Origin of the sequence: Pseudogulbenkiania ferrooxidans 2002 (assembly GCF_000174355.1) — a bacterium.
In the GTDB taxonomy this organism is placed as follows: Bacteria; Pseudomonadota; Gammaproteobacteria; order Burkholderiales; family Chromobacteriaceae; genus Pseudogulbenkiania; species Pseudogulbenkiania ferrooxidans.
On record NZ_ACIS01000014.1, the window covers coordinates 1 to 56,386 of the forward strand.

47 protein-coding genes, 5 tRNA genes and 2 rRNA genes (1 of these 54 cut by a window edge) are annotated in these 56,386 nt (G+C 63.7%); 33 read left to right on the forward strand and 21 right to left on the reverse strand.

Translation table 11 applies throughout. The features are described 5' to 3' along the window. The 3 genes from FURADRAFT_RS18615 to FURADRAFT_RS18625 all read left to right on the forward strand — a co-directional run. A 23S ribosomal RNA gene (locus FURADRAFT_RS18615) occupies positions 1–382 on the forward strand; the annotation flags it as partial. Between the two features lie 118 nt (positions 383–500). Continuing rightward, positions 501–614 (forward strand): 5S ribosomal RNA (rrf, locus tag FURADRAFT_RS18620). 243 nt (positions 615–857) lie between these two features. Further along, positions 858–3,101, forward strand: a complete 2,244-nt coding sequence (locus tag FURADRAFT_RS18625) for an ATP-binding protein (RefSeq protein WP_236261631.1) — start codon at positions 858–860, stop codon at positions 3,099–3,101. Here FURADRAFT_RS18625 and FURADRAFT_RS18630 read toward each other — a convergent pair. The 6 genes from FURADRAFT_RS18630 to FURADRAFT_RS18655 all read right to left on the reverse strand — a co-directional run bounded on the left by FURADRAFT_RS18630 (position 3,091) and on the right by FURADRAFT_RS18655 (position 8,203). Further along, positions 3,091–4,074: a GlxA family transcriptional regulator gene (locus FURADRAFT_RS18630; protein ID WP_008955729.1), complete on the reverse strand. Its 984-nt coding sequence runs from the start codon at positions 4,072–4,074 to the stop codon at positions 3,091–3,093. The genes FURADRAFT_RS18625 and FURADRAFT_RS18630 overlap by 11 nt on opposite strands. 92 nt (positions 4,075–4,166) lie before the next feature. Further along, positions 4,167–4,982 carry an ABC transporter ATP-binding protein gene (locus FURADRAFT_RS18635; RefSeq protein WP_008955730.1) on the reverse strand — a complete coding sequence of 272 codons (816 nt, stop codon included), beginning with the start codon at positions 4,980–4,982 and terminating at the stop codon, positions 4,167–4,169. 142 nt (positions 4,983–5,124) lie between these two features. Beyond that, positions 5,125–5,856, reverse strand: coding sequence for an ABC transporter permease (locus FURADRAFT_RS18640; RefSeq protein ID WP_008955731.1), 732 nt, complete (start codon positions 5,854–5,856; stop codon positions 5,125–5,127). Beyond that, the gene (locus FURADRAFT_RS18645; protein WP_008955732.1) at positions 5,853–6,542 is read right to left on the reverse strand and encodes an ABC transporter permease; all 690 of its coding nucleotides are present in this window, start codon (positions 6,540–6,542) and stop codon (positions 5,853–5,855) included. The genes FURADRAFT_RS18640 and FURADRAFT_RS18645 overlap by 4 nt, the downstream gene beginning before the upstream one ends. A 54-nt stretch (positions 6,543–6,596) precedes the next feature. Further along, on the reverse strand, positions 6,597–7,361 hold the full coding sequence (locus tag FURADRAFT_RS18650) for an ABC transporter substrate-binding protein (RefSeq protein ID WP_008955733.1): 765 nt from the start codon (positions 7,359–7,361) through the stop codon (positions 6,597–6,599). 77 nt (positions 7,362–7,438) lie between these two features. Continuing rightward, on the reverse strand, positions 7,439–8,203 hold the full coding sequence (locus FURADRAFT_RS18655; RefSeq protein ID WP_008955734.1) for an ABC transporter substrate-binding protein: 765 nt from the start codon (positions 8,201–8,203) through the stop codon (positions 7,439–7,441). A 224-nt stretch (positions 8,204–8,427) separates the two neighbouring features. On the opposite strand from FURADRAFT_RS18655, the gene FURADRAFT_RS20660 reads away from it, so the two are divergent. The 6 genes from FURADRAFT_RS20660 (at position 8,428) to FURADRAFT_RS18680 (ending at position 18,407) form a co-directional block, all read left to right on the forward strand. Beyond that, positions 8,428–8,673: a hypothetical protein gene (locus FURADRAFT_RS20660; RefSeq protein ID WP_150105106.1), complete on the forward strand. Its 246-nt coding sequence runs from the start codon at positions 8,428–8,430 to the stop codon at positions 8,671–8,673. Between the two features lie 66 nt (positions 8,674–8,739). Beyond that, positions 8,740–13,551 (forward strand): NAD-glutamate dehydrogenase, encoded by a 4,812-nt coding sequence (locus FURADRAFT_RS18660; protein ID WP_008955735.1) that lies wholly within the window; start codon positions 8,740–8,742, stop codon positions 13,549–13,551. 415 nt (positions 13,552–13,966) lie between these two features. Further along, positions 13,967–15,079 (forward strand): ABC transporter ATP-binding protein, encoded by a 1,113-nt coding sequence (locus FURADRAFT_RS18665; protein ID WP_008955736.1) that lies wholly within the window; start codon positions 13,967–13,969, stop codon positions 15,077–15,079. Between the two features lie 108 nt (positions 15,080–15,187). Continuing rightward, on the forward strand, positions 15,188–16,225 hold the full coding sequence (locus FURADRAFT_RS18670) for an ABC transporter substrate-binding protein (RefSeq protein WP_008955737.1): 1,038 nt from the start codon (positions 15,188–15,190) through the stop codon (positions 16,223–16,225). Between the two features lie 91 nt (positions 16,226–16,316). Next, positions 16,317–17,579 carry an ABC transporter permease gene (locus tag FURADRAFT_RS18675; protein WP_008955738.1) on the forward strand — a complete coding sequence of 421 codons (1,263 nt, stop codon included), beginning with the start codon at positions 16,317–16,319 and terminating at the stop codon, positions 17,577–17,579. Positions 17,580–17,582: 3 nt separating this feature from the next. Beyond that, positions 17,583–18,407 carry an ABC transporter permease gene (locus FURADRAFT_RS18680; RefSeq protein WP_008955739.1) on the forward strand — a complete coding sequence of 275 codons (825 nt, stop codon included), beginning with the start codon at positions 17,583–17,585 and terminating at the stop codon, positions 18,405–18,407. Positions 18,408–18,598: 191 nt separating this feature from the next. On the opposite strand, the gene dut is transcribed toward FURADRAFT_RS18680, so the two are convergent. Further along, positions 18,599–19,051 (reverse strand): dUTP diphosphatase, encoded by a 453-nt coding sequence (gene dut / locus FURADRAFT_RS18685; protein ID WP_008955740.1) that lies wholly within the window; start codon positions 19,049–19,051, stop codon positions 18,599–18,601. A 73-nt stretch (positions 19,052–19,124) separates the two neighbouring features. Then, complete coding sequence (gene coaBC, locus FURADRAFT_RS18690; protein WP_008955741.1) at positions 19,125–20,306, reverse strand: bifunctional phosphopantothenoylcysteine decarboxylase/phosphopantothenate--cysteine ligase CoaBC; 1,182 nt, start codon at positions 20,304–20,306, stop codon at positions 19,125–19,127. A gap of 152 nt (positions 20,307–20,458) precedes the next feature. On the opposite strand from coaBC, the gene radC reads away from it, so the two are divergent. The 10 genes from radC (at position 20,459) to FURADRAFT_RS18740 (ending at position 28,977) form a co-directional block, all read left to right on the forward strand. Beyond that, positions 20,459–21,133, forward strand: coding sequence for a RadC family protein (radC, locus tag FURADRAFT_RS18695; protein ID WP_008955742.1), 675 nt, complete (start codon positions 20,459–20,461; stop codon positions 21,131–21,133). 165 nt (positions 21,134–21,298) lie between these two features. Next, positions 21,299–21,550: a hypothetical protein gene (locus FURADRAFT_RS18700; RefSeq protein WP_008955743.1), complete on the forward strand. Its 252-nt coding sequence runs from the start codon at positions 21,299–21,301 to the stop codon at positions 21,548–21,550. Between the two features lie 153 nt (positions 21,551–21,703). Further along, positions 21,704–22,603: a ribokinase gene (locus tag FURADRAFT_RS18705; RefSeq protein WP_008955744.1), complete on the forward strand. Its 900-nt coding sequence runs from the start codon at positions 21,704–21,706 to the stop codon at positions 22,601–22,603. Positions 22,604–22,715: 112 nt separating this feature from the next. After that, positions 22,716–24,107, forward strand: coding sequence for a sensor histidine kinase efflux regulator BaeS (gene baeS, locus FURADRAFT_RS18710; RefSeq protein WP_008955745.1), 1,392 nt, complete (start codon positions 22,716–22,718; stop codon positions 24,105–24,107). 4 nt (positions 24,108–24,111) lie between these two features. Next, complete coding sequence (locus FURADRAFT_RS18715) at positions 24,112–24,798, forward strand: winged helix-turn-helix domain-containing protein (protein ID WP_008955746.1); 687 nt, start codon at positions 24,112–24,114, stop codon at positions 24,796–24,798. Between the two features lie 265 nt (positions 24,799–25,063). Continuing rightward, positions 25,064–25,720, forward strand: coding sequence for an EF-hand domain-containing protein (locus FURADRAFT_RS18720; RefSeq protein WP_008955747.1), 657 nt, complete (start codon positions 25,064–25,066; stop codon positions 25,718–25,720). 214 nt (positions 25,721–25,934) lie between these two features. Beyond that, positions 25,935–26,954, forward strand: a complete 1,020-nt coding sequence (locus FURADRAFT_RS18725) for an IS110 family RNA-guided transposase (protein WP_008955748.1) — start codon at positions 25,935–25,937, stop codon at positions 26,952–26,954. Positions 26,955–27,229: 275 nt separating this feature from the next. Continuing rightward, positions 27,230–27,802, forward strand: coding sequence for a glycine zipper 2TM domain-containing protein (locus FURADRAFT_RS18730; protein WP_008955749.1), 573 nt, complete (start codon positions 27,230–27,232; stop codon positions 27,800–27,802). A gap of 137 nt (positions 27,803–27,939) precedes the next feature. Continuing rightward, the gene (locus FURADRAFT_RS18735) at positions 27,940–28,482 is read left to right on the forward strand and encodes a DUF6515 family protein (RefSeq protein WP_236261632.1); all 543 of its coding nucleotides are present in this window, start codon (positions 27,940–27,942) and stop codon (positions 28,480–28,482) included. Between the two features lie 102 nt (positions 28,483–28,584). Continuing rightward, positions 28,585–28,977 carry an oxidoreductase gene (locus FURADRAFT_RS18740; RefSeq protein ID WP_232503477.1) on the forward strand — a complete coding sequence of 131 codons (393 nt, stop codon included), beginning with the start codon at positions 28,585–28,587 and terminating at the stop codon, positions 28,975–28,977. A gap of 159 nt (positions 28,978–29,136) precedes the next feature. Here FURADRAFT_RS18740 and FURADRAFT_RS18745 read toward each other — a convergent pair whose 3' ends face one another. The 4 genes from FURADRAFT_RS18745 to FURADRAFT_RS18760 all read right to left on the reverse strand — a co-directional run bounded on the left by FURADRAFT_RS18745 (position 29,137) and on the right by FURADRAFT_RS18760 (position 34,287). Continuing rightward, complete coding sequence (locus FURADRAFT_RS18745) at positions 29,137–30,705, reverse strand: ArnT family glycosyltransferase (protein ID WP_008955752.1); 1,569 nt, start codon at positions 30,703–30,705, stop codon at positions 29,137–29,139. A 242-nt stretch (positions 30,706–30,947) separates the two neighbouring features. Further along, positions 30,948–31,556, reverse strand: a complete 609-nt coding sequence (locus FURADRAFT_RS18750) for a 3'-5' exonuclease (RefSeq protein WP_008955753.1) — start codon at positions 31,554–31,556, stop codon at positions 30,948–30,950. Continuing rightward, entirely contained in the window at positions 31,556–33,361 is a 1,806-nt protein-coding gene (locus tag FURADRAFT_RS18755) for a putative nucleotidyltransferase substrate binding domain-containing protein (protein WP_008955754.1), read from the reverse strand. The genes FURADRAFT_RS18750 and FURADRAFT_RS18755 overlap by 1 nt, the downstream gene beginning before the upstream one ends. Before the next feature lie 131 nt (positions 33,362–33,492). Beyond that, positions 33,493–34,287, reverse strand: coding sequence for a class II glutamine amidotransferase (locus FURADRAFT_RS18760; RefSeq protein ID WP_008955755.1), 795 nt, complete (start codon positions 34,285–34,287; stop codon positions 33,493–33,495). A gap of 239 nt (positions 34,288–34,526) precedes the next feature. Between FURADRAFT_RS18760 and FURADRAFT_RS18765 the strand changes: the two genes are divergently transcribed. The 5 genes from FURADRAFT_RS18765 (at position 34,527) to FURADRAFT_RS18785 (ending at position 38,438) form a co-directional block, all read left to right on the forward strand. Further along, the gene (locus tag FURADRAFT_RS18765) at positions 34,527–35,114 is read left to right on the forward strand and encodes an Ntn hydrolase family protein (protein ID WP_008955756.1); all 588 of its coding nucleotides are present in this window, start codon (positions 34,527–34,529) and stop codon (positions 35,112–35,114) included. Between the two features lie 5 nt (positions 35,115–35,119). Next, positions 35,120–36,001 (forward strand): Hsp33 family molecular chaperone HslO, encoded by an 882-nt coding sequence (gene hslO / locus FURADRAFT_RS18770; RefSeq protein ID WP_008955757.1) that lies wholly within the window; start codon positions 35,120–35,122, stop codon positions 35,999–36,001. 101 nt (positions 36,002–36,102) lie between these two features. Then, a complete protein-coding gene (locus tag FURADRAFT_RS18775; protein ID WP_008955758.1) occupies positions 36,103–36,810 on the forward strand; it encodes a GAF domain-containing protein in 708 nt (235 codons plus the stop codon). A gap of 154 nt (positions 36,811–36,964) precedes the next feature. Beyond that, on the forward strand, positions 36,965–37,591 hold the full coding sequence (gene ribA, locus FURADRAFT_RS18780) for a GTP cyclohydrolase II (RefSeq protein ID WP_008955759.1): 627 nt from the start codon (positions 36,965–36,967) through the stop codon (positions 37,589–37,591). A gap of 166 nt (positions 37,592–37,757) precedes the next feature. Then, positions 37,758–38,438 (forward strand): hypothetical protein, encoded by a 681-nt coding sequence (locus FURADRAFT_RS18785; protein ID WP_008955760.1) that lies wholly within the window; start codon positions 37,758–37,760, stop codon positions 38,436–38,438. A gap of 61 nt (positions 38,439–38,499) precedes the next feature. Here FURADRAFT_RS18785 and FURADRAFT_RS18790 read toward each other — a convergent pair. From FURADRAFT_RS18790 to FURADRAFT_RS18805, 4 genes are all read right to left on the reverse strand, one after another. Beyond that, a tRNA-Ala gene (locus FURADRAFT_RS18790) sits at positions 38,500–38,575 on the reverse strand. A gap of 4 nt (positions 38,576–38,579) precedes the next feature. After that, positions 38,580–38,655: transfer RNA gene (locus tag FURADRAFT_RS18795), tRNA-Glu, on the reverse strand. 9 nt (positions 38,656–38,664) lie between these two features. Then, a tRNA-Ala gene (locus FURADRAFT_RS18800) sits at positions 38,665–38,740 on the reverse strand. 161 nt (positions 38,741–38,901) lie between these two features. Then, on the reverse strand, positions 38,902–39,534 hold the full coding sequence (locus FURADRAFT_RS18805; RefSeq protein ID WP_008955761.1) for a phosphoribosyltransferase: 633 nt from the start codon (positions 39,532–39,534) through the stop codon (positions 38,902–38,904). 557 nt (positions 39,535–40,091) lie between these two features. On the opposite strand from FURADRAFT_RS18805, the gene FURADRAFT_RS18810 reads away from it, so the two are divergent. Next, positions 40,092–46,373 carry an EAL domain-containing protein gene (locus FURADRAFT_RS18810; protein WP_008955762.1) on the forward strand — a complete coding sequence of 2,094 codons (6,282 nt, stop codon included), beginning with the start codon at positions 40,092–40,094 and terminating at the stop codon, positions 46,371–46,373. Between the two features lie 166 nt (positions 46,374–46,539). On the opposite strand, the gene FURADRAFT_RS18815 is transcribed toward FURADRAFT_RS18810, so the two are convergent. Then, positions 46,540–46,615, reverse strand: a tRNA-Glu gene (locus tag FURADRAFT_RS18815). A gap of 19 nt (positions 46,616–46,634) precedes the next feature. Then, a tRNA-Ala gene (locus tag FURADRAFT_RS18820) sits at positions 46,635–46,710 on the reverse strand. 128 nt (positions 46,711–46,838) lie between these two features. On the opposite strand from FURADRAFT_RS18820, the gene hpnC reads away from it, so the two are divergent. The 8 genes from hpnC to FURADRAFT_RS18860 are packed head-to-tail and all read left to right on the forward strand — an operon-like array spanning position 46,839 to position 53,253. Next, the gene (gene hpnC, locus FURADRAFT_RS18825) at positions 46,839–47,651 is read left to right on the forward strand and encodes a squalene synthase HpnC (RefSeq protein ID WP_008955763.1); all 813 of its coding nucleotides are present in this window, start codon (positions 46,839–46,841) and stop codon (positions 47,649–47,651) included. Between the two features lie 21 nt (positions 47,652–47,672). After that, positions 47,673–48,518, forward strand: coding sequence for a presqualene diphosphate synthase HpnD (gene hpnD / locus FURADRAFT_RS18830; RefSeq protein ID WP_008955764.1), 846 nt, complete (start codon positions 47,673–47,675; stop codon positions 48,516–48,518). Then, positions 48,515–49,804, forward strand: coding sequence for a hydroxysqualene dehydroxylase HpnE (gene hpnE / locus FURADRAFT_RS18835; protein WP_008955765.1), 1,290 nt, complete (start codon positions 48,515–48,517; stop codon positions 49,802–49,804). The genes hpnD and hpnE overlap by 4 nt, the downstream gene beginning before the upstream one ends. Further along, positions 49,801–50,562 (forward strand): SDR family oxidoreductase, encoded by a 762-nt coding sequence (locus FURADRAFT_RS18840; protein WP_008955766.1) that lies wholly within the window; start codon positions 49,801–49,803, stop codon positions 50,560–50,562. Before hpnE ends, FURADRAFT_RS18840 begins: the two co-directional genes overlap by 4 nt. 13 nt (positions 50,563–50,575) lie before the next feature. Then, a complete protein-coding gene (locus tag FURADRAFT_RS18845) occupies positions 50,576–51,109 on the forward strand; it encodes a hypothetical protein (protein WP_008955767.1) in 534 nt (177 codons plus the stop codon). A 17-nt stretch (positions 51,110–51,126) separates the two neighbouring features. Continuing rightward, on the forward strand, positions 51,127–52,488 hold the full coding sequence (gene radA, locus FURADRAFT_RS18850) for a DNA repair protein RadA (RefSeq protein ID WP_008955768.1): 1,362 nt from the start codon (positions 51,127–51,129) through the stop codon (positions 52,486–52,488). A 28-nt stretch (positions 52,489–52,516) separates the two neighbouring features. After that, a complete protein-coding gene (locus FURADRAFT_RS18855) occupies positions 52,517–53,077 on the forward strand; it encodes a sigma-70 family RNA polymerase sigma factor (RefSeq protein ID WP_008955769.1) in 561 nt (186 codons plus the stop codon). Then, positions 53,074–53,253, forward strand: a complete 180-nt coding sequence (locus FURADRAFT_RS18860) for a zf-HC2 domain-containing protein (RefSeq protein ID WP_008955770.1) — start codon at positions 53,074–53,076, stop codon at positions 53,251–53,253. The genes FURADRAFT_RS18855 and FURADRAFT_RS18860 overlap by 4 nt, the downstream gene beginning before the upstream one ends. A 211-nt stretch (positions 53,254–53,464) precedes the next feature. Here the strand turns inward: FURADRAFT_RS18860 and FURADRAFT_RS18865 are convergent, their stop codons facing one another. The 3 genes from FURADRAFT_RS18865 to FURADRAFT_RS18875 form a co-directional block, all read right to left on the reverse strand. Then, positions 53,465–53,812, reverse strand: a complete 348-nt coding sequence (locus FURADRAFT_RS18865) for a DUF2325 domain-containing protein (protein WP_008955771.1) — start codon at positions 53,810–53,812, stop codon at positions 53,465–53,467. A gap of 181 nt (positions 53,813–53,993) precedes the next feature. Continuing rightward, positions 53,994–54,779, reverse strand: coding sequence for a hypothetical protein (locus tag FURADRAFT_RS18870; protein ID WP_008955772.1), 786 nt, complete (start codon positions 54,777–54,779; stop codon positions 53,994–53,996). 4 nt (positions 54,780–54,783) lie between these two features. Then, positions 54,784–56,386, reverse strand: the 3' portion of a protein-coding gene (locus tag FURADRAFT_RS18875; RefSeq protein ID WP_008955773.1) for an ABC1 kinase family protein. The gene runs 80 nt beyond the window's last position; the window shows 1,603 of its 1,683 coding nt (coding positions 81–1,683); its start codon lies off the right edge, out of view — the gene reads right to left on this strand; its stop codon occupies positions 54,784–54,786.

Consider the following 56,386-nt stretch of genomic DNA (forward strand, 5'->3'; position numbering starts at 1 on the left):
GGGGCTGTAGCCGGTCCCAAGGGTATGGCTGTTCGCCATTTAAAGTGGTACGTGAGCTGGGTTCAAAACGTCGTGAGACAGTTTGGTCCCTATCTGCAGTGGGCGTTGGAAGTTTGACGGGGGCTGCTCCTAGTACGAGAGGACCGGAGTGGACGAACCTCTGGTGTACCGGTTGTCACGCCAGTGGCATTGCCGGGTAGCTAAGTTCGGAAGAGATAACCGCTGAAAGCATCTAAGCGGGAAACTCGCCTGAAGATGAGACTTCCCTGAGGGCTTGACCCTCCTGAAGAGTCGTTCGAGACCAGGACGTTGATAGGTCGGGTGTGGAAGCGCTGTGAGGCGTGAAGCTAACCGATACTAATTGCTCGTGAGGCTTGATCCTATCATTTGAGTGGCTTGGGCCACGCGGTGAATAGAGAGTGCGACGTACGATCGATTACCCAATTCGAAATGGAAGCCAGCTGGCTTCCAGGCTTCTTCTAGTTTGTTGACAGTTTATGTCTGGCGGCCTTAGCGAGGTGGTCCCACCCCTTCCCATCCCGAACAGGACCGTGAAACGCCTTAGCGCCGATGATAGTGCGGCATTGCCGTGTGAAAGTAGGACACCGCCAGACTCCCCTTATAAAAGCCCAGCTCATCCGAGCTGGGCTTTCTGTTTTTATGGCGCCGCCATGCCGCCATGCCGCAATGGCTCCTCTGGCTGATGCATTACGGGTGTTTGTGGCTGGGGATGGCACAGATGCCGCTTTTAGTTGTACATTCTTAATCTTCCCGACAATTCGATCGACCTGTGTCCTGGGGAGAACCCGTATGCCGCAGGCTTGCTGAATTCGTCAGACTGAATGGAATGGTCGCGCTTGAAATCGTCTCTTGGTCTCTCCGGCAAGCTCAGAAAATCGGCCTTGCCACTTCTGGCTTGGCTCGTCCTTTGTTTCTTGACGGCCTTGCTCTGGCTTCAGATGGAGAGAAGCCGCCTGGAGGAGGGGTTTGAGAAGGATGGTCGTGCGGCTTACGTGCAGATTGCGCGTAAGCTGGATCAGAACGAGGCCGTGCTCCAGGCAGCTCATGCCATGGTGGCGTCGCGTGACACATCCGATATCGCCGCCTTGAGCGCTTTTTCCCGAGAAATACTGGCGAATTACCCCAAGCTCTATACCATTCTTTTCTATCAAAAAGTCGTGCCGACGGAGCGTGATCGGTATCTCGACCAAATGTCACGCGAGATTGGCGAGCCTGCTTCTATTACCGATTTCGACCTTAATCGGCGTCGTTCGTGGAGGGCGGCACCTCTTCGCGATGTCTACTACCCGGCCACGATGGTGGAGCCGGTTACTCAGGCGTCGCGACGGCTCTACGGCTACGACATCCTGCATGAGCCTCGGCTGGCTCGCGAACTGAGGCAGGCCATCGCGACAGGCGAAATTGTGGTCTCGATGCCGTTCGAACTGGCTGGGGACGAGCGGGCATATCTGCTGATGAAGGGTGTCTACCGCAATGGTGGGCCAGGGGTGATTCCGTTGCGTCCCGATTCTCCCCTGGTTGAGGGGGTCGTGGCGGTGCAGGTCCACTTCGAGCAATTGCTGGCTCCGCTGCGCCTGGAGTCGCAGTCGCTGAATATTGCGTTGTACCAGCGTGAGTTGCCGGGAGTGCATGGGTCGCTCTTGCTCTATGAGCGTTCACTCCGGCCGAGCAAAGTGTCGCAATGGCCGTTGTTCCAGCGTTTCGAATCCAAAATGGACTTGCCCAGCGATGCGCAGCCGTTCGTCTTGAGTCTGTCGCGCAACGTGACCTGGGCCGAGTTGCGACTTAGTGTACTGGTCTTCCAGGAGTTGCTGGTGACCCTGTTGTTGTTGGCGCTGTGGCAGGTGTATCAACAGCGTCTGCACTTGCACCGCGCCCGTTCGGCTGCCGATGAGGCGCTGTTCAGCCAGCGTGAGCGGGTGGAGGTAGCATTGAATGCCATCCGTGATGGTGTGATCACGCTGAGTCACGATCGCAAGGTGGAGTGGGTCAATCCGATGGCGCAGGAACTGCTGGGCTTGCTGCCGGAGCAGCTGCTGGGTCGGGATTACCGGGAAGTATTGCGGCTGCAGCAGGGGCTGGCCGACGTTTCCCAGGTCGACCCGATTGGCCAAAGTTTTCTCTACCAGCAGGTGGTGGAGTTTCCCGACGAATTGTTGTTGTCGACATTTTACGGTGAGACCCGCCTGGTCGAAGGGGCGGTGGCCCCGCTGTTTTCCCGCACCGGGGAAATGAACGGTGCCGTTTGTGCGATCCGCGACATGGGGCCGATCCGGCGCCGGGCGCAGGCGGTGCTGGAGGCGAGCGAGAGTCGGGTGCGGGACCATCTTGAGAAGCTGTCGCACGTTGCGCGCTTGCACACGATGGGGGAGATGGCCTCGGGGATCGCTCATGAACTGAACCAGCCGCTGGCGGCCATCAGCAACTACTGTGCGGCATCGCTGGCGATGCTGGAGGATGTCGAGGAGGCTCCGGCGCAGGTGACCGATGCCTTGAAGGCCGCCATCCGCCAGGCCGAACGCTCCGGCGAAATCATCAAGCGGCTGCGCGCCTTCGTCAGCAAGCGCAGCATGGATGTACGCCAGGTCGATCTGAATCTGCTGGTGGGAAACAGCCTGTTCCTCGCCGAGCATGACCTGCGCAGCAATGGTGTGCAGGTGGTGCAGATGCTGTCGGCCAACCCGGTGACGGTGATGGCCGACAGCATCCAGATCGAGCAGGTGTTGATGAACCTGCTTTCCAACGCCATCGAGGCGATGAAGGGGGAGCGGGAAGGGGCGCGGCAACTGGTGATCCATAGCCACGTGGCGCTGTCCAATGCCATTCTGGAGGTGCGCGACAGCGGGCGGGGTATTTCGCCCGACGTGCAGGCGGTGCTGTTCCATCCCTTCTACTCGACCCGCGAAGGAGGGATGGGACTGGGGCTGTCGATTTGCCAGACCATCGTCGAGCAGTACGGTGGTTCAATCGAGGCGGAAAACATTCCCGGCAGCGGGGCGTGTTTCCGGCTGCGGCTGCCCTTTGCCCCGCCGCTATCGTTGTCAGAGGCGGCGGTGTCGTCGGTGGCGGCTACTCGCTAGCGTTCTTGCCGGTGTTGCGCGAGGAGCGTTCTTCGCGCGGGGTGATGCCGAAGTGATTGCGATAGCTGCTGGAGAAGTGGGGGCCGCTGGAGAAGCCGCACGCCAGCCCGATCTGAACGATGGATTTGGAGGTTTGCTGCAGTAATTGCCGCGCGCGCTTCAGACGCAGCTCAAGGTAGTATTTCGACGGCACCGCGGAGAGGTGCTGCTTGAACAGGCGTTCCAGTTGCCGCCGCGAGATGCCGACATAATAGGCGATGTCGTCGGTCGTCAGCGGTTCTTCGATATTCGCCTCCATCAGGCTGACGGCTTCGGTCAGCTTGGGCTGGCTGGCGCCGATACGGGTGGCGAGGGGAATGCGCTGCCGTTCGTTACCGGGACGGATGCGCTCCATGCTGAACAGCTCGGAGAGCTGGGCGGCGAAGTCGTGCCCTTGCTGCTGCCCCACCAGCACCATCATGAAGTCCAGCGTCGAGGCTCCTCCTGCACAGCTCATGCGGTTGCGGTCGATCTCGTACAGATTGGACGAGACGATGACTTCCGGAAACTCCTCGGTGAAGCGGTTGATCTCTTGCCAGTGGATGGTGCTGCGGTAGCCGTTTAACAGGCCGGCGCGGGCCAGCCAGTAACTGCCGCAGCCGATCCCGATGAGTTGCAGCTTTTCCGTGGCCTGGGCATGGATCGTCTTGCTCAGTTCGTCGACGTCGACGTCCCCGGCGATTTCATCGGCAATGACGAACAGCCCGTCCAGTTTGGGCGCGTAGCTGAGCGGCAGGTCGACCGGGGCCTTGATGCCGTTGGTCAGGGGCATGGCGTCGCCGCTGGGGGAGAGCAGCAGGAATTCGTAGAGCTTTTTTTCGGCCAACTGGTTGGCGCGGGACAGCACTTCGGTGATCAGGGCCAGATCGGCCATGGCGGCGTGGGGCAACAGCAGGATGCCGTAGCGAAGCGGTTTGGCGACTTGCGTCTGCATAGCCATAGTTGACCGGAAAGCGAACTTGCGAGGAAAAGACTCTGCCAAGTCGGGGACTTGGCAGACGAATGATTAATGCCGTAATTGTATGATTATTTCAGGCTGCCCGAGAGGAATTGTGCCAGCCGCTCGCTCTTCGGCTTGACCAGCACTTCCTTCGGATTACCCTGCTCCTCGATGCGGCCCTGGTGCAGGAAGATGACGTGGTTGGAGACCTCGCGGGCGAAGCCCATCTCGTGCGTCACGACCACCATGGTGCGGCCTTCGCGCGCCAGGTCCTGCATCACGCGCAGCACTTCGCCGACCAGTTCCGGGTCGAGCGCCGAGGTCGGCTCGTCGAACAGCATGACTTCCGGTTCCATCGCCAGGGCGCGGGCGATGGCGACGCGCTGCTGCTGACCGCCGGACATGTGCGACGGGTACTTGTCTTCGACGTTCTTCAGGCCAACTTTTTCCAGGTACTTGCGGGCGCGGGCGATGGCTTCGTCCTTGGGCACGCCGAGCACGTGCACCGGAGCCTCGATGATGTTCTCCAGCACCGTCATGTGCGCCCACAGGTTGAAATGCTGGAACACCATGGCGAGCTTGGTGCGCAGTCGCGCCAGCTGCTTGGCGTCGCCCGCCTTGAGGGCGCCGTGGCGGCTGTCCGGAACCAGCTGCAGTTCTTCGCCGGCAGCGAAGATCTTGCCGCTGTTGGGTTGTTCCAGCAGGTTGATGCAGCGCAGGAAGGTGCTCTTGCCCGAGCCCGACGAGCCGATGATGCTGATGACGTCGCCGGCGTGGGCGGTCAGCGACACGCCCTTGAGCACTTCGTGGCTGCCGTAGCTTTTGTGGATGTCGGCAACGTGCAGCTTGACTTGGCTGTCGAGGCCGGTGGAGGTGGCGTTGGGGTGTTCGATCGGTTTCATCGCTCAGCAAATCCCTGTCTTGAATGCGTCGTGGGTTGCGCACCGGCCACGGTGGGGTCATGGCCGGTGGCACTACGTGGGCGGGTAACGTCTCGCCTCACGCGATAATCGGATTCATCCTGCTTGTCGCTGGCTGTCCGGCTCAGTGCTTGCGCGGTGCCAGGTAGGCCAGCCAGCGTTTTTCGGCCAACTTGAACAGCCAGACGAACAGGAAGGTGAAGGCCAGGTAGATCAGGCCCGCCATCAGGAACGGTTCGAACGGCATGTAGGTGTCGCTGTAGATGCGGCGGGCGACGCCAGTGACGTCGGCCAGCGTGACCAGGCCGGCGATCGAGGTGCCTTGCAGCATCATCACCACTTCGTTGCTGTAGGCCGGCAGCGCGCGGCGCAGTGCGGCCGGGATGACGATGCGGCGCATCATCAGCCACTTGCTCATGCCCATGGCCTTGGCCGCTTCGATCTCTCCCCAGTGGGTATTGCGGATCTGGCCGGCGATGATCTCGGTGGTGTAGGCCGCGGTGTTCAGCGTGAAGGCCAGCAGCGCGCAGAAATAGGCTTCCTGCAGGTAGGTCCAGGCCCAGCTCTCGCGCACCGCCTCGAACTGCGACAACCCGTAGTAGATGATGAACAGCTGCACCAGCATCGGCGTGCCGCGGAACACGTAGGTGTACAGCCAGACCGCGCCGGACACCAGTCGGTTCCTGGAGACACGCATCAATCCCAGCGGAATCGACAGGGCCAGGCCGCCCAGCAGCGAGTAGAACAGCAGCTCCAGCGTCAGGATCAGGCCGTCGCTGGTGGACAGCACGGCTTCTCCGCTGCCGCCACCCAGAAAGGACGGAAAATTCTCGATCATCAGGTTGGCGTCAATCACAGCTCACTCTCCCGTACACCCGTCGAATAGCGTTTGTTCATCGCGTTCAGGGCCACAATCGACACCGTGGTGATCAGCAGGTAGATCGCCGCTACCACCATGTAGACGGTAAAGGGTTCCTGGGTGATGGATTTGGCGGTGTCCGCCTTGTACATCATGTCGTTGAGGCCGATCACCGAGACCAGCGCGGTGGATTTGACCAGTACCAGCCAGTTGTTGGAGAAGCTCGGCAGGGCGAAGCGCACCATCTGCGGCGCGGTGATGCGGAAGAACACCCGCAGCGGCGACATGCCATAGGCTGCGCCGGCTTCCATCTGCCCCTTGGGCACCGACATGATGGCGCCGCGGAAGGTTTCGGTCATGTAGGCGCCGAAGATGAAGCCGATGGTGAGCACGCCGGCGATCATCGGGTTGATTTCCGGTGCACCCAGGCCGAAGCGTTCGGCGACATCGTTGATCAGCATCTGGCCGCCGAAAAACAACAGGAACATCCAGACCAGGTCGGGCACGCCGCGCACCACGGTGGAATAGAGTTCGGCCGACCAGACCAGGGCGCGGGAATGCGCCATCTTGAACATGGCGCCGATCAGTCCGAGGACCACCGACACCACCAGCGAAGCCGCCGCGACTTCCAGCGTCAGTGCCGCGCCTTCCAGAATGCTGGGAAGATAACCCTGCAAAAACATGCTGTTCTCCTGGAATGGCCGTGCCGGCATGGCGTGCCGGCGCGGCCATTCCTATCAGTTGCCGTAGATGTCGAAGGAGAAGTACTTCTTCTGGATCTTGTCGTAGCTGCCGTCGGCGCGGATCTGCTTCAACGCCTTGTTGATGCGCTCGAGCAGGGCGGCGTCGGTCTTGCGCACGGCGATGCCGGCACCCTCGCCGAAGTATTTGGCTTCGTTGTAGGCCGGGCCGGCGAAGGCGAAGCCCTTGCCGTTCGCGGTTTTCAGGAAGTCGGTGTCGCCCACGGCGGCATCGACGAAGCTGGCGTCGACGCGGCCGGCCTTCAGGTCGAGGAAGGATTCCGGGGCCTTGCCGTACGGCACCAGCTTGGCGCCCAGCTTGACCCAGTGGTCGCGGGCGTATTTTTCCTGGATCGAGGAGCGCAGCACGCCGATTTTCTTGCCCTTGAACCAGGCATCGTTGACCGCGGTGCCTGCCTTGGCTACCAGGCGGCTCGGCATGTTGTAGTACTTATCGGAGAAGTTGACCGCCTTCTTGCGCTCATCGGTGATGTTCATCGAGGCGATGATGACGTCGAATTTCTTGGCGTTGAGCGCCGGGATGATGCCGTCGAAGTCCTGCGGCTCGACGTCACAGGTCACTTTCATCGCCGCGCACAGGGCGCGGGCGATGTCCGGATCGAAGCCGGCCATCTTGCCGTCCGGACCTTGTTGGGAGAACGGCGGGTAGCTGGCATCGGTGGCGAAACGCAGTGTTTCGGCGTGGCTAGCGGCGGTCAGCGCGCACAGCAGCGCGCCCAGCGTCAGCAAGGGCTGTTTCATGGAGTCTCCAGCGGAAAGGGTAGGTGGCTCGAATCGGGCCCATGCCTCGGCACGGGCCGTCCGGGGTTGGCCGAAGCTCAGTGGCCGTACACGTCGAAGGCGAAGTACTTGTCCTGCACCTTCTTGTAGGAACCATCCTTGCGGATCTGCTCGATGGCCGCGTTCAGACGTTCACGCAGCGCGTTGTTACCTTTCTTCACGGCGATGCCGGCGCCCAGGCCGAAATACTTGGCATCGGCATATTCCGGGCCGACAAAGGCGAAGCCCTTGCCGCGCGGGGTTTTCAGGAACTCCTGATCGCCCACTGCGCCGTCGACGAACACGGCGTCAAGTCGGCCGCTGGTCAGGTCGAGGAACGACTCCGGGGATTTGGTGTAGGCGACGATCTTGGCGCCCGTCTTGCCCCAGTAATCCTTGGCGAACTTCTCCTGGGTCGAGGCGCGCAGTGCACCGATCTTCTTGCCCTTGAAGCTGTTCTGGTCGACCTTGGTGCCAACCTTGGCGATGATGCGGCTCGGGATGTTGTAGTACTTGTTGGTGAAGTCGACGGCCTTCTTGCGCTCGTCGGTGATCTGCATCGAAGACAGGATGGCGTCGAACTTGTTGGTGTTCAGCGCCGGAATCAGGCCGTCCCAGTCCTGCGGCACGATCTCGCAGGTAGCCTTCAGCGCCGAGCACAGCGCATGGGCCATGTCGATATCGAAGCCTTGCGGTTTGCCGTCCGCGCCCTGCTTGGAGAATGGGGGGTAGTTCAGGTCAACGCCAAAACGGATGGTCTCTGCCTGGGCAGCGGACGCGAACAGCGGGGCGGCCAGCGCCACAGCCATCAAAACCTTTTTCATCGAATGCCTCTCTATTTCTCAGAACGTGAACCGGGTGCCAGAACGGTTTTCTGACACGGTCCCGCATAATGTCGTGCCGAAGTGGTGAACCAGGCCGGGGTATGGCCGGCTACCCGCCGGTTTTCTCGTCGGCCGGTGATGCCCCGGCCCTTGTATGAGCCCATGGTGGCACGAACATTTGTGGTCGAACAATCCACTCGCCTTGGCGGGGCGGGGTGGAGAAAATGAAGCCGCGCATTCTACCGGGTTTTTGGATTGCTGAAAAATATCAACAAAAACAGCTAGTTATGTATTTTCAAAACCGCACCCGCAAGAAAATTCCACAAAAGTCTTTTTATAATTGGCTGTCGCATTGCTATAAGCCTATGAGTGGTGGAAAAAGCAATCTCTCACCCCCGCCCATACACGAATGCTGCTGTGCAACCAAGGAAGATGTAAGAGCGTGTCGCTTTATAGAAATCTTGTGCTGATCGACCTCTCTACAATCCCTGCTCAGCAGAGCCCTTACCCCTGCGCAAACAACACAGAGAAAACCAATGTCCCTCAGCAACATGACAGAACACGCCAGCCTGATTGACGACATTCAGGCGGAGGCTGACAGCAAGCTGTCCAGTGATGAGCAACAAAAACTGGCCCCTTTCTTTCCGGTCTATTTCGAAGAAGCAGAGTACGACGACCTGCGCCGGTATTCGTCGCTGGATTTGTTCGGCGCGGCGATCGCCCATTACGATTTCGCGCAGCAGCGCAAACCCGGCGCCCACAAGGCGCGCATCTACAACCCGGATTTCGAGCGTGACGGCTGGCAGAGCACGCATACCGTGATCGAAGTGGTCGGCGACGACATGCCGTTCCTGATCGACTCGCTGGCGATGCTGCTGTCGCGCTACAACCTCAACCTGCACCTCCTGATCCACCCGGTGGTGGCGGTGGCACGCGATGCCAAGGGGCAGCTGGTGGAACTCAAGCGCACCCAGGGCCGCGACCTGCCGCTGGAATCGTGGATTCACGTCGAGATCGACCGCGTCTCCGACGCTGCCACGCTCAAGCGACTCGAAAGCGATCTGAACCGCGTCATTTCCGATATCCGCCTGGTGGTCAACGACGAGCCCAAGATGCGCGCGGCGCTCTCTGAGATCGCTGACGATCTGGCCAAGGTGAAGGGCGCTCGTGGCGACGAAGCCCGCGAGGCCATCGACTTCCTGCATTGGATGGGTAACAACCATTTCCTGCTGATGGGCTACTGCGATTACGACCTCGTCAAGCGCGATGGCAAGGACAGCCTGAAGATCATCAAGGAAAGCGGTCTTGGCATCCTGAAGGAGCAGGGCGACAAGGAGTACTCCGCCAGTTTCGAACAGCTGCCGCAGGAACTGCGTGAGCTGGCCCACCTGCCGCAACTGATCATTCTGAACAAGTCGCAGACCCGTTCGATCATCCACCGCCCGGCCTACATCGACTTCGTCGGCATCAAGCGCTTCAACAGCAAGGGCGAAGTGATCGGTGAGCGCCGTTTCCTCGGCCTGTACACCGCCCACGCCTACCAGGTCTCGCTGAAGAACATCCCGATCGTGCGCCGCAAGGCCGAGTACGTGGTCAACTACTGCGACTACGTCGACAACAGCTACAAGGCCAAGACCCTGGGCTTCGTGCTGGAAAACTACCCGCGCGACGAGCTGTTCGAAATTCCCGCCGAGACGCTGGCCCCGATCATCGAAGGCATCGTCAACCTGCAGGAGCGCCCGCGCGTGCGCCTGTTCGTGCGCACCGACCGCTACCATCGCTACGTCAGCTGCCTGGTGTACGTGCCGCGCGACAGCTTCAATACCGAAGTGCGCCTGAAAATCGAGAAGGTGCTGCTGAACGCCTTCAACGGCACCGCGGCCGAGTTCAGCGTGCAGATCGGCGACGGCACGCTGGCGCTGGTGCATTACACCATCCGCACCCATGCCGCCGGCCTGCCGGCATTCCACGAGTCGGACATCGAGGCGGAAATTGCCCGCGTGGTGCGCGGCTGGCAAGAAGAACTGCACCAGTTGCTGGTCGAAGCGCACGGTGAAGAGCAGGGCAATAGCCTGTTCCACCGCTACAAGGGCGCCTTCCCGGTGGCTTACCGTGAAGAGTTCGCCGCCCGCAACGCCGTGCTCGACATCCAGCTGATGCAATCGCTGGGTGGCGAAAAGCGTCTCGGCATGAAGCTGTATCGACCGCTGCATCGCGGCACCAATGCCTTCAACCTGAAACTGTTCAGCGCCGGCGAGCCGCTCGGCCTGTCCGCCAGCCTGCCGATCCTCGAGAACATGGGCGTGCGCGTCCGCGACGAGCACCCCTACCGCGTGCAGAGGTCCGACGGTGCCGAGGTGTGGATCAGCGATTTCGGCCTCGACGTTGGCAGCGCCTATGAGCAGATGGCGACGGATGACGTGCAGCACGACTTCCAAGAACTGCTGTCGCAAGTCTTCGCCAAGCGTTGCGAAAACGACGGCTTCAACCGCCTGGCGCTGGTGGCCGGCCTCGACTGGCGCGAAATCTCGCTGGTGCGCGCCCTGGCCAAGTACCTGCGTCAGGGCGGCCTGACCTTCAGCCAGGCCTATATCGAGCAGTGCGTGGCCAACTACCCGGCCATCACCCGTAACCTGGTGAGCCTGTTCCAGGCCCGTCTGGACCCGGTCAACGCCGACGACGCCCAGGCTGAAACACTGCAGGCCGAGCTCAAGAACCTGCTCGACAAGGTGGCCAACCTCGACGAGGACCGCATCCTCAACGGCTTCCTGTCGGTGATCCTGGCGGTACGCCGCACCAACTTCTGGCAGAAGGCCGAGGACGGCCAGTTCAAGTCCTATATCTCGTTCAAGCTGGAGTCGAACGCCATCCCGTTCCTGCCGCAGCCGCGCCCGATGTTCGAGATCTGGGTGTACAGCCCGCGTGTCGAAGGCGTGCATCTGCGCGGCTCGAAGGTAGCGCGCGGCGGTCTGCGCTGGTCCGACCGCATGGAAGACTTCCGCACCGAAGTGCTGGGCCTGGTCAAGGCGCAGATGGTGAAGAACTCGGTGATCGTGCCGATGGGCTCCAAGGGAGGTTTCGTCTGCAAGCAGCTGCCGCCGGCGAGCGACCGCGAAGCCTTCATGGCCGAAGGCATCGCCTGCTACAAGACCTTCATCTCGGCGCTGCTCGACGTCACCGACAATCTGGTCACCGGCCAGATCGTGCCGCCGAAGGAGGTGCGCCGTCTGGATCCGGACGATCCGTATCTGGTGGTGGCCGCCGACAAGGGCACCGCGACCTTCTCCGACATCGCCAACGGCATTTCGGAACAGTATGGCTTCTGGCTTGGCGATGCCTTCGCCTCGGGCGGCTCGGCCGGCTATGACCACAAGGGCATGGGCATTACCGCACGCGGCGCCTGGGAATCGGTGAAGCGCCACTTCCGCCATCTGGGCGTCAACACCCAGGAGCAGGATTTCACCGTGATCGGTATCGGCGACATGGCCGGCGACGTGTTCGGCAACGGCATGCTGCTGTCCGAGCACATCCAGCTGATCGCTGCGTTCAACCACATGCACATCTTCCTCGACCCGACCCCGAATGCGGCGGTCAGCTTCGCGGAACGTGCGCGCCTGTTCAACCTGCCGCGTTCGAGCTGGGCCGACTACAACCGCGAGTTGATCTCGCAGGGCGGCGGCATCTTCGAGCGTTCGGCCAAGTCCATCCCGCTGTCGCCGGAAGTCAAAGCCTGGCTGGAAACCGACAAGGACAGCATGGCGCCGAACGAGCTGATCCACGAGATCCTCAAGGCCCGCGCCGACATGCTGTACAACGGCGGTATCGGTACCTACGTCAAGGCGTCGACGCAGAGCCACGCCGATGCGCGTGACCGCGCCTGCGATCCGGTGCGCGTCGACGGCCGTGAGCTGCGCGTGAAAGTGGTGGCCGAAGGCGGCAACCTGACGTGCACCCAGCTGGGCCGCGTCGAGTTCGCTCTCTCCGGCGGCCGCATCTGCACCGACGCCATCGACAACTCGGCGGGTGTGGACTGCTCCGACCACGAGGTCAACATCAAGATCCTGCTGGGTGCGGTGATGCAGGCCGGGGACATGACGCTCAAGCAGCGCAATGAGCTGCTGGCCGAAATGACCGAGGAAGTGGGGCATCTGGTGCTGCGCAACAACTACCTGCAGACCCAGGTGCTGGCGATCAAGCAGCAGGAAGCGGCCTCGATCCTGTCGACTCATGCCCGCATGATCGTCCACATGGAGAAGACCGGCGAACTGAATCGCGAGATCGAATACCTGCCGTCCGAAGCCCAGATCAACGACCGCCGTCTGGCGCGTCAGGGTCTGACCGCGCCGGAAGTGGCGGTGCTGCTGGCCTACAGCAAGATTTCGCTGGATCAGGCGATCCTGGCGACCGACGTGCCGGACGACGTCGATTTCCTGCCGGTGCTGGTGAACTACTTCCCGAAACCGCTGCAGGAAGGTTTCCGCGGCCAGATGGAGAAACACCATCTGAAGCGCGAGATCATCTCCAACCAGCTGGCGAACCAGATCATCAACCGCATGGGCACGACCTTCGTGTTCCGCCTGCAGGAAGAGTCGCCGTTCTCCGCGGCCGACATCGCCCGTGCCTGGTGGATCGCCAGCCGCGTGTTCAACGCCGAACAGCTGTGGGGCCAGATCGAGGCGCTGGACAACCAGATTCCGGCCGACCAGCAGATGGAACTGATGGTGATCGTGCGTACCCTGATCGAGCGCGTGACGCGCTGGGTGCTGCGCAACAAGCGTCCGTTCAGCTCGGTCAACGCCGTGATTGATCAGTACGGCGCCAAGGTGCAGGCTCTGCTTGCGGCGCTGCCGGAGCTGATCAGCGCCACTGACTACCCGACCGTGGCGGCGATGGAAGCTCGTCTGGATATCCCGAACCTGCCGGCCAGCCTGGCGCGCGTGCTGGCGCGTCTGGAGTTTGCCGTGCCGCTGATGGACATCATCGAAATCGGCGAGGGTGAGGAGCTGACCCAAGGCGTTCTGGCCAGCAATTACTACCGCCTGGGCAAGGTGCTGCAGCTGGACTGGATGCGCGAGGCGATCACCCGTCTGCCGCGCGACAATCGTTGGCAGTCGCTGGCGCGTTCGGCGTTGCGCGATGACCTGTATCGCCTGCACCGCAAGGTGGCCAAGCTGGCGATCCAGGAGTGCAAGGAGTCGGAAGACCTGGCCAGCGCCTGGCTGGAAAAGCGTCACCACGATGTCGAGACCTGCCACCAGATGTTTGCCGAATTGCAGGCATTCCAGGCGCTGGACCTGGCGATGTTGTCGGCCGGCATGCGCGAGCTGAACAACCACCTGTTGGCTTGACCCGTTTCCATTCTCCCTTCAGACCGGCCGCAAGGCCGGTTTTTTTATGGCTGCCGTTTAATATCCTCACCGTCCAGTGTGCTTAAAAAAATAGACGTTTCGCACGTTATTAAAGTTATTGATCGATATAAACTTATTATTTGCAACTAAAACTATAAAATAATTGGGTTTGTTCAACGATTGTTGTATTTATTTAACGCTTTCACTCTTGTGGTTTTACTTGAAATTAAACATTGTTGATTGGCCGAGCCGTTGTGGGCTATCGTTGCGCTACAGGTTTCAAGCACAAGCTCAAGACCGGTCTGCATGGCAGGCGGGGAGAAAACAGAAGCCGAATGGCCTATAACATGGGCTGCCTGTATGAGAAATGGAATCACGTTCCGCTGGTCGGACATTTAGTTTCAGAGGAGAAACCATGGTGCCTGAAGTCGTTCCCGACAATGAGGTGCTGGTCAGCTTTCGCGGTGTTCAGAAGAGCTACGATGGCGAGAGCCTGATCGTCAAGCATCTGGATCTGGATATCCGCAAAGGAGAATTCCTGACCCTGCTTGGGCCTTCCGGTTCCGGTAAGACCACTTGCCTGATGATGCTGGCCGGGTTCGAGACCCCGACGCATGGCGAGATCCGCCTCAATGGCGCCTTGCTCAACCACGTTCCGCCGCACAAACGCAATATCGGCATGGTGTTCCAGAACTATGCCCTGTTCCCCCACATGACGGTCGGCGAAAACCTCGCCTATCCGTTGAAGATCCGCAATTTCTCCAAGTCCGATATCGATGCCAAGGTGATGCACGCGCTGTCGATGGTCAAGCTGGAAAAGCTGGCGCATCGCTATCCGGCACAGCTCTCCGGCGGCCAGCAGCAGCGCGTGGCCTTGGCGCGCGCGCTGGTGTTCAACCCGCAGCTGGTGCTGATGGACGAGCCCTTGGGTGCGCTCGATAAGCAGCTGCGCGAGCACATGCAGATGGAGATCAAGCACATCCATGACTCGCTGGGCGTGACCGTGGTGTACGTCACCCACGATCAGGGCGAGGCCCTGACCATGAGCGACCGCGTCGCCGTGTTCAAGGACGGCATCATCCAGCAGATAGACAGTGCCTATAACCTGTACGAAGCCCCGGTGAACTCCTTCGTCGCCAGTTTCATCGGCGAGAACAATACGCTGGAGGGCGAGGTGCAGAGCCTGCAGGACGGCCTCTGTCAGGTGAAGCTGGGCGACGGCATCGGTCTGACGGCCAAGGCGGTATGCGCCGACCGGGCCGGGGCGCGCACCACCATGTCGATCCGTCCCGAGCGCGTGCGTCTGAACGGCGCCTCGGAGCAGTGCGCCAACCGCTTCCAGGGCAAGCTGCAGGAGTTCATCTATTTCGGCGATCACGTGCGCTTGCGCATGGACGTGGCGGGCAACCCATCCTTCATCGTCAAGGTGCCGGTGAGCGAGCTCGACGGCTCCTGGTCAGTCGGCGACTCCATCGCCCTGGGCTGGAATCCGGAAGACATCCGGGCACTGGACCCCCTCAATCCGTAGTTTTTCACACACACAAGACAGATCGACGCCACAGGTACGTCGCAATGAGCCCGGGAACACGGGTTTTGCCTATCACTAAACTGAACTGGGTTTCAGAGGAGAAGCTGGATGAAAAACGTTACCAAGAAAATCATCGTTACCGCTGTGCTGGGCGGGGTTTCGCTGTCGGCTCTGGCTGCCGAAAGCCTGACCGTCATTTCTTTCGGCGGGGCGAACAAGGATGCTCAGGCAGCCGCTTACTACCAGCCGTACGAGAAGGCGACCGGAACCAAGATCACCGCGGGGGACTACAACGGTGAAATGGCCAAGGTGAAGGCCATGGTGGAAGTGGGCCGTCCGACCTGGGACGTGCTTGAGGTGGAATCGCCGGAGCTGCTGCGCGGCTGCGAAGAGGGCATCTTCGAGAAGATCAACTGGGCCCAGGTGGGCAACAAGGCGGACTTCGTCAAGCCGGCGGTTTCCGAGTGTGGCGTGGGCATCTTCGTGTGGTCGACCGCCCTGGCCTACAACGCCGACAAGCTGAAGGGGGCGCCGACCTCCTGGAAGGATTTCTGGGATGTGAAGAAATTCCCGGGCAAGCGCGGCCTGCGCAAGGGCGCCAAGTACACGCTGGAATTCGCCCTGCTGGCCGACGGCGTGCCGGCCTCCGATGTCTACAAGGTGCTGGGCACCAAGGCCGGCGTGGACCGCGCCTTCAAGAAGCTCGACCAGCTGAAGCCGAACATCCAGTGGTGGGAAGCCGGCGCCCAGCCGCCGCAATTCCTGGCCTCCGGCGACGTGGTGATGAGCTCGGCCTATAACGGCCGCATCGATGCCGCGCAGAAGGAAGGCAAGAACCTAAAAGTGGTGTGGAACGGCAGCATCTACGACGTCGATTCCTGGGCGATTCCGAAGGGCGCCAAGGTGAAGGAGGCGATGAAGTTCATCAACTTCGCCAGCAAGCCGGAAAACCAGAAGAACTACTCGGCGCACATCGCCTACGGTCCGACCAACCTGAAGACGGTCAAGCAGATGGACGCCAAGCTGGTGGCCAACCTGCCGACCGCTCCGGCCAACCTCAAAGGGGCGCTGGCGCTGGACGTACCGTTCTGGGTTGAGCATGGCGAAGACCTGGAAGAGCGTTTCAACGCCTGGGCTGCACGCTGACCTTGAGGCCGGCCTGGCGTGAGCCGGGCCGGTATGTAACTGCGGTTCCCGCCGCGACAGGGTGGCGGGGCCCCTCTCTCAGGTTGATGACATGTCGGAAAGTCTTATCATGAATGCGCCGTTGACGGCCGCCGATGGCGAGCCGCTCAAGAAGAAACTGGCGCGCGAGCAACGCCTGAAACAATTCAAGGCGATCGCCCTGGTCGCCCCGCTGGGGTTGTTCCTGCTGCTGACCTTTCTGGTCCCGATCACGTCGCTGCTGTTCCGCAGCGTCGATAACCCGGAAGTCGTGACTGCGCTTCCCCATACCAGCCAACTGATCCGTTCCTGGGATCAGCGCGGCCTGCCGTCGGACGCGGTGTACTCCGCGCTAGCCGAGGATCTGGCCCGCGCCAAGACAGACGGTACGCTGGCCGACGCCAGCAAGCGCCTCAATATGGAAATCAGCGGCTACCGCTCGCTGTTGATGCGTACCGCGCGCAAGATGCCGCTGCACGTGGCGCCGGGCGAGTCGGTGCGTGACCACTTTATCCAGATCGATGAACGCTGGGGCGATCCCGACCACTGGCACGCCATTGCCCGCAACGCCAAATCGTGGAGCCCGTATTACCTGTATCGCTCGCTCGACCTGCGCGAGAACAAGAGCGGGGTGCCGGAGCTGACGCCGGTCAACGAGCGTGCCTACCTCAGCATCTTCGGCCGCACCATGTGGATGAGCCTGTGGGTGACGGTGTTCTGCATGCTGCTGGGCTACCCGGTGGCGTACTGGCTGGCCAACCTGCCCAAGCGTCAGAGCAACCTGTTGATGATCCTGGTGCTGCTGCCGTTCTGGACCTCGGTGCTGGTGCGGGTGGCGGCGTGGATCGTGCTGTTGCAGTCCGAAGGGCTGATTAACAGCGGCCTAATGGCGCTGGGCATCATCGACCACCCGCTGCAGCTGGCGTTTAACCGTACCGGCGTCTACATCGCGATGGTGCACATCCTGCTGCCGTTCGTGATCCTGCCCAGTTACAGCGTGATGAAGAGCATTCCGCCTTCGTACGTCAAGGCAGCGATTTCGCTGGGCGACCATCCGTTCGCGGCGTTCTGGAAGATCTACTTCCCGCAGACGCTGCCGGGGGTGGCGGCCGGGGCCTTGCTGGTGTTCATCATGTGCCTGGGCTACTACATCACGCCGGCCTTGCTGGGCAGCCCGGAAGACCAGATGGTGAGCTATTACGTCGCCTTCTACACCAACGTCACCATCAACTGGGGCATGGCCGCCGCATTGGGCAGCCTGCTCTTGATCGCCACCCTGGCGCTGTACGCGGTGTACAGCAAGCTAGTGGGGACCGACCGTCTGAGCCTGGGGTAAATCATGCTGCCTAACTACGCCTCTCCCGTCGAGAAGCTCTGGTACTGGACGTTCCGCCTCGTGTGCGTGCTGGTGCTGGTGTTCCTGATGTCGCCGCTATTGGCGATCATTCCGCTGTCGTTCTCGGCCGACAGCTTCCTGGTCTACCCGATCAAGTCGTTCTCGTGGCGCTGGTACGGGGAGTTCTTCGGCAACGGCGAATGGATGCACTCGCTGAAGAACAGCTTCATCGTGGCGCCGGCCGCCACGCTGCTGGCGACGGTGCTGGGGACGCTGGCGGCGGTCGGCCTGACCAGCTCGAACTTCCCCGGCAAGTCGCTGCTGATGACGGTGCTGATCTCGCCGATGGTGGTGCCGGTGGTGATTGTCGGCGTCGGTGCCTACCTGTTCTTCTCGCCGCTGGGCCTGACCAACAATTACCTCGGCCTGATCTTGGTGCATGCCGCGCTGGGGGTGCCGTTCGTGGTGATTACCGTGTCGGCGACGCTGAGCGGTTTCAATACCAGCCTGATCAAGGCCAGCGCCAGCCTGGGAGCGAATCCGCTGCTCACCTTCCGCAAGGTGGTGCTGCCGCTGATCGCGCCGGGCGTGGTGTCGGGGGCGCTGTTCGCCTTCACCACTTCGTTCGACGAGGTGGTGGTGACGCTGTTCCTGGCCGGTCCGGAGCAGGTGACGCTGCCGCGCCAGATGTTCAGCGGCATCAAGGAGAACATCAGCCCGGCGATCGCGGCGGCGGCGGCGGTGCTGATCCTGTTCTCCACCACCTTGCTGCTGACGCTGGAGTGGCTGCGTGGCCGCTCGGAGCGTATCCGCACTGCCAAGGCCTGAGGCGTTTGCCGCTGGATGTAAAAAAGCCCGGTTATGCCGGGCTTTTTTGCGTCCAGGCAGGACCTGGAGCTTGTGACAGAAATCGTCGCTAGCCTCCCCAGGCTGGCTCGAGAAGCGCAGCCCTACATATTATATGGCGCGCATCACAGGGCCGGCTTGGGGGGCGTAGTAGCCGATTTATTTACATGCCTTCAGTGCCGGCCGCTGCTGCCGAAGCCGTTCTCGCCGCGGTGCGAGGCGTCGAAGTCGTCGACGATGTTGAAGCCGACCTGCACCACCGGCACGATCACCATCTGGGCGATGCGCTCCAGCGGTTCGAGTGCAAAGTTGCTGTGCCCGCGGTTCCAAACCGAGACGAACAGCTGGCCCTGGTAGTCGGAGTCGATCAGGCCGACCAGGTTGCCCAACACGATGCCGTGCTTGTGACCCAGGCCGGAGCGCGGCAGGATCATCGCGGCGAGGCCGGGGTCGGCAAGGTGGATGGCCATGCCGGTGGGGATGAGCTGGGTTTCGCCCGGTTTGATTTCCATCGGGCTGTCGATGGCGGCGCGCAGGTCGAGCCCGGCCGAGCCGGCGGTGGCGTAATTAGGCAGGTTGTCGTGCAGGCGCGGGTCGAGAATCTTGACGTCGATGACGGGTTTCATGCGGAGTCCTTGAATAATCGTGAAAGGTTGGCCGAAACCGGGCTTCGGCCAACCTCTGAGTGGATCTGGCGGTTTAGCGCTGGGGTAGCAGTGTCGCCAGATGCGCGACGATGGCGTGGGCCACCTGCTCCTTGGGAAGAGCCGGCAGCGGGTGGGCACCGGCGTCGTCGAGCAGCACCACTTCGTTGTGGTCGGCGCCCATGGCCAGTTGTGCCAGGTTGGCGACCAGCAGCGGCACCTTCTTGCGCCGGCGCTTGGTTTCCGCGAATTCGAGCAGGTTCTGGCTTTCCGCGGCGAAGCCGACGCAGAACGGCGCCGCCGGCAGGCCGGCTACGGTGGCGAGGATATCCGGGTTTTCTTCCAGTTCGATGACCGGTACGGCATCGCCCTTCTTCAGCTTGTGCTCCGACCGGTTCTTGACGCGGTAGTCGGCCACCGCCGCCACGGCGATGAAGACGTCGCTGTGGCCGACTTCCTGCAACACCGCCTGGTGCATCTCGGCGGCGCTGACCACGTCGAGGCGGCGTACGCCGACCGGGCAGGGCAGGCCGGTCGGGCCGGAGACCAGCGTCACCTCGGCACCGGCATCGCGGCAGGCGCGAGCCAGCGCATAGCCCATCTTGCCGGAGCTGACATTGGTGATGCCGCGCACCGCGTCGATTGGCTCGAAGGTCGGGCCGGCGGTGAGCAGCACCTGCTTGCCGGCGAGGCGTTTCTCAACGAAGAAGCCTGCCAGGCGCTCGGCGATCTCTTCCGGTTCCAGCATGCGGCCGAGGCCGACTTCGCCGCAGGCCTGTTCGCCGGCGGCCGGGCCGAACACTGTCACGCCGTCGGCGACGAGCTGGGCGACATTGCGCTGGTTGGGCGGGTTGTCCCACATCTGCTTGTTCATCGCCGGGGCGACGATCAGCGGGCAGGTGCGCGCCGCGGCCAGCGTCGAAATCAGGTCGTCGCAGGCGCCGTGCGCCAGCTTGAACAGGCAATCGGCGCTGGCCGGGGCGATCAGGAACACGTCGGCGCGGCGCGACAGCTCGATGTGCGCCATGGCGTTGTCCGGACGCGGGTCCCACTGGCTGGTATAGACCGCATGGCCGGACAGAGCCTGGAAGGTGGTCGGCGTGACAAAGCGGGTGGCGGCGTCGGTCATCACCACGTCGACGCGGTGTCCGGCCTTGACCACGAGACGGGTCAGCTCGGCCGCCTTGTAGGCGGCGATGCCGCCGGTGACGCCCAGCAGTATCCGTTTGGCAGACATGGAAAGCCTTTGTGCAAGCTGAAAAGGTAAAAGTGTACCGGAAATTGCCGGCCTCGGTGGCGGCTCCGCTGTCGCCGCCGCGCCGGCTATGATTTTGGCATGGAGTTGGGTTTAATGGCGAAAACAAGCTATAGCACAATGAGGAGCCGATCATGTCGATCTGCGACTGGCCTGCCGCGGAGCGGCCCCGGGAAAAGCTGCTGGCACAGGGGGCCGGGCGTCTTTCCGACGCCGAATTGCTGGCCATTTTTCTGCGCACCGGTATCAAGGGGCTGTCGGCCGTCGACATGGCACGCCGGTTGATGACCGAATTCGGTTCCCTGTCGCGGCTCTTGTCGGCCAACCTGGCCGAGTTCGAGCGCCAGCCCGGCCTCGGCGTGGCCAAGTACACCCAGCTGATGGCCACCAAGGAACTGGTGCGACGGGCGCTGGCCGAAGAGATGAAGCTGGCCGATGCGCTGTCGAGCCCGCAGGCGGTGCGCGACTTTCTGCGGCTGAGCATCGGCCTGCGCGACGTCGAAGTGTTCGTGGTGATCTTCCTGACGGCACAAAACCGCGTTCTGGCGGTCGAAGAAGTATTTAGCGGCACCTTGAGCGAGACCCGGGTCTATCCGCGCGAGGTGGTGCGGCGGGCGCTGGCGCACAACGCGGCCGGCGTCATCGTGGCGCACAACCACCCATCCGGTGTCGCCGAGCCGTCGTCGGCCGACCGGGCGCTGACCGATACCCTCAAGGCCACGCTGCAACTGGTGGATGTCCGCTTGCTGGACCATTTCGTGATCACGGGAAGCCATGCCGAGTCGTTTGCCGAGCGTGGCTGGCTGTAGGGCGTATCTGCTGCTGCGGGGCTGCCGGCGTCGCGCAAAGAGCCCATCCTCATGCCGGTGACAGGTGATGCCCGGCCGTCGACAGTGCGGCCCGGCGCGAGTCGCCTCATTCAAATGTAACTGTCGAGCTTGGTTCTACATTCTTCGCATCACGAGGAGGTCGTCATGAACATCCTGCGCTTGCTGAATGAATCAGAGTACATCCAGGTGAACAACCAGTTCATCAAGCCCGACTATCAATACGCCTCGGAAGAGTTCGCCGACGACGAGGATATCGCACTGGCGGCGAAGCTGGACGGCCAGGAGCTGATCCTGACCGTGGCCGAGTTGGAAGAGGCGACCCCGCTGGCCGACGGCGGTTTCTGGCTGGAAGGGGTGGGCTACCTGCGCTTCCTGTCTCGTGAAAGCCTGCACTGAGTCCATTCCCCGCCGCTCATGGCGGCGGCGACCGTCGTACCGTGGCCCGCTCATGGTGAGCCGGGCACAGGCTTGGTCCCGACGCCTTCTCCTCTGCGCTATCGTCAAACGTGAGCCCCCGGCGGTGTGGCCGGGGGCACCTTGGGGAGAACCATGCCAAAGATCGTGGTGATCGGCAGCATCAATATGGACCTGGTCGTGCTGTGTCCTCGTTTTCCGGCGCCGGGCGAAACGCTCCTCGGCGAGCGTTTCTTCACCTGCCATGGCGGCAAGGGGGCCAACCAGGCGGTCGCGGCGCGCCGCCTCGGCGCCGAGGTGAGCTTCATCGGGCGTGTCGGCGACGACGGCTTCGGCCGCGAATTGGTGGCCGGGCTGCAGCAGGAGGGGGTGGACACGCGTCACGTGGCGGTGACTCCCGGTGTCGCCAGCGGCGTCGCCACCATCACCGTCAGCGGCGGGGAGAACGCCATCGTCGTCGTGCCCGGTGCCAATCATGAGCTGAGTCCGGACGATGTGCGCCAGGCCGAAGCCGAGATCGCTTCGGCCGACGTACTGCTGACGCAACTGGAAATTCCTCTGGACGCCGTGGAAGAAGCTGCCTGGCTTGCCGAGCGGCATGGCGTGCCGCTGATCCTCAACCCGGCGCCGGCGCAGGTCCTGCCGGCCGAACTGCTGGCGAAGGTGGCCTACCTTACGCCCAATCAGCACGAACTGGCGCAGCTGCTCGGTGCGGAGGCCGCCGGGCTCGAGCGCCTGCCAGCGTGGCTGGCAGGCAAGGTGGTGCTGACGCGAAGCGGGGAGGGGGCCGATTATATCGATGCGGCGGGTGTGCTTCACCACCAGCCCGGGCGCGCCGTGACGGTGATCGACAGCACCGGGGCCGGCGATACCTTCAACGCCGCGCTGGCGGTGTTTCTACCCTTGGGCATGACGGCCGCGCTGGAGCGCGCCGTTGCGGCAGGGGCGCTGGCGGTGACGCAGCCGGGGGCGCGGGCCGGCATGCCGACGGTCGCACAGCTGGAGGCGTTCCTCGCCGGAGCCGGTCAACGGTGAAAAAAGTGTGAAACTTGCCGCTGCGGGGCGCGCGGCTCTTGCCGCGCCGGCCGGCTGTTTCCACAATGCTTCCATCCCGACCCTGGGGCGTCTCGCCCCGCCCACACGACTCATGAAGCTCGGCATCACCTCCAAACTGTTTTTTGCCATCCTGTTTTGTTGCGTGGTGGTCGCGATCGCCATCGGTGCCGCCAGCCGCCTGAGCTTCAAGCAGGGGTTTCTCGATTACGTTAGCCAGCGCGACGCCCAGCGCCTGGAAACGCTGAAGACCAGTCTGGTTGACGCCTACCGTGAAGAAGGCAGCTGGGCCTTTCTGGTCGGCAACGAGCGGCTGTGGCGCCGGCTGGTGCGCACCGAGGTTCATCCCGAGGGGCCACGCGGCCGGCACGAACCGCTGCCGCACCCCGGTTTTCGCCTGCCCCTGCCGCCGCTGACGCTGCTGGATAGCGGCGGGCGCGTGGTGATCGGGGCACCCAGCTGGCCCACCGATGCCACCCGCACCGCCCTGCTGCTGGACGGCCGCACCATCGGCTGGCTGGTGAGCGTGCCGGTCAGCCGCCTGACCAATGCCGCCGACCTGCGCTTCCAGGAAGGGCAGCTCAAGGCCGGCTGGCTGTTCGCGCTGCTGGGGGTGGTGCTGGCCGCCGTGGTAGCGATGCTGCTGGCGCGCGTCATGCTGGTGCCGGTGAAGCGTCTGGCGGCGGCGTTGCACCAGTTGGCGACCGGCGACTACAGCACGCGGGTCGTGGCCAGTTCGCGCGACGAGCTGGGCCAACTGGCGGGCGACTTCAACCGCCTGGCGCGGGTGCTGGAAAACAACGAGCAGATGCGCCGCCACTTCATGGCGGACATCTCGCACGAGCTGCGTACCCCGCTGGCGGTGCTGCGCGGGGAGCTGGAGGCGATGGAGGACGGCGTGCGCACGCCGACGCCGGAGGCGCTCAAGTCGCTGCAGGCCGAGGTCTCCACCTTGAGCAAGCTGGTGGACGACCTGTACGAGCTGTCGCTGGCCGATGTCGGGGCGCTGAGCTACCACATGGAGGTGTTCGATCCGGCGGACGTCCTGCAGCAGGCGCTGAACGCCTTCGGCGAGCGCCTGCAGGGCCGCTCCATCCGCCTCGAAACACGCCTCCCGCCGGGGGGCGGCTGGACCATCGAGGCCGACCCGCAGCGCCTGCTGCAGCTATTCAACAACCTGCTGGAAAACGTCGTGCGCTATACCGATCCCGGCGGGCGGCTGCGGGTGGGCGTCAGCCGCGACGGCGAGTGCCTGCGCATCGATTTCCAGGATTCGGAACCGGCGGTGCCGGCCGAGGCCTTGCCACGGCTGTTCGAGCGGCTGTACCGGGTGGAGGGCTCGCGCAACCGCGCCAGCGGCGGCGCCGGCCTCGGCCTGGCACTGTGCCGCAGCATCGTCGAGGCGCATGGCGGCACGATCGAGGCCCGCCCGTCGCCGTTGGGCGGGCTGTGGATTTCCCTGACTTTCCCCTTACGGATGCGTTGAGAGCATGAACCCGTCTCCCAAGCCAGCCTACGTCCTCGTGGTCGAGGACGAACCCAAACTGTCGCGCCTGCTGGCGGATTACCTCGCGGCAGCCGGTTTCGAGACCGCCTGTCTGGCGGACGGCCTGGCCGTGGTGCCCGAGGTGCGGCGCCGTCTGCCGGACCTGATCCTGCTCGACCTGATGCTGCCCGGCCGCGACGGCCTCGACATCTGCCGCGAGTTGCGCGCCTTCAGCGACGTGCCGATCGTCATGGTCACCGCCCGGGTCGAGGAGATCGACCGTCTGCTCGGCCTGGAGCTGGGCGCCGACGACTACATCTGCAAGCCGTACAGCCCGCGCGAAGTGGTGGCGCGGGTCAAGGCCATCCTGCGCCGCAGCCAGCGCCATGGCGCACTGCCGGCCGATGCCGGGCTGACGATCGACGAGGAGGGCTATCAGGCCTCGTGGCAGGGGCGGCGGCTGGAGTTGACCCCGGCCGAATTCCGCCTGCTGCGCACGTTGGCTTCGGCGCCGGGGCGGGTGTTCTCGCGCGACCAATTGCTCGATCACCTCTACGCCGATCACCGCGTGGTGACCGACCGCACCGTCGACAGCCACATCAAGAACCTGCGCCGCAAGCTGGAGCAGGCCGCGCCGCAACAGGAGATGATCCGCTCGGTGTACGGCGTCGGCTACAAGCTGGAATTGTGAACGCGCCCTAAGAACCTGTTCACGATCTTGCTGCGCATCCCTGATCGGGGCTCATGTGCTGCTCGAAATCCTCATGTACTCCAGTACATTCCGGTTCCTGCGCTGCTCTTCACCCCGCTGAGGGCTGCTCGCGACAGATCGTGAACAGGTTCTAACACTTGCTTCACCGTTTCTCCACGCTTTCTCTCCAGTTCCCTGACATTTCCGGCTTACGCTTTCTTCATCGGATGGTGGCGAGGCCATCTATATTCACAGGGAGATTGCAATGAAACGGAAAGTCGTACTGACACTGATCCTGGCCGTGGTGAGCGCTTCGGCATTGGCCGCGGCCAATGGCGCCGCCCCCAAGGAGGGGCCGATGGACGGGCCGGCGGCGCGCTTCGCGCAAGCCGACAAGAACGGCGACGGCCAGCTGAGCCGTGACGAAGTGCAAGCGGCGTGGCCCCGTCTGGCGGCCGATTTCGACAAGGCCGATACCAATCACGATGGCCAGCTGAGCCGGGACGAGCTGCATCGCTTCATGCACGAACGCTTCGCGCAGCGGCACCACGGCCGCCGCCATTTCCAGCAGTGTTTCGCTCAGGCCGACAAGAACGGTGACGGCCAGCTGAGCCTGGAAGAGGCCCGGGCCGGCATGCCGAGGTTGGCCGAAGACTTTGCCAAGCTGGATCTCAACCACGATGGCCAGCTCAGCCGCGACGAACTGCGCCAGGCGATGCGCGAACATTTCCGCCACGAGCCGGGGCGTGAGCACGAGCACGCGCCGTTCTTCGCCAAGCTGGATAGCAACGGCGACGGCAAGCTGAGCCTGGATGAGGTCAAGGCGGCGTTCGAACGCGCCGACACCAACAAGGACGGTTTCCTGAGCAAGGACGAGTTGCGTGCCGCCGCTGGACCGCGTCCGGAGGACTGCGGCCGCTGAGCGTGGTTTGCGCCCGGCGAGGCCGCTGCCGTGCCGTGTCCTGTCGGTCCCGGCGTGGCCGCTGGGGAAAAGGAGATGTAATGGACGCCTCCCTCCTGCCCGAAGGTGACGGCTACGGCCTGTAGAACGACAGGAGCCCTCGCAATACCTGACGGCATCTAAAGTGCCAAAGTGGTGGTGTAACAACGACCACAAACGGTAAGGAGGGCTCGATATGAAGATTACGACATTCGGTCTGGACCTGGCAAAGCGGGTTTTCCAACTGCACTGGGTGGAGACCGCTACCGGTGAAATCTGCCGCCGGCAATTGAGCCGGGCGCAGTTGAAAGAGTTCTTCGCCAACAGGGAAGCGTCGGAGATCGCGATGGAGGCCTGCGGCAGTGCGCACTACTGGGGCCGGCTGTTCCAGGGGCTTGGGCATGAGGTCAAGTTGATTCCCGGCCAGTTTGTGCGCCCGTTCGTGAAGAGCAACAAGACCGACGCAGCAGATGCGCAGGCGATCTGGGAAGCGGCACAGCGGCCAGGGATGAAGTTCGTCGCGGTCAAGAGTGAGGGCCAGCAGAGTGTGCTGATGCTGCATCGGATGCGCGAGCAGCTGGTGAAAATGCGGACGATGCAGACTAACCAGCTACATGGGCTGTTGTATGAGTTCGGTGCGGAACTGCCGAAGGGGCGACACAAGGTGCTGGAGCGGATTCCTGATGAGCTTGCGCGGCTGGAAAACGCGTTGCCGGCGATGGTGATCGAAGCGATCCGTAGCCAACTGCAGCGAATTGAGGCATTGGACCAAGACATCGCCGAGCTTGAGCACAAGCTGGCGGTGTGGAAGAGGGAAGATGAAGCGGCCAAACGATTGATGGCCATTCCGGGCGTCGGTTTGCTCACGGCGACAGCGGCGGTAGCAATGATTGGGGATGCCAAGACATTCAAGTCTGGGCGCGAGTTTGCCGCCTTCCTTGGCCTAGTGCCACGCCAGAGTGGCACCGGCGGGCGAGTGAAGTTGCTGGGGATCAGCAAGCGCGGTGATGTGTATCTGCGCACGCTGCTGATTCATGGCGCCAGGGCTGTGGCGACGCATCAGAAGGTGCGCGATCCCTGGCTGGAGCAGTTGCTGGCGCGACGACCGTTCAATGCGGCGGTGGTCGCGCTGGCCAACAAGATGGCACGAACGATCTGGGCGCTGTTGGCCCATGACCGGACGTATCAGGCAGATTACGTGGCCAAGGCCGCGTAGGAAACTAACAAACCACCTAAGGAGGTGGACCGCTGAAAGGTTGCGCAGGTTGATGTGCGCTTGATGGCAGAACAGGTCGGACCGCGGGGAAGTAAGCCTGTATGGTGGACAGTCCTTCGAGGACTCCAAGGAGATGAGGCCTTCCCCGGCGAATTCCATCAGGGCCAGCAGACTTCGAGTCTGCAACAAAGGCCGGATATAAGTCTGCAGCCAGATCTCGAATGCCAACATCGAACGTCGCTTACCAAACCGGGAGGCGTCCATATAAGTTCACCATGTCGAATGTTGTCCCGCATCGGGTCGGCGCCGTGGCGACACTGTTGGCGTTGAGCCTGACCGGCTGCGTGGTGGCGCCTGCGCGCCCCTACAGCATGCCCCGTAGCGCACCCGAGGCGGTCGCGCCGCCGCCAAGGGAGGTGGTGTTCTATCCGCGTGCCGGCCAGAGCGAAGGGCAGCAGGATCGCGACCGCTACGAATGCCACCAGTGGGCCGTGCGGCAGAGCGGCTTCGATCCGAGCCTGCCGCAGGCGGTGGGTTCCCCTTCGGTACGGGTGGTGCCGGCCGGGGCTCCCGGCCAGGATACCGCGGCGCTGGCGGTGACCGGCGCCTTGGTGGGCGCCGCGGTGGCCAGACCGCATAGGGGCGCCGAGGGCGCGCTGGTGGGGGCAACGATCGGCGCCGTGGCCGGCGCGATGTCCGACACTGCACGGGCGGAACAGGCGCAGCGCATGGAACAGGCCTACGCCGCCCAGGAGCAACGCCAGCAGGCCATGCTGGAGCAACAGGCCGATGCCTATCGGCGCGCCATCTCGGCCTGCCTGGAAGCGCGTGGCTATTCCGTGCGCTAGGACAACGCCCGGCTGATCGCGGAGTCGCCATCATGAAATTCGTCCATCTCGCCCCCGTCCCGGCCTCCCTTCTGCTTGGCCTGCTGCTGGCCGTCCCGCCCGCGCTGGCCGCTCCTCCGCGGTGGGAAGGCGCGGTGGTGACGGTGGCCCGTCCGGCATTTCCGGCGCGGGGAGCCTTCATCGGTTCGCTGCCGGGCGGCGGGCATGCCGTCGTACACGGCGGGGTGCGCTATCACTATTACGACGGTTTCTGGTACCGCCCGCGCGGGCGCGGCTACGTGGTCGTGTCGCCGCCGCGCGGCGTGTGGGTGCCGGTGCTGCCGCTGCTCTACACCACGCTGCTGATCGGTGGCGTCACCTACTACCTCGCTAACGACGTGTACTACGTGCAGCGCAGCGATGGCTACGTCGTGGTGGACCCGCCGCTCGGGCAGGGCTCGTCCGGCTCGTCGTCCGCACGCGATAGCACCGATCTGTTCATCTATCCGAATCGCGGCCAGGACGAACAGCAGCAGGCGCGCGACCGCTACGAATGCCACCGCTGGGCGCGTGGCCAGACCGGCTACGACCCGACCTTGCCCGAGGGCGGTGTCGATCCGCGCGACGCGTTCGCGCTGCGTGATCAATACCGGCGGGCCATGGGGGCTTGCCTGGAAGGCCGCCACTACACCGTGCGCTGACCGAAGCGGGGCGTCCCGAGCGCAGAGTGGGCATGGATTGATGTGGCTCAAGAAAGAGGGAGGCGGATTGTTGCTACAGTAGCGGCCATGCATGATTTGGGCATGACCACGGAGGGGCAAGTGAAGAAAATCACGCTAGGAGTGATCGGCGCCGGTGAAACCGGTACGCCGTTGTTGCAGCAGTTGCTGAGCGCGCCCTTTGTCGAAGTGGTGGGCGTGGCCGACCTCAATCTGGAGCTGCCCGGCATCGACCTGGCGCGCCAGCACGGGGTGCCGGTTACTCGCAATTTCATCGAGATCGCCGAGCAGGGCAACCGCGTCGACATCATCATCGACATGACCGGCTCGCGCAAAGTCCGCGACGACCTGCGGCGCTTCATGCAGTTTTCCGGCAACCTGCATACGGTCATCGTGCACGAACGGGTAGCCTTGCTGATGCTGTCGCTGTGCGCCGGAAAGTATGTGGAGACCCGCCACGGCGAGCAGGCTTACTGAGCACGCCGATACCAGCATTGCAGAAACGAGAGCTTGACCGGGAGATCGGACGATCCCCGGTCTTTTTTTACGCCGGTGCCCCGGAGCGTGGGCCGCTGCCGTGCGTGGATGCCTGGCCACACGCACCTCTCCTTGCTACCGGCGTAGCCCTTGGAGGCATCATCCCTGGCAGGCCGGGGCGGGCGGGACGAAGCCTGCCGGCAAAGACCACACCGTGATGTCGCCGTCGCGCGCGAACGCTGGCTGGCCAGCCAGGAACGGGAATGCCGCGGCGGCGGCGGGCGAGCCCCACACCCAGACCGCGTGGGGGCGTGGCCGGCACAGGCTGGCGCGCCATTGTGCCGGGGTCAGCAGCACCTGCTGCTGGGCCAGCGGAGCGAATCGGCCGGCATCGAACAGTTCCTTGCGCCAGTTGTCGTGCCGGGGAAGCTCCGGATCGGTCCAATTGCTGACGACCACGGCGGGACGCTGCATGGGCAGATAGAACGCCAGGTCGAACTGGAATTTGTCCAGCATCACGACCTCGTCTGCCGGTTGGAAGGCGGCGGCCATCCGGCCCGCCAGCGGCTTGGCCGAACCGCCCTCGTGGCGGGACACGGCGACCACGGCCCCGATGCAAACAATCATGGCGATCACGGTGCTGACGACGAAGGAGCGGCGGGCCTTCTTGCCATCGCCTTGCTGCATCCACTCGGTAAACGGTTCGGCGATCAGGAAGGCAAACGGCGGCAGCAGCGGAAAGATATAGCCGACCAGCTTGGAGCTGGGCAGCGAGAAAAATACCAGGATCACCAGCAACCACACCCCCATCAGGCGGCGCAAGTCACCCTGCACCGGGTCGGTCCAGTAGCTCCGCTTCAGGGCGCGCCAGCACCACGGCGACCACGGCGCGCACAGCAGCAGCACCACCGGCACGTAGAACCAGAGCGGCTTCGGGTTGTTGAAGCCGCTTTCGGCAAAGCGTTTGAAATGGTGGTAAACGATGAAGTAGTCGAAAAAGCCGCTGAACTTCTGCTGCATCGACCAGAACCAGGGCAGGCCGAGGGCGAGGAACAGCAGCAGCGCGGGCCACCAGAGCAGGTGGCGTACCGAGGCAAAGCGGCCGCGCGCCAGCAGCCAGCCCAGCAGCACCGCGCCGGGAAGAACCATGCCGATCAGGCCCTTGGCGAGCACGCCCAGCGCCGCCATGGCGTAGGCGGCGGCGAGCATGGTCCGGTAGGGCTGGCCCTGTTCGGCGCGCAGCACGGCTTCGGCGGCGGCAAGGATGGTGAGCCCGATCAGGCTGGCCACCAGCATGTCGAGGTTGGCGAACTGGGCGCCGGCAAAGAAGAAAGGCTGGGTCGTCAGCACGATCGCGGTGGCCGTGGCCACGCTGGAGCCGCGGTGGCGGCGCACGAACAGCCACAGGGCGAGGACCACCAGGGCCGCGGCGGAGACCGACGCGAGCCGTGCGCTCCATTCATGCAGCCCGAACAGCTTCAGGCTGAAGGCGGTCAGCCAGTAGAACAGCGGGGGTTTGTGAAAGTAGGGCAGTCCGTCCAGCAGCGGCACCGACAGGTTGTGGGCACGCAGCATTTCCCAGGCGACGCCGACGTAGCGCCCCTCATCCGGCAAGGTCAGCGGACGGAGTCCGATCGAGAAGCCGAGCCACAGCACGACACCCAGCAGCAGGGCGGTGAAGGTGGCGCCACTCAAGCGCTGCGCCAGCCAGTTGTCTGTCTTTTCCATCCAAATCATTCCAAGGTCTAGGGGGGGAGGGCTTGGGTGGCAGGGCGAGACAAACAGGAGGTCATGTTCGCAGTCGCCGGCATGGTGCCGGCTAGCTATTTTACGGTGATAGCTGATGGCAATCTTAAGCTGGCCAAATGGCCGGGGCGGTGTGGCGCCCGTGGGGGCGCCACACCAGGGGGGCGATTTACCGGGCCGAGCGCGTCGCCGCATGGGGTCATGCGGTGCGGGCGGCCCCCGACTCAACCGAAGCCGCGACGCTTGAGCGCGAGGTAGAGCATGGCCGCGGTGATGGCCTTGTTGAGCGCGTCGTGGCGCGGCAGCACGGGAACGCCCAGGTCGTCGATCAGGGCGGCCATGCGCAGGTCGACGCGGCCGTTCGGCTGCTGTCTGAGCTTGTAGTCGTAGTAACGTCCGGAAATCTCGACCTGGCGGTTGGGCAGGCCGATGCCCAGCAGCGGACGCAGGTATTTGTCGAGCACGGCGATGTCGAATTCGAGGTAATACCCCAGCACCGGCCGCCCTCCGATGAAATCGAGCAGGCAGCGCACCGCCGCCTCCGCGTCCAGCCCGCCGGACAGATCGCGCGGGCGCAGGCCGTGCAGGCCGACGCCCTCCCGCGTCAGCGGTCGGCCGGGTTTCACCAGCAGGTCGAGCGCCTCGCTCGTCACGATGCGGTTGCCGCTCAGCCGTACCGCGCCGATCGTGAGCAGCTCGGCCTCGGCGACGTCGAGGCTGGTCGTGTTGCAGGCGAGGCTGATCACGTCGTCCGATGTTTCCTCGAACAGTCGGCGGTAGGCCGGGTCTTTCAGTTGCCGGGCGGCGAGCCGGCGCTGCCAACGCGCCAGCATCACAGGCTGCCCAGCCGGAAGTGGTGGCGCAGCATGGTCTTGAAGCGCTTGACCACGCCCAGCGCGTCCTTCAGCAGATCGCGCTCCATCGTCGACAGGCGGGCCGGGCTGATCAGGTTGCCGCTCGGCCGGCCTTCGGCCAACGCTGCGAGTCCCTGGCCCAGGCGCAGCTGCAACAGGAAGGACAGCGCCTCGGCCACGTCGCCGGCCAGCTCCTTGTCGAGGCGGCCGCTTTCCGAGAGCCGCGCCAGCCGCTCGAAGGTGTTGCGTTCCTTCAGGCCGTACTGCAGGGCCAGCGCGCGCACGCCGTGCACGACCGGGAAGATGCCGCCCTTTTTCAGGTCGAGCATGGCCTGGCCGTCCTGCTGCCGGGTCAGCAATTGCGCGAACAACCCGAGCGGGGTGTCGAACTGCTCGATGGCGCGCGCGAAGCGGTGATAGAAACTGTCGTCGTCGCGCAGCAGCTGTTGCAGGTAATCCTGACAGCGCTCCAGCAGCGCCGCGTCGCCGGCCACAGCCTCGGCGTCGACGAAAATGGCCAGGTTGAGCTGGGCGTCGCGATCCGGCAGGTAAACCCAGTGGTAGAGGCGGTCGCGTATGGCGCTCTCGGACAGGCGCCAATCCGGGTTGTTGACCATGATGCGTCCTGGGCAGGGCGGGTAGCCGAAGCGGGCCAGCGCTGCGGAGAACGCCTGACAGGTGCTGTCCAGCGCCGGGCTGGTGTAGCCGTCGCGCAGGATCAGCGCGTTGTCCTGGTCGGTCTTGAGGATTTGTTCGCCGCGCCCCTCCGAACCCATCACCAGGAGGCAGCTGTTGGCGATCAGCTCGGCGGGCGCGAGCAGCTGCCAGCTGCGTTCGAACAGCCGGGCGTTCAGCGTTTGCACCAGCCGCCCCAACTGGACGGCCTTGACGCCGTGCCCGGTCAGGATTTCCACCAGCCGCGTGATCTGCGCCGCGATGTCGGCCAGCTCGTCGAGCGAGTCGGCCTGTTCCAGGCGCTGGGCGATCAGGTGCGAGTGGTTGGAGAAATAGGACAGCAGGTCGACCTGCTCCAGGATGCCGACCGGGTTGCCGGACTCGGTCACCACCACGCGCTGGATGTTCTGCTGCGTCATGGTGAGCAGGGCGTTGAACAGGTAGTCGTCGAGCTCGCTGCAGATCAGGTCGAAGCGGCAGAGCGTGCCGAGCGGGGTATCGGGCGGCGTGCCGTCGATGATCAGGTCGCGAAAGTCGCTGGTGGTGAAAATGCCGACGCGCCGGCCATGACGCACCAGGATCGACTTGGCCTTGTGCTGCTTCATCAGCCGCGCGGCGTCCAGCACGCTGTCTTCGCCGTCGAGGAACAGCGGCTTCTTGGCGTAGACGTCGCGTACCCGCGCGGTGAGCAGCGTCTGCCATTCACGGTTGCCGCTGCGTTCGGCCAGCGCGCCGAACTTCTGCGACACGCTGGCGTAGAAAAACGCGCCGAAGCGCGCGTTCTGTTCGGTCAGCGCCAGCAGCGTGGCGCGCGGCAGGGCGTAGACCAGCGCTTCCTCGTGTACCACGAAACGGTGCGCGGTGTGCCCTGCCACCAGGGCGCGGGCGTCGAAGGCGTCGCGCTCGCGGTAGACCGCGATCACCTCGTCCCCGGCCATCTCGCGCACCAGGCCCTTGATCACCACGAACAGGGTGTCGACCGGCAGGCCCGGTGCCATGATCTGTTCGTCGTCGCCGTAGCACACGATGTCGGCGCTGGCTTCCAGCGTATCCCGTTCGGCAGCGCTGAGGCAGTCGAACGGCGGATGGGTGAAGTCGAAACGGCTCATGCGGGCTCCGCGATCCGGGCACGGGCTTCGGCCAACGTGCCACCCGGTTTGTCCATGCTTCGGGTAGGGCTATAGCGATAGCATAACGCCTTGCCGCCCTGAGGTGTTGGCGGCGTGGCGCCGCCGTCGCCTCAGCGCGTGGCAGCCGGCGGGGCGGTCGCCGTCAGCAATGGCGCGCCGTCGCGGAACAGCGTCAGCTGGCCCGGTGCCAGCGCGGTCCAGTGCTCGTTGTCGGTCAGCGGCACGGTGGCGATGACCGCCACGCGGTCGCGCGGGGTGGTGACGGTGGAGAAGTCGACCGTCACGTCGTCATCCACCAGGTGGGCGGTGGGAAACGGCGCCTGGCGCACGATGTAATGCAGCTTGGTCGAGCAATGGGCGAACAGCAGCTCGCCGTTGCTCAGCATGAAGTTGAACACTCCCTTGGCGTGGAGTTCTTCGGCCAACTTGCTGACTTCCGAGAACAACTCTTCCACGCTTGGTGGCTGCGACCATTTCTGGCGCAGGGCTTCCAGGATGTAGCAGAAGGCGCGTTCCGAGTCGGTGCCGCCCACCGGGTTGTAGTGGCTGCCTGGCGGCGGGGCAAAGTTATCGAGGTTGCCGTTGTGGGCGAAGATCCAGTACTGGCCCCACATCTCGCGCATGAAGGGATGGGTATTGGCCAGGTTGACCACCCCCTGGGTGGCCTTGCGGATATGGGCGATGACGTTTTCCGACTTGATCGGGTACTGGCGCACCAGTGCCGCCACCGGCGATTCGATCGAGGGCTTGTCGTCCAGGAACAGGCGGCAGCCCTTGCCCTCGAAGAAGGCGATGCCCCAGCCGTCGGCGTGATGGTCGGTCAGACCGCCGCGGCGGTGAAAGCCTTCGAAGGAAAAGATGATGTCGGTGGGAGTATTGCAGTTCATGCCCAAGAGCTGGCACATGGCGGTCGATCCGGTTGAGCGTTGAGGACGGCGAGTGACCCGATCCGCGCGGGACGGTCCGGCCGAACAGGATTCATTGTTTCATGTTCGTCCGCGCCGCGCCAGACGCGGCCGGTGCGGCCCATGCGTCGATGTTTCCACACGTTTGTCGCCCATCGAGCGCCATCACGGCGCAGCGGCAGCCTTGCGTTTTGTGAGAAAATCCCCATCTGCCTTGTTTTCCCGGAAAAGACGCGAACATGACGACGATCGTGGTGGTAAAAAAAGGCTCGCAGATCGCCATCGCGGCCGACAGTCAGACCACCTTCGGCGACGACCAGAAGCTGCTCGCCGGCTACGACCCGCATCACAACAAGATCTTCCGCCAGGGCGACAGCTATCTGGCGATCGCCGGTTCGGCGGCGCACGACCTGGTGTTGCAGAGCGTGCTCAAGGGGGTCCACAACAAGGACTTCAGCTCGCGCCAGGGCCTGTTCGACACCTTCCGCAAGTTGCATCCTAAACTCAAGGAACAGTTCTACCTGCGTCCGGAAGAGGAAGAGGACGACCCGTACGAGTCGAGCCAGATGATGGTGGTGGTGGCCAACGTGCACGGCATCTTCGGTGTCTACCCGATGCGCGAGGTGTACGAATTCTCGCGCTTCTGGGCCATCGGCTCGGGGCGCAAGTTCGCCATGGGCGCCATGTACGTGGCCTACGAACAGGACCTGAGCGCTGAGGAAATCGCCCGCATCGGCATCCAGGCCGGCTGCGAGTTCGACGTCAGCTCCTCGCTGCCGATGACTCTTTACACGATTGATACGGCTGCCCCGGCAGCCAAGGACTGAACAGCATGACCCAACACGACACCCTGCAACGCTTCCTGTTCGACGGCGCCCCGGTGCGCGGCGCGCTGGTGCGGCTCGACGGCGCCTGGCAACAGGTCCTGGCGCGGCGCCGCTACCCGCTGCCGGTGCGTTCCATGCTGGGCGAAATGATGGCGGCCGCGGTGCTGTTGGCCGCCAACCTCAAGTTCGACGGCACGCTGATCTTGCAGATTCACGGTGCCGGCCCGCTGCGCCTGGCTGTGGTCGAGTGCAATAACGACCGTACCGTGCGCGCCACCGCCAAATTCGACGAAGCGCTCGACGAGCACCTGTCGCTCTCCGAGCTGCTGGGCGAGGGTGGCAAGTTCGTCATGACGCTGGAGCCGCGCGTCGACAAGGCGCAGACCTGGCAGGGCATCGTGGCGCTGGAGGGCGACAGCATCGGCCTGATGCTGGAGAACTACATGCGCCGCTCCGAGCAGCTCGACACCCGCCTGATCCTGGCCGCCAACGAATCCACCGCCGCCGGCCTGCTGCTGCAGCGCTTGCCGGAGGGTCACGGCGATGCCGAAGGCTGGCCGCACGTGCTGACGTTGGCCGAAACCCTGCAGAACGACGAACTGCTGTCCCTGTCCGCCGACGACATCCTGTTCCGTCTCTACCATCAGGAAGCCGTGCGCGTGTTCGACGCCGAGCCGGTGTCGTTTGCCTGCACCTGCAGCCGCGAGCGCGTTGGCGGCATGCTCAAGATGCTGGGGGGGCAAGAAGTAGCCGATGTGGTGCTGGAGCAAGGCAGCGTCGAAATCGCCTGCGACTTCTGCAACCAGCACTATGTCTTCGATGAAGAGGACGTCAATGCCCTGTTCGAGTATGACGTGATGGCCGCCGTGCGCGAATCCCGCCACTAAGCCGTTGCCGCCCCGGGCCACGCCCGGGGCCGTTGCTCCTGCTTACCGCTTTTGCCGTTTTGGGCGCCGGCCACGATGCCGGCGCCGTTCAAGGAATACCCATGATCCCTGCCCGCCGCCTGGCTGCCTATCTCAAGGAACAATCGCTGCCGCTCGACAAGGTGGAACTCCAGATCGCCGCCCTGACGCTGGGCGCCGTGCTCAGCGTCGACAAGCCCGCACCGCGCACCGACCTGTTCCGCTACCCGGTGCCGCTGCTGAGCGACGATGGTGCCTGCTCGCTGGTCGATGAACTCGCCGCCGAGCCCTACGACCTGTCGCCGCTGTTCGGTGGTGAAAGCGCCGAAGCGCGCGGGGCGCTCAACGACCTGCATGCGCTGGTCGATTCGACCAACAGCCGTGTCGGCGCCGACTGGCTCGGCATCTACCGCGCGATCGGCAGCAAGGAGCAGGCGCGCCTCGTCAAGCTGGCCTACCGTGGCGCCCCCAGCCGGGCCGAATTCCCGCTGACCGAAGGCTTTGCCGCCGGCAGCAACAACAGCCGGGTCGGCCTGACCGGCTGGGGCGTGGTGATCGACGACGTCACGGTCTGGCGCGACATGGGCGGCAGCTATTACGAGTGCGATCCCAAGGTGAAAAGCGAGGTCTGCCTGCCGGTGCTGGACGAGGAGGGCGTGGTGCTCGGCATCATCGACGCCGAGTCCGCCGAAGCCGGCTTCTTCACCGCTGAGCGCCAGGTTTGGCTCGCGGCACTGGCGCTGGTGCTGGCCAGCCCGCTGGCCGGGCTGCCGCTCGTTGAAGAAAATTGATCGGATCGATTAAAACCTTTTACTTTCTCTTGTCGTGTGGGCGGAGTAGCATCCGACCATCCCGGAGAAGATCCACCTGCCCGTTTCGGCGTGCAGGTTTTACCTGCCGTGCGGGCCGTTGGCCGAAGCGGCCGGTTTTTGATGTGGAGTGATGATGTCGATTGAAGCAAGCGCACCGCCACGGCTGGTGGCTGTCGCCCACGTGGCGAGTTGTCGTCTGCCCACGCCGTGGGGCGAGTTCACCATGCACGGCTTCGAGGAAGTGGCGGGTACCCGTGAACATGTCGCGCTGACCATGGGCGACATCGCCGACGGTGAGCCGGTGCTGGCGCGCCTGCACTCCGAGTGTCTGACCGGCGACGGCCTGTTCTCGCTGCGCTGCGACTGTGGTTTCCAGCTGCAAGCGGCGCTCGAGGCCATCGCCCGCGAAGGCCGCGGCGCGCTCTTGTACCTGCGCCAGGAAGGTCGCGGCATCGGCCTGATCAACAAGATCCGTGCCTACCGCCTGCAGGATGGCGGCGCGGACACCGTCGAGGCCAACGAACGGCTGGGCTTCCCGGCCGACATGCGCGACTTCGGTATCGCCCGCGACATGCTCGACGAGCTGGGCATCGGCCGGGTGCGGTTGATGACCAACAACCCGCGCAAGCTGCAGACGCTGCGCGATGCCGGCATCGAGATCGTCGAGCGCGTGCCGCTGATGGTGGGCCGCAACCCCCACAACGACGGTTATCTGGATACCAAGGCCGCCAAGCTGGGGCATCTGTTCCACGGACTCTGAGCGACCCCGCCGAACGAAACAGGGCCGCGCCAAGATGGCGCGGCCCTGTTTTTTTGGCCGGGACGTCACGGTGGGCTATGGTTCATAAGGGAAAGGGGGAGAGGCTGACGGCGAACAAGCCGGGGTGGGGACTGTCCTACCGGTAATGTGGAAGGGAGGGCGCGACATGAGGGTCACCCCGAAAATGAGCGTGCATTTCGATGTGCCGTACGGTGCGCGGGAGCAGGATGTCTACCTGCCGCCGCGTCCTGAAGGGCCGGGCATGGCCGCGCTGCCCGCCGAAGTGTTCAGCCAGACCGTCGCGGAGTACCGGCAGTGGGCACAGTACCTGGATGAGCTGGCGCAGCGGGCGCGCCAGGGGCAGGACGAGGAGGCGCGCGCGCTGGCGCGCGGCAAGCTCAAGTTTCTGCGTCGTCGGGTGGAGCTGCTGCGCGAGGAGGCTTTGCTGTCGGCCGTGCGCGATCGCCTGCCGTTGGTGCAGGCGCTCTACCAACTGGCGGTGGAACTGGGGCAGGTGGTGATGGAGCTGACCGGGAGGATGGCGCCGGCGGTGGACGAATGGCCGCTGCCTTACCGGCTCTACAGCCGTGGCCGGCAGGCGGTTGCCGATGCCGCCCCGGCGCCGGTACCGGATGAAGGCGCCTCAGCTCCGGTCAGGGAACGCCGTGCCATGGCGCGCAAGCAAGGCAACCGGCTGGAGGAGGAAGAGCGCCAGGACGTGGCCTACGTGGTAGCCGGCGTGCGCTTCATTCATGCGCTGGTGCAGGGCTGGCACGTACTGGAACAGGCGGCCGGCATCGGCGACATCGAACACAGCTTGCAGATGAGCGAGCGGTTGGCGGCCTGAGCGGGCAGAAGCAGAAGGTGAAAAGCAAAAAACCGACGTCGATGACGTCGGTTTTTTGACTTGGTGGAGATAAGCGGGATCGAACCGCTGACCTCTTGCATGCCATGCAAGCGCTCTCCCAGCTGAGCTATACCCCCAAAATGGCGTCCCCACGGGGATTCGAACCCCGGTCGCCGCCGTGAAAGGGCAGTGTCCTAGGCCTCTAGACGATGGGGACAGGAAATCGTGGTGGAGATAAGCGGGATCGAACCGCTGACCTCTTGCATGCCATGCAAGCGCTCTCCCAGCTGAGCTATACCCCCACTGAACAACCTGTCTCGTTCTGCTTGAAGCATCGCGAGAGATGCGAACTATACCGATAGCCTTTTTTCGGGTCAAGCAAAAAATGCAAAATTTTTGCCGCCCGCGTTCTCCGGATGCCAGTGCACGGAGACACAAGGCCGGGCAACACTGCGCGGGTGCTTCAGCGGCGCTGCTTTTCCAGAATCTCGACCACTTCCTCGTCGCTGACCTGGGGGAAGTGTTCGTAAAACTGTCCGACCGCGCTGAAGTTGAACGGCGTCTCCAGGCACACCATGTCGTCAGCGTAGCTGGAAACCTGCTCCAGGGTGTCTGGCGGAGCCACCGGTACGGCACAGACCAGCTTCGCCGGTTGCTTGGTGCGGATCGCCCGCAGCGCGGCGATCATGGTGGCGCCGGTGGCCAGCCCGTCGTCGACGACGATCACCACGCGCCCGGCCGGGTCGGCAGAAGCAGCCAAGCCGCTGTAGCGTTGGCGGCGCTGGTGCAGCAGCTCGAGCTGCGCCCGTTTTTCCTGTTCGATGTACTCGGTGGAGGCGCCGGCGAGCCGGGCGACGTCGGAAATGTAGGCCCAGCCGGACTCGTCGATCGCGCCGATCGCCAGTTCCGGCTGGAAGGGCGCCCCCAGTTTGCGCACCAGGACGACGTCCAGCTCCCCTTCCAGCTGGTCCGCGATGAGTTCGGCCATCGGGACTGCTCCCCTGGGAATGGCAAGGACTAGCGGGTGCTGGCCGCGGTAAATGGCCAAGCGCGAGGCGAGCTGCGTCGCGGCCTGCTCGCGATCTCTAAACCGCATATCGATCTCCCTTGCTCGGCGGCCATGGCATCGGCTCCTATGCTGATCACGGCTTTGCGATCTGCCGATCTGCTGTGGGCAATTGTCGCGGCCGGTGATAGCGGGGGTGCCTGCTTGCCGTCATTCAGCATAGACCTTTTCGTCGTGCCCCACGCGTCTCCAAGTAAACCTTGCTGGCGGTCAGCTGGACCGGGTCCCGGATGGATGCGGCCTGTCGCTTCCCTCGTCGAATCGTCGCCTGTGGTGTGTCGATACACTTGGCTTGGAACAGGCCGGTTGTGTTTTGGGTGGTCCCGACAATACCGGAGAATGGCAACTGGGTTGGCTGTGACATCAATGGCCGATGGTCCATATGAGCCGGAGCCTACTTTCAGCTGTTTCAATGGGGTTAAACGTATACAGTGGAATATGGCAGTCGCTTACCAAAGACGGTAGCATGACCATGTCATCTGTAGTGTTGTGTTCTAGGCAAAGCCTTCAGTTTGGCGGGATGTGCAAAACGGCATCCTTATTTGCATCGTCTTTGGAGTGTCCATTGCCCAGATTAAGGGGGGCTAATGTTTTCCATCCCAGGCCTCACGATTCAAGAAAAGCTGTATGACAGCCCTGGCACCGTAGTCTATCGCGCCCGTAGGGAAGAGGACGATTGTCCCGTCGTATTGAAAATCCTGAAGGAGGATTTTCCCCACCTGGCAGAACTCACTCGCTACAAGCGGGAATACGAGATCACACATCGTCTCGACCTGAAACATGTGATCCGGTCTTATCATCTGGAGTACATCCGCAACACCCCAGTCATCGTGTTTGAGGATATCGGGGGGGTATCGCTGCAGCAATTGGCTGCCCGCCGCAATCTGTCGCTGCTCGAGCGGCTCGAAATCGCCATCGCCCTCGTCGAGGGGGTGGCGGAAATCCATACCGCGCAGATCATCCACAAAGACATCTCCCCCTTCAATGTCGTCGTCAATGCCGACACCGGTGAACTGAAGATCATCGATTTCGGGATTTCCTCGGTGCTCACTCGGGAAAATCCGTCGTTGCACAACCCGGAGGTTCTGGAGGGCACGTTGGCCTATATCGCCCCTGAACAGACAGGGCGCATGAATCGTGCAGTTGACTACCGTTGCGATTTCTATTCCCTCGGGGCGACCCTGTATGAGCTCTTCACCGGCGAGCCCCCCTTTTCCGGAAGTGACCCGCTTGAATTGGTACATCGTCACCTGACCCAGCCGCCGGTGCCGATGGACGAACTTGACGCGCGGATTCCATCACCGCTGGCTGCCGTTGTAACCAAATTACTGGCAAAGACCGCAGAGGAGCGTTATCAAAGCGCCTGGGGAATCAAAGCCGATCTGAAAAGGTGTTTGGGTGAGTGGAGCCTCTACGGCCGGGTCGAACCGTTTCCTTTGGCGCAGCAGGATATTCCTAGTCAGTTCCATTTGCCGCAAAAACTGTACGGTCGTGAACAGGAGATCGCGGAACTGCTGGAAGTGTTCGAGAGGGTCAGTCTGGGGGCGCGGCAACTGATGCTGGTCGGCGGTTACTCGGGCATCGGCAAGACCTGCCTGGTGCGGGAACTGTTCAAGCCGCTAACCAAGTCGCGTGGCTATCTGATCAGTGGCAAGTTCGACCAGTTCCAGCGCAATATCCCGTACAGCGCATTGGTGAATGCCTGCCAAGACCTGGTGCGGCAACTCCTGACCGAGAGCGAGAGCCAACTGCAGCACTGGTGTAGCGAGCTGACTGCCGTGCTGGGGCGCAACGGCCAGGTCATCGTCGATGTGATCCCCGAGGTCGGTCTGATCCTCGGCCCCCAGCCTGCCGTGCCGGAGTTGCCTCCTCGCGAGGCGCGCAACCGTTTCAACTTGGTGTTTCAGGCGTTCATTCGAGTGTTTTACCAACCGGAACACCCGCTGGTGATCTTTCTCGATGATCTGCAATGGGCTGATGCGGCGACACTCAAGCTGCTGGAGGTGCTGGTCAGTGAGGAGGGGACACGCTATTTGCTATTGATCGGTGCCTATCGCGACAACGAAGTCGGTCCCGATCATCCGTTGACGCTGGTACTTAACAGCCTGAGCAAGCAGGGGGCCCCGATCGGCAGCATCATGTTGTCGCCGATGACGCTGGTGCACACGACCCAACTCGTCGCCGACACGTTGTATCGCGACGAGGAGAGTGTCCTGCCGCTTGCCAACCTGGTGCAGAGCAAGACCGGCGGCAACCCCTTTTTCGTCAGCCAGTTCCTGACCACGCTGTACCAGGAGGGATTGATCCATTTCGATCCCGGTACCAGCGGGAATGGAAGGCCATGCTGGCAGTGGGACATGGGGCGAATCGCTGAGGCCAACTTTACCGACAATGTGGTCGATCTGATGATCGGCAAGCTCAGGCGGTTACCTGCGCCCACCGTCGAGGTGTTGTGCCTGGCTGCCTGTCTGGGAGATCGTTTCGACCTGCCTACGCTGGCCATCATTTCCGAACAGCTAACTCAGCAGGCATATCGGCATCTGTTTCCGGCAATTCAGGAGGGCATGGTGCTGCCGGTGTCGAGCCTGGAGTTGCTGGATGCCCGGTGCGCCGATTCGCCGCTGGTTCACTTTCAATGCCGGTTTCTGCATGATCGGGTCCAGCAGGCGGCCTACGCTCTGATCGAGGAGGGGGCACGACCTCTTCTGCACTTGAAGATCGGGCGTCTACTGTTGGCCAGTACCGGGGAGGGGAGATCGGTCGAGAAACTATTCGAACTGGTCGACCACTTGAACCAGGGGCGGGGGCTGGTTTCGTCGCCCGAGGAGTTGATCGTACTGGCAGGGCTCAATCTGGACGCGGCGCGCAAGGCCCGGCTGGCGGCGGCATACGATGCCGCCCGCAGTTATCTGCAGATTGCCATGAGCGTGTTCGAAGGGGACTGGGTGCGGCACTACGCACTTACCCTGGCGTTGCACCGGGAAAGCGCCGAAGCCGAGTACCTGAACGGCAACTACGACCGGGCCGAGTGGCTGATCAACGAGGTGTGGGAGCGGGCGCAAGCGCTGGATCGGGCGGGGGCGTACGCGCAATTGGTGACCCAGCGCACCATGCAAGGCAAGAACGCAGAGGCGATCGAGGCGGCGGCCAAGGCTCTGCAGCTTTTAGGCATGGGATTTCCCAACGAGGCCGAGCTTGCCGGCGCAGTCGAAAAGGAGCTCGCCGACATCGAGCGCGGGCTGTCGGGGCGAGAGGTCGAGTCGCTGCTTGAACTGCCGGAGATGGAAGAGCCCACCATCAGGGGGGCGATGAAGGTGCTTATGACGGTGCACACCACCGTCTATTTTGCCAACCATTACCTGCTGTACAGTTGGGTGCTGGCCAAAATGACCTCGTTGTCGATCCGTTACGGCAATGTGCCGGAGTCGGCCAAGGGCTACGCAAGCTTTGGCAATACCCTGGCGGCCAATTTGGGGCGTTATCGGACCGGCTACGAGTTCGGCATGCTGGGGCTTCGCCTGTCCGAGAAGTACGGCGATCAAAGCCTGAAATGCAAGGCTTGTCTGATTCTCAGCATGTTCCTCAATCATTGGAGTCGCCCACTCGCGGATAGTGAGGTTTTCGACGAGGAGGGGCAGCAGGCCGGTATGGAGTCGGGCGAGTTTCAGTTCGTCGGCTATATCCTGTTCTACGGGCGTGCGCTGCGTCTGTTTTTCCATGGTGAGAACCTCGTTCAGCTCGCTCCTGAACTGGACAAGTACCTGGCATTCACAAGCAAGGTCAAACATCATCTTTCCAGCGATAATCTGCTGGGGGCTCGCAAGATCGTCGCCGTGCTGAGTGGCGAACCTTCTGCGTCGCTGTCGTTTGATGGTCATGGGCTGGATGAGTCGGCCTATCTTGCGCAGTGTCACGACAACGGCAGCATGGCTGCAGTCTGCTTCTACCTGACCGTCAAAGCCTTCACGCTCTACCTGCTGGACGAGCCGACGGAGGCCCTGCCGTGCATCGAGCAGGCCGGCGAACTGCTCGGTTACGTCAAGGGCGGGTTAACGCAGGCCGAGCACTGCTTCTACCATTCGTTGATTCTGTGTGCCTTGTACCCCCAGGCCGACGATCCGGCGGCTCTCCTCGCGCAGCTGGAAGCCAACCAGCGGCAGATGCTGGTGTGGGCCGAGCACGCACCGGCCAATTTCCTGCACCAACACCTGCTGGTGCAGGCCGAGATGGGCCGCCTGGCCGATCGGCCGGTCGAGGCCATGGAACTCTACGACAGGGCCATCGAGGCAGCCGGATCCAGGGGCTTCATGCAGTACGAGGCGCTGGCCAATGAACTGGCGGCAAAGTTTTGGCTGGGACGTGGTAAGCCGGACTTTGCCGTGCGCTACCTGAACCGGGCTCGTCTGGGTTATCGGGCATGGGGAGCGAAACGCAAAGAGGTGGCGTTGCAGCAGGCTTATCCCCAGTTGATTGCCGAGCTCGCCTATCCTGCCCAGGTCACCGGCATTTCGCCCATGACGCCCTGGCAGCCGGGGATCGGCGCGCTGCACTATAGCCAGTACGATCCGCTGACCGGTTACCCCCCAGGGAGCCAACTCGATCTGGAGGCCGTGCTCAAGGCCTCCCAGGCCATCTCCGGTGAAATCGTCCTCGAAAAGCTGCTGGATCGCTTGTTAAGGGTGGTGATAGAGAATGCCGGTGCACAGCGTGGCAGCCTGGTTTTGCGACGGGACGGGGAGTGGCAGGTGGTGGCATCCATCTCGGTTTCTGCGCCGCAGGCCGCGTTGTTTCTCGATAAGCCGTGTATGGTGGAGGCCTCCTCGGAGGTGGCGGCACAGATCGTGCAATACGTGGTCCGTACCCAGCAGGGGGTGGTGTTGCATGATGCGGCCACGGAAGGAATGTTTACCCGCGATCCCTATGTGCTGGACAGGCGGCCCAAATCGGTGTTGTGCCAGCCCATCGTGCAGCAGGGGGTGCTGATTGGCGTCTTGTACCTGGAAAACAACCAGGTGGATGGTGCCTTTTCCCCTGACCGGGTGGCGCTGCTGGGCATGTTGGCCTCGCAGGTGGCAATCTCGCTCCAGAATGCCATGCTCTATGCCAGCTTGAGCACCGAGATTACCGAGCACACGCGAACGGAGGAGGAGCTCCGCCTGGCCGAGGCCAAGTATCGCGATATCTTCGACAATGCCACCGAAGGCATTTTCCGTACCAGTGCCGATGGGCAACTGCTGATGGCGAATCCGTCAATGGCCAGGATTCTCGGTTACGACTCGCCGGATCAACTGGTCGGGCATGGCCAGGCCGGGCTGGTCCAGCACTTCGTCCATGGTGAGGAGATGGAGGAGTTGTTGCGCGTGATCCGCCGACACGATGCCATACGCAATTTCGAGTTTCATGGCCGCCGCACCGATGCCTCCGTGGTCGAACTCTCACTCAGCGCCCATGCGATACGGGATGTCCGTGGCGAGGTGCAATTCTACGAGGGCATGCTGCAGGATATTTCCGAGCGCAAGCGGCTGGAGGCGCAGCTGCAGCATCAAGCCACCCACGATGCGCTGACCTGCCTGCCGAACCGGAATGTCTTGCTGGATCGGCTGGCGCAGGCTATCGCGCATGCAAAGTGTCACGGCGAGCAGTGTGCGGTGTGCTTTATCGATCTGGATCGCTTCAAATGGATCAACGACAGTTTCGGTCACGATGTCGGTGACGAGCTGCTGAAAATCGTGGCGCAGCGCATGTCGGCCTCGCTTCGTGAATCTGACATGATCGCCCGTATCGGCGGCGACGAGTTCGTGTTGCTGCTGCGTGGTTTCGGCGATGCGGAGAGCGTCGCGCACATCGTGAACCGGGTAGCCGATTGCCTGACCGAGCCGCTGCTGTTGGCTGGCCGTTACCTGACTGTTACCTGCAGCATGGGCTACAGTATTTACCCCGCCGATGGTCAAACCGCTGCCGAACTGCTGCGTTTCGCCGATATGGCCATGTTCCATGCCAAGGAGCGGGGACGTAACAATGTGCAGGCCTACCGGCCCGAGCTGAGTCAGCGGGTTAATGAAAAGGTGAGAATGGAGGCGGAGCTGCGTCACGCGATCGCTCGCAACCAGCTCGTGCTGTACTACCAGCCGCAGGTCGACCTGTGCAGCGGGGATATCGTCGGGGTTGAGGCCCTGCTGCGCTGGCAGCATCCTGAACTGGGGCTGGTGTTGCCGTCCCGCTTCATCGCCCTGGCTGAAGAGACTCATCTGATCGAACCGATCGGTGAGTGGGTCATTCGGCAGTCCTGCCTTCAGGGTAAGGCTTGGCAGGAGGCCGGCCTGCCGGCGATTCCTGTGTCGGTCAATCTGTCCACGGTGCAATTGCAGGGTTCTGGTCTGGAGGCAATGGTAGCGCAATGCCTGGCGGACTCGGGGCTGGATCCCCATTGTCTAGAGCTGGAACTGACTGAGAGTGCCTCGATGAGCGATCCGGAGAAAAACACGGCACTGATGCACCGGCTGAAAGCGCAGGGTATCGGCTTGGCAATCGACGATTTTGGCACGGCCTATTCCAATATGTACTATCTGAAGAATTTTCCTGTGGACAAGCTCAAGCTCGACGGTTCCTTTGTCCGGGAAATCACCAGCGATGTGCGCAGCCTGGCGATCGTCGATGCCATTACGGTAATGGCCCACCGGTTGGGGGTCAAAGTGATCGCGGAGATGGCCGAGACGGAACAGCAGGTGGTTTTGCTGAGGGCGCACGATTGCGATCAAGTCCAGGGGTATTACTTTAGCGAACCACTGCCGGCCGAGGACTGCGCGCGTCTGCTGCGGGCCGGGCGGGTGCGACTGCCAGAAGCCGAGCCGTTCGTTGATTGCCAGTAAGGGGGCATCATTTTGGCCGGGCACGGGGGAGGCCATTCAAGGGTATGCAAAGAAGAAGACTGGGGTGAAAAAACAAAAAGCGCCTAGAGCCGTGAGCCGGCTCGGGCGCTTCTGACAATCCGGGTGTCGAGCCAGGTTTTACCTGTGGCAGGCTGGCCGATCGAGTTGGCGTCCCCACGGGGATTCGAACCCCGGTTACCGCCGTGAAAGGGCGATGTCCTAGGCCTCTAGACGATGGGGACCTAGATCGGAACGCGAGTTTGGTGGAGCTAAGCGGGATCGAACCGCTGACCTCTTGCATGCCATGCAAGCGCTCTCCCAGCTGAGCTATAGCCCCGACACGTGCGTTCAAGTGCGGCGGATTATAAGAAGGTGTGGCGGAGCTGTAAAGAGGCGGGGACGAAAAAAATCCTGCCTCGCCCCGTCGGGTATAATTCGCCGTTTCGCACTCGTCGCAAGGCCGCCATGTCGGTTGATCACTACGAAAATTTTCCGGTCGGGTCGATCCTGCTGCCGCGGCGCATGCGCCGGGCGGTGTATGCCGTCTATCGTTTCGCGCGCTATGCCGACGATGTGGCCGACGAAGGTGTGCGTCCGCCGCAAGAGCGGCTGGACGAACTGGCCGCGCTGCGGGCCGAACTCGATGTGATCGGTGCAGGTGGCACGCCGCAGATGCCCCTGATGCAGGCATTGGCCGAGGCCATCCGTGCACATGCCCTGCCGCTTCAGCCGTTCTACGACTTGTTGTCGGCGTTCAGTCAGGACGTGGTCAAGGGACGCTACGAGAATTTTGCCGAACTGGTGGATTACTGCCGGCGATCGGCCAACCCGGTAGGGCGGCTGATGCTGGTGTTGTACGGGGAAACCGACCCGCGCAGCCTGGCGATGGCTGACGGCATCTGCACCGCCTTGCAGCTGATCAACTTCCTGCAAGACGTGGCGATCGACTGGCGCAAGGACCGGGTCTACCTGCCCCAAGAGGATTTGCGCCGCTTCCGGGTGGCCGAGGCGCAGATTGCCGCCGGCGACAGCGGCGGGTTGTGGACGCCGCTGATGCTCAAACAGATTGAACGGGCCCGCAAGATGTTGCAGGCCGGGGCGCCGCTGGGCAAGAAGCTCAAGGGACGATTCGGATTGGAGTTACGCCTCATCGTCATGGGAGGCGAGCGCATCTTGCAGAAGCTGCATGCCTCGGGCGGCGATGTGTTCCGGCAACGACCGGTACTGACCAAACGCGACTGGGCGTATATGCTGTGGCGCGCCCTACGGGCCAACTAGACACTTTTTCAGGAGAGGCGCGTGACGCCCGACCAATATTGCCAAGACAAGGCCGCTTCCAGCGGTTCCAGCTTCTATTACAGTTTCCGTTTCTTGCCGGAGGAGCGGCGGCGCGCCATCACCGCGCTCTATGCCTTCTGCCGCGAGGTGGATGACGTGGTCGACGAATGCCATGACGAAAACGTGGCGCGGACCAAGCTGGCCTGGTGGCGGGCGGAATTGGTCCGCCTCTACGCCGGTCAACCCCAGCATCCGGTGACGCAGGCGCTGCAACCGCACGTGGCGGCCTACGGTCTGCCGCAGAAGTTGCTGGAAGAGATCATCGACGGCATGGAGATGGATCTCGACTTCGCCCGCTACGACCGTTTTGCCGATCTGCTGCTGTACTGCCACCGTGCCGCGGGGGTGGTCGGGCAGTTGTCGGCGCAGATTTTCGGCTACACCGACCAGCACACGTTGAAGTACGCACACGAGCTCGGGGTGGCGTTCCAGCTCACCAACATCATCCGCGACGTCGGCGAGGATGCCCGGCGCGGACGTATCTACTTGCCGGTCGAGGAGCTGCGCCGCTTCAACGTGCCGGCATCCGACATCCAGCACTACCGCGAAACCGAAGCGTTCCGCCAATTGATGGGTTTCCAGATCGAGCGTGCCGAGCAGTATTACCGCCAGGCTTGGGAGCAGTTGCCGAAGAGCGACGTCAAGGCGCAGCGTCCCGGCCTGTTGATGGCGGCGATCTACCGCGCCACCCTGGCCGAGATCAAACTCGACGGCCCGCAGAAGGTGCTCAACCAGCGCCTGTCGCTGACCCCGATCCGCAAGCTGTGGCTGGCGTGGAAAACCTGGGTGTTCGGCTACCAGCCGTGAGCCGCCCCCGTGTTGCCGTGATCGGCGCCGGCTGGGCCGGGCTGGCGGCCGCGGTCGAGCTGGCCGGCTTTGCCGAGCTGACGCTGTTCGAGGCCGGCCGCGAGCCCGGCGGGCGGGCGCGGCGGGTGCGCGATGCCGACCTGGCGCTCGACAACGGCCAGCACATCCTGATCGGAGCCTACCGCGAGTGCCTGCGGCTGATGGCCCGGGTCGGCGTCGACCCCGACACCGTGTTGCTGCGCCAGCCGATGAACTGGCACCGCCACGGCGGCTTGAGCCTGCAATGCCCGCCGCTGCCGGCGCCGCTGCATGTGGCGTGGGGACTGCTGACGGCCCGTGGCATCGGCTGGCGCGACAAGTGGCGGCTGAGCCGGGCGCTCGACAGGCTCAAGCGCCAGCAGTGGCGTCTGGCCCAGGACATGCCGGTGGCCGAGTGGCTGGCCGCGCAAGGGCAGGGGGCGGCGCTGCTGGCGGGTTTCTGGCAGCCGCTGGTGTTGTCCGCGCTGAACACCCCGCTGGCCGAGGCCTCGATGCAGATACTGGCCAACGTGCTGCGAGACAGCCTGGGCGCCACGCGCGCCGACAGTGACCTGCTGCTGCCGCGGCACAACTTGTCGGCGTTGTTTCCGCAGCCGGCGTGGGCGTGGCTGGAAGGGCAGGGGGTGCAGCTGCGCAGCGGCTGCCGGGTGCGTAGGGTCTGCTTCGCCGACGGCGGCGCCGAGATCGATGGCGAGCGCTTCGATGCCGCCATCGTGGCGGTCGGGCCGCAGCATGCCGCCGCCTTGCTGGACGATACGGCGTTGCAGCAGCGGCTTCAGCTTTTGTATTACCTGCCGATATGCACGGTATACCTGCGCTTCGGCCAACGTGTGCGGCTGCCGCGCCGGATGACCGGGGTCGCCGGCGGCACCGCCGACTGGCTGTTCGACCGCGAGGCGCTGAGCGGCGAGCGTGGCCTGGTGGCGGCGGTGATCAGCGCCCCGGATGACGCCGTCACCGCCTTGCCGCAGGACGAACTGGTCGCTCGGGTGCTCGCCGACCTGCGCCGTCTGCAGCCGGAGCTGGCGCCGCCGCTGTGGTCGCGCGTGCTGGTGGAGAAACGCGCCACCTTCGCCGCCGTAGCGGGCGTGCTGCGCCCGGGGACGCGCATCGGCGTACAATGCGGCTATCTGGCCGGCGACTGGGTCGATTCGCCGTACCCGGCCACGCTGGAGGCCGCCGTGCAGAGCGGGGTTTCCGCCGCGCAGATGTTGAAGCAGGATTGGATGAAACAGAAAAACCGATGATGACGACTGAACAGAACAACGCAAGCCTTGCCGGCCGGGTGATCCTGGTGACCGGTGCCACTCAGGGGATCGGTCGCGAGGTGGCGCTGCATTACGCCCGCCACGGTGCCACGGTAGTGGTGCTGGCGCGTAGCGTGAAGCGCCTGGAGGGAGTGTACGACGAGATCGTGGCGGCCGGGGCTCCCGAGCCGGTGGCGATCCCGCTCGACCTGCTGACGGCCACCGACGAGCAGTTCAACAACCTGGCCTTCCAGATCAAGCAGACCTGCGGCCGGCTGGACGGCATCGTGCATTGCGCCTCGCATTTCTACGCGCTCTCGCCGCTGTCCAATCAGACGGTGGACGAGTGGATGAACCAGTACCGCATCAACACTGTGGCGCCGTTCGCGCTGACGCGTGCCTGCCTGCCGCTCTTGACCGAGTCGCCGGACGCCGCGGTGCTGTTCGTGGGCGAAAGCCATGGCGCCAAGCCGGGCGCGTACTGGGGCGGCTTCGGCGCCTCCAAAGCCGGCCTGCATTACCTCACCGCCGTGGCCGCCAACGAGTGGGACGTCTACCCCAACCTGCGCGTCAACCTGCTGATTCCCGGCCCGGTCAACGCGCCGCAGCGCACCCGTACCCACCCGGGCGAGGCCAAGACCGAGCGTGCCCCGATCGCCGACCTGCTGCCGCACTTCCTGTTCTGGGTGAGCGAGGCCAGCAAGGGGCAGAGCGGTCGGGTGATCGAACTGGACCTGCGCCCGCAACTCGTCTCCTGAAGAAAGGGGCCTCATGCGTTCCCTGCTCGTCATTCCCCTGCTGCTGACCTTGGCTGGCTGCAACTGGGTCAGCAACGTCTCTGGTCTGTCCAAGGACGCCAACAAGGCGGTCGGTGCTGCCTGTCGCCAGAGCGGGCGTTCGCTGGAGGAGTGCTACCAGCGCAATCCCGACGCCGACAAGGCGCAGATTTACGCGGGCTGGCGGGAAATGCACGAGTACATGGTCAAGCAGAAGCTGGATACCATTGCCCCCCCTTCAGACCCCGTCGCACCGGTCACGCCCGCGGCGGCGCACAAGCCGGAGGCCAGTGCGGCCTCGGTGGGCGACAAGCCGCAGGCCCAGCTCAGCCCGGAAGAGGCCGACCGGGCGATGCGCAACGATCCGCAGGTGGCCGCCGTGCTGGCCGCCATCCGCCGCGGGGGACTGCCGGCCAAGGCCTCTGGCAATTCGGCGAAAGACCCGTCGGGCGAGGAAAAGCAACTGCTCGATATCATCAAGCAACTCAACAAGAAGGGCGGCAGCGCCGCCGCCTCTCCCGCCGGCTGAGCGCCGGCGACATTCGCATGGCCAAAATCAAGACCGTTTACAGTTGTACCGAATGCGGCGGGCAGTCGCCCAAGTGGCAGGGACAGTGCCCGCACTGCCAGAGCTGGAACACCCTGGTCGAAACCGTCCAGGCGCCGGCTTCGGCCAACCCACGCTTCCAGGCCTGGGCCGATACCACCAGCCAGGTGCAGGTGCTGTCCGAGGTCGAAGCGGTGGAAGTGCCGCGCGAGCCGTCTGGCATCGGCGAGCTCGACCGCGTGCTGGGCGGCGGCCTGGTGCGCGGTGCGGTGATCCTGATCGGCGGCGACCCCGGTATCGGCAAGTCCACGCTGCTGTTGCAGGCGTTGTCGGAGGTCGGGGCGCGCCGCAAGGTGCTGTACGTTTCCGGCGAGGAATCGCCGCAGCAGATCGCCCTGCGTGCCTCGCGCCTGGCGGTCGACCCGGCGCGCGTGCGCTTCCTCGCCGAGATCCGCCTCGAGGCCATCCTCGCCACGCTGAAGCAGGAGGCGCCCGAGGTCGCGGTGATCGACTCGATCCAGACGCTCTACACCGAGCAGGTCACCTCGGCGCCCGGCTCGGTATCGCAGGTGCGCGAGTGCGCCGCCCAGTTGACGCGCATGGCCAAGCAGACCGGCACCACCATCCTCCTGGTCGGCCACGTTACCAAGGAAGGCTCGCTGGCCGGCCCGCGCGTGCTGGAGCACATGGTCGATACCGTGCTGTATTTCGAGGGCGAGTCGCACTCCAGCCACCGCATGATTCGCGCCATCAAGAACCGCTTCGGCGCGGTCAACGAGCTGGGCGTGTTCGCCATGACCGACAAGGGACTCAAGGGCGTGTCCAACCCGTCGGCGATCTTCCTGTCGTCGTACCGCGACGACGTCGCCGGGTCCTGCGTTCTGGTGACGCAGGAGGGCACGCGACCGTTGCTGGTCGAGGTGCAGGCGCTGGTGGACGACGCCCACGGCTTCCAGCCCAAGCGGCTCACCGTCGGGCTGGAGCAGAACCGGCTCGCCATGCTCTTGGCGGTGGCGCACCGTCACGCCACGGTCGCCTGCTTCGACCAGGACGTGTTCCTCAACGCCGTGGGCGGGGTGAAGATCTCGGAACCGGCGGCCGACCTGGCGGTGATCCTGGCTATCGTCTCGTCGCTGCGCAACCGTCCGCTGCCGGAAAAACTGGTGGTGTTCGGCGAGGTCGGCCTGGCCGGCGAGGTGCGTCCGGTGTCGCGTGGCCAGGAGCGCCTCAAGGAAGCGGCCAAGCTCGGCTTCACCCGCGCCATCGTGCCCACCGCCAACCGCCCGCGTCAGCCGATCGAGGGACTGGAGATCGTGGCCGTGGACCGCCTGGCGGACGCCATCGACTATTGCAAGGCATGACCGTTCACCTGGGAAGGGCCGCAGCACGATGATGACTCCCGAACTGATCGAGGCGGAACGTCCCTACCTGCTGCGCTACGCCTTGGCGCAATTGCGCGACCGCCAGGCCGCCGACGAGGTGGTGCAGGAGACGCTGCTGGCGGCGCTGGAGTCGCGTTCGTCGTTCGCCGGCAAGTCGTCGCCGCGCACCTGGCTGACCTCGATCCTGCGCTTCAAGCTGATCGACGCCGTGCGCCGCCAGTCGCGCGAGGTACCGCTGGAGCCGTTCGAGGACACGCTCGACGAAGCCGACGTCGACGCCCTGTTCGACGCCAGCGGCCACTGGCAGCACGCCATCCGCGCCTGGAGCGGGCCGGAGCAGGAACTGGTCGCCAAGCAATTCTGGGAGGTGTTCGAGCGCTGCTCGCAGGTGATGCCGCGCCGCACCGCGATGGCCTTCGTGATGCGCGAGGTGATCGGCATGGAGATCGCCGACATCTGTAAGAACCTTGGCATTACCGCGACCAACTGTTCGGTGCTGTTGTACCGGGCGCGCATGAGCCTGCGCGAATGCCTGGAAATCCGCTGGCTGGGGGGAGGTGCCGCGTGAGAATCAATTGCAAACAGGCCAGCCGGCTGATTTCCGATGCGCTCGACCGTCCCTTGAGCAAGAGCGAGTACCTGCGCCTGCGCATTCATCTGTTCCTGTGCGGCAACTGCAACGAATTCTCGCGCCAGCTACAGCTGATGCAGCAGACGGCTCGCAAGGCCGGGCGAGGGGAGTAGCCCGCCGGGCGCTCAGCAGCATGGATCAAGGCCGGACGTCGTCCGGCCTTGATCATTTCTGGGGAGCCTCAGAACCTGTTTAGGATCTCGCGAGCTAGAGCGAGGCAAAGCAAAAACGGCTGAGGAAGCGCAGTTTACACGGGGTGAATGAGCGTTCCGCAGACGGTTTTAACACCGTATCGTCGACGCGCGGCAGATCGTAAACAGGTTCTCAGTGCCTGCCCTTGCCGCGCTTGGCGGCATTCGGACAGTTGGCGCAGGCGTTTTGCTCGCACAGGCCGACGCCGCTCAGCGATTGCTTGAGCGCGCACACCGAGCGGCGGCAGGCGATGAAGCGCACGTTCTGTTCCGAGGCCAGGGCGCGGAAGTGACGCATCACGTTGTGGCCGAGGAAGTCGGTGAACAGGATCAGCATGTCGGTGCCGGCGGGCAGGCGGTCGAGCTTGCGCTGATGCGAGCTGTTGCGTCCGCTCAGATGACGATGGATGGAGATGCCGAAACTCTCCAGCACGGTGGGGATGTTGCCCAGGGTGTCGGCGCCGACCAGCATGGCGTTCATCGGGTGCTCCTTGAGGATGAGTAATTGAATAAATGATAATTATTATCATTTATCAAGTCAACGACTCGCGATCGGCGCCTTGCCGGACCTGTTGCAGACTGGAAACAGCCTGCTGGAGGCGCCGTGCCGGGGCGTCTGCCGGGAAGGGCGCCGCACGGCAAGAAGAGGGGCGATGCGGGAGCTAGTTGTCGGCCAGGACGCGGATGCGCACGGTGCGTTCCACCGAGCGCAGGCGCTGGCTGACGCCGATCAGCATCACCTGCCGTCCCTGCTCGTCGAGTCCCACGCTGCCGACATTCAGCCACTCGCCGACGGCGCCTTCCACGGTGGTGCTCAGCCGATTCTGCTCGATGCCGCCGACGCCGAAGGCCTCCTGGCGCGCCGCCAGCTCCACTACCACGCGGCTGCCGTTGCGCCTCGGCCGTACGTAAAAGCCCGTCACAGCATCCTGATACTCGGCCCCGCGCAGCAGGCCCCCGCGTGGCGTGATCATCAGCCAGGGCAGGGGGCGGCTGCTGCCGCTCTCGATGAAACCGCTGCCGCCGTCGAGCAGGCGCAGCGTCTGGCGGCTGCGACTGCTGCTCCGGCTTTGCGTGGCGTCGGCGCCGAGGGCCAGATCGCCGCGGCGGCGCCCGAGGTCAAGCTCGGCGTTGCCGATGCGCGCCGCGCCACCGAGCGACAGCGTGGAGTCGCTCTGGCGCGCGCCACCGTTCTGTTCGACCTCGATCAGCAGATTGCTCGGGCGCACGTCCAGGGTGCGCGCCAGGCGGCGTAGGGTGGCGAGCCGTGCCGGCGAGGCATCCAGGATCAGTTGCCGCCCCAGGCCGCTGGCGCTTTCCCCCGGGTGGAGGTGGGGGGCGATGGCGTCGGCCACCTCGCGGCCATCGCGCCAGCCCAGGTCGATCACCTCCAGGGCCATGACGTTGGCCGAAGCCAGCCATAAAGCGGCAAAGAGTGCATGTTTCATGGCTTCACCATTCCTTGCCGGCACGCCAGATCGACCAGATCAGCCAGATGCTGTTGAAGAACGCCACCATGAAGCCCAGAAAGCCGAAGAAAGGCAGCCCGAACAGCTTGGGCCCGGCGTTCACCGTCATGACGATGGACGAGCCGATGATCAGGCAGCCGGTGACGATGCCCATGGTCAGCCGGTTGGCGGTGCGGTCGAGCTGGCGGCCGAAGCTGTCGAGCCGCTGCAAGTCGAAGTTGATGCGGAACTTGCCGTGGCGGATGTCCTTGCCCAGCCGGATCAGGTCGCGCGGCAGGTCGCCGATCATGCCCATGGCTTCGACCAGGGTCTGTTTGCCGCGCTTGAGCAGCGTTTTCGGTGTGTAGCGGTTGAGAATCAGCTCGCGCACAAACGGCGTCAGGTGCTCGACCAGCTGAAAGTCCGGGTTGAGCTGGCGCCCCAGGCCTTCCAGCGTGATCAGCGCCTTGAACAGCATCGCCATGTCCGGCGGCAGCACGATGCCGTGGTCGCGGATCAGCGCCATGATGTCGACGATCAGCTGGCTGATGTTGAGATCCTTCAACGGCACGTGCTCGTACTGGAACATGAACTCGCTGATGTCGTCGGCGAACTTGTCCTCGTCGACCGGGGTGGTGCCGGTCCATTCGATCAATACGTCGATCATGGCGCGTTCGTCGCGCCCCGACAGGGCGGCCAGGAGATCGACGATCTCGTCGCGGCGGGCATGGCTGATGCGCCCGACCATGCCGAAGTCGATGAAGGCGATGCAGTTGTCGGGCTGGAAAATCACGTTGCCGGGGTGCGGGTCGGCGTGGAAGAAGCCGTTGATCAGGATCATGCGCAGCACCGCGTCGGCGCCGCGGTCGGCCAGGGTGATGGGGTCGAGCCCCGCCGCCTGCAGCGCGTCGACCCGGGTGGCAGCCTGGCCGTCGATAAAGTCCTGCACGTTGACCGCGGGGTTGGTGTAGTCCCAATACACCCCGGGCACGTGCACGAAGGGGTCGTCGGCGAAATCCCGCCGGAAGCGCTCCATGTTGCGCGCCTCGATCGCCAGGTTCATCTCGCGGTTGAGCGACCGGGCGAACTCGTTGACGATTTCGGTCGGCTGGTAGCGCCGGGCATCGGGAAACTCCAGCTCGATCAGCCCGGCGATGTGTTCGAGGATGCGCAGGTCGGCCTGCACCTTGGGCAGGATGCCGGGGCGGCGCAGCTTGACGGCCACCACGGTGCCGTCCTTGAGCGTGGCGCGATGCACCTGGGCGATCGAGGCCGAGCCGATCGGCTCCATCTCGAATTCCGCGAACAGCTCCTCGATCGGGTGCCCCAGCGCCTGCTTCACCAGGTGTGGCACCTGCTCCGGGTGTAGGGGGGGCACGTTGCTTTGCAGCTTCTCGAATTCGGTGATCCACTCCTGCGGGAAGACGTCGACGCGGGTGGAGAGAATCTGTCCCAGCTTGATGAAGGTCGGGCCGAGTTCCTCGAACGCCAGGCGTACCCGCACCGGCGGCGGCAGGCCCTCGTCGCCCTCCGGCAAGGGAAGATTCAGCCAGGCGCCGGCCTTGGCCAGTGCCCGTGGCAGCTTCAGGCGCTGGGCGAACTGGCCG

Bases quoted from the DNA above. Each gene is read 5' to 3' on its own strand.
- FURADRAFT_RS18840 (WP_008955766.1), top strand. From the start codon at position 49,801: ATGATGACGACTGAACAGAACAACGCAAGCCTTGCCGGCCGGGTGATC.
- FURADRAFT_RS18785 (WP_008955760.1), top strand. From the start codon at position 37,758: ATGAGGGTCACCCCGAAAATGAGCGTGCATTTCGATGTGCCGTACGGT.
- dut (WP_008955740.1), bottom strand. From the start codon at position 19,051: ATGAAACCCGTCATCGACGTCAAGATTCTCGACCCGCGCCTGCACGAC.
- hpnC (WP_008955763.1), top strand. From the start codon at position 46,839: ATGTCGGTTGATCACTACGAAAATTTTCCGGTCGGGTCGATCCTGCTG.
- FURADRAFT_RS18855 (WP_008955769.1), top strand. From the start codon at position 52,517: ATGATGACTCCCGAACTGATCGAGGCGGAACGTCCCTACCTGCTGCGC.
- FURADRAFT_RS18865 (WP_008955771.1), bottom strand. From the start codon at position 53,812: ATGAACGCCATGCTGGTCGGCGCCGACACCCTGGGCAACATCCCCACC.
- FURADRAFT_RS18680 (WP_008955739.1), top strand. From the start codon at position 17,583: ATGCTGCCTAACTACGCCTCTCCCGTCGAGAAGCTCTGGTACTGGACG.
- FURADRAFT_RS18725 (WP_008955748.1), top strand. From the start codon at position 25,935: ATGAAGATTACGACATTCGGTCTGGACCTGGCAAAGCGGGTTTTCCAA.
- FURADRAFT_RS18630 (WP_008955729.1), bottom strand. From the start codon at position 4,074: ATGCAGACGCAAGTCGCCAAACCGCTTCGCTACGGCATCCTGCTGTTG.
- hslO (WP_008955757.1), top strand. From the start codon at position 35,120: ATGACCCAACACGACACCCTGCAACGCTTCCTGTTCGACGGCGCCCCG.
- FURADRAFT_RS18870 (WP_008955772.1), bottom strand. From the start codon at position 54,779: ATGAAACATGCACTCTTTGCCGCTTTATGGCTGGCTTCGGCCAACGTC.
- FURADRAFT_RS18715 (WP_008955746.1), top strand. From the start codon at position 24,112: ATGAACCCGTCTCCCAAGCCAGCCTACGTCCTCGTGGTCGAGGACGAA.
- radA (WP_008955768.1), top strand. From the start codon at position 51,127: ATGGCCAAAATCAAGACCGTTTACAGTTGTACCGAATGCGGCGGGCAG.
- FURADRAFT_RS18645 (WP_008955732.1), bottom strand. From the start codon at position 6,542: ATGTTTTTGCAGGGTTATCTTCCCAGCATTCTGGAAGGCGCGGCACTG.
- FURADRAFT_RS18720 (WP_008955747.1), top strand. From the start codon at position 25,064: ATGAAACGGAAAGTCGTACTGACACTGATCCTGGCCGTGGTGAGCGCT.
- FURADRAFT_RS18675 (WP_008955738.1), top strand. From the start codon at position 16,317: ATGTCGGAAAGTCTTATCATGAATGCGCCGTTGACGGCCGCCGATGGC.
- FURADRAFT_RS18635 (WP_008955730.1), bottom strand. From the start codon at position 4,982: ATGAAACCGATCGAACACCCCAACGCCACCTCCACCGGCCTCGACAGC.
- FURADRAFT_RS18755 (WP_008955754.1), bottom strand. From the start codon at position 33,361: ATGAGCCGTTTCGACTTCACCCATCCGCCGTTCGACTGCCTCAGCGCT.
- FURADRAFT_RS18700 (WP_008955743.1), top strand. From the start codon at position 21,299: ATGAACATCCTGCGCTTGCTGAATGAATCAGAGTACATCCAGGTGAAC.
- coaBC (WP_008955741.1), bottom strand. From the start codon at position 20,306: ATGTCTGCCAAACGGATACTGCTGGGCGTCACCGGCGGCATCGCCGCC.
- radC (WP_008955742.1), top strand. From the start codon at position 20,459: ATGTCGATCTGCGACTGGCCTGCCGCGGAGCGGCCCCGGGAAAAGCTG.
- FURADRAFT_RS20660 (WP_150105106.1), top strand. From the start codon at position 8,428: ATGAAGCCGCGCATTCTACCGGGTTTTTGGATTGCTGAAAAATATCAA.
- FURADRAFT_RS18730 (WP_008955749.1), top strand. From the start codon at position 27,230: ATGTCGAATGTTGTCCCGCATCGGGTCGGCGCCGTGGCGACACTGTTG.
- FURADRAFT_RS18665 (WP_008955736.1), top strand. From the start codon at position 13,967: ATGGTGCCTGAAGTCGTTCCCGACAATGAGGTGCTGGTCAGCTTTCGC.
- FURADRAFT_RS18805 (WP_008955761.1), bottom strand. From the start codon at position 39,534: ATGCGGTTTAGAGATCGCGAGCAGGCCGCGACGCAGCTCGCCTCGCGC.
- FURADRAFT_RS18655 (WP_008955734.1), bottom strand. From the start codon at position 8,203: ATGAAAAAGGTTTTGATGGCTGTGGCGCTGGCCGCCCCGCTGTTCGCG.
- FURADRAFT_RS18775 (WP_008955758.1), top strand. From the start codon at position 36,103: ATGATCCCTGCCCGCCGCCTGGCTGCCTATCTCAAGGAACAATCGCTG.
- FURADRAFT_RS18670 (WP_008955737.1), top strand. From the start codon at position 15,188: ATGAAAAACGTTACCAAGAAAATCATCGTTACCGCTGTGCTGGGCGGG.
- FURADRAFT_RS18660 (WP_008955735.1), top strand. From the start codon at position 8,740: ATGTCCCTCAGCAACATGACAGAACACGCCAGCCTGATTGACGACATT.
- FURADRAFT_RS18650 (WP_008955733.1), bottom strand. From the start codon at position 7,361: ATGAAACAGCCCTTGCTGACGCTGGGCGCGCTGCTGTGCGCGCTGACC.
- FURADRAFT_RS18745 (WP_008955752.1), bottom strand. From the start codon at position 30,705: ATGGAAAAGACAGACAACTGGCTGGCGCAGCGCTTGAGTGGCGCCACC.
- FURADRAFT_RS18810 (WP_008955762.1), top strand. From the start codon at position 40,092: ATGTTTTCCATCCCAGGCCTCACGATTCAAGAAAAGCTGTATGACAGC.
- ribA (WP_008955759.1), top strand. From the start codon at position 36,965: ATGTCGATTGAAGCAAGCGCACCGCCACGGCTGGTGGCTGTCGCCCAC.
- FURADRAFT_RS18740 (WP_232503477.1), top strand. From the start codon at position 28,585: ATGACCACGGAGGGGCAAGTGAAGAAAATCACGCTAGGAGTGATCGGC.
- FURADRAFT_RS18845 (WP_008955767.1), top strand. From the start codon at position 50,576: ATGCGTTCCCTGCTCGTCATTCCCCTGCTGCTGACCTTGGCTGGCTGC.
- FURADRAFT_RS18750 (WP_008955753.1), bottom strand. From the start codon at position 31,556: ATGCTGGCGCGTTGGCAGCGCCGGCTCGCCGCCCGGCAACTGAAAGAC.
- FURADRAFT_RS18705 (WP_008955744.1), top strand. From the start codon at position 21,704: ATGCCAAAGATCGTGGTGATCGGCAGCATCAATATGGACCTGGTCGTG.
- FURADRAFT_RS18765 (WP_008955756.1), top strand. From the start codon at position 34,527: ATGACGACGATCGTGGTGGTAAAAAAAGGCTCGCAGATCGCCATCGCG.
- FURADRAFT_RS18760 (WP_008955755.1), bottom strand. From the start codon at position 34,287: ATGTGCCAGCTCTTGGGCATGAACTGCAATACTCCCACCGACATCATC.
- baeS (WP_008955745.1), top strand. From the start codon at position 22,716: ATGAAGCTCGGCATCACCTCCAAACTGTTTTTTGCCATCCTGTTTTGT.